The sequence below is a fragment of the Oceanobacillus senegalensis genome (assembly GCF_900176885.1).
Lineage (GTDB): Bacteria > Bacillota > Bacilli > Bacillales > Amphibacillaceae > Oceanobacillus > Oceanobacillus senegalensis.
Genome location: NZ_LT839648.1, coordinates 3,809,669 through 3,867,339 on the forward strand (window position 1 = coordinate 3,809,669; position 57,671 = coordinate 3,867,339).

General features: G+C 39.1%; 44 protein-coding genes and 1 pseudogene. 41 read left to right on the forward strand and 4 right to left on the reverse strand.

Annotated features, from left to right (window positions below; genetic code table 11):
* Positions 1 to 248 precede the first annotated feature (248 nt).
* A complete protein-coding gene (locus tag CAO17_RS18345) occupies positions 249 to 1,424 on the forward strand; it encodes an IS256 family transposase (protein WP_085990839.1) in 1,176 nt (391 codons plus the stop codon).
* Positions 1,425 to 1,884: 460 nt separating this feature from the next.
* On the opposite strand, the gene CAO17_RS18350 is transcribed toward CAO17_RS18345, so the two are convergent.
* Positions 1,885 to 2,748 carry a lipoate--protein ligase family protein gene (locus CAO17_RS18350; protein ID WP_085994002.1) on the reverse strand — a complete coding sequence of 288 codons (864 nt, stop codon included), beginning with the start codon at positions 2,746 to 2,748 and terminating at the stop codon, positions 1,885 to 1,887.
* Between the two features lie 250 nt (positions 2,749 to 2,998).
* Here CAO17_RS18350 and CAO17_RS18355 point away from each other — a divergent pair, with 250 nt between their 5' ends.
* The 3 genes from CAO17_RS18355 to CAO17_RS18365 all read left to right on the forward strand — a co-directional run bounded on the left by CAO17_RS18355 (position 2,999) and on the right by CAO17_RS18365 (position 6,188).
* Positions 2,999 to 4,306 (forward strand): HD domain-containing protein, encoded by a 1,308-nt coding sequence (locus tag CAO17_RS18355; protein WP_085994003.1) that lies wholly within the window; start codon positions 2,999 to 3,001, stop codon positions 4,304 to 4,306.
* A gap of 153 nt (positions 4,307 to 4,459) precedes the next feature.
* Positions 4,460 to 4,957, forward strand: a complete 498-nt coding sequence (locus CAO17_RS18360; protein WP_085994004.1) for a YwgA family protein — start codon at positions 4,460 to 4,462, stop codon at positions 4,955 to 4,957.
* Between the two features lie 721 nt (positions 4,958 to 5,678).
* Positions 5,679 to 6,188, forward strand: coding sequence for a YwhD family protein (locus tag CAO17_RS18365; protein WP_085994005.1), 510 nt, complete (start codon positions 5,679 to 5,681; stop codon positions 6,186 to 6,188).
* Between the two features lie 277 nt (positions 6,189 to 6,465).
* On the opposite strand, the gene CAO17_RS18370 is transcribed toward CAO17_RS18365, so the two are convergent.
* Positions 6,466 to 8,520, reverse strand: coding sequence for a transglycosylase domain-containing protein (locus CAO17_RS18370; RefSeq protein ID WP_085994006.1), 2,055 nt, complete (start codon positions 8,518 to 8,520; stop codon positions 6,466 to 6,468).
* Positions 8,521 to 8,821: 301 nt separating this feature from the next.
* On the opposite strand from CAO17_RS18370, the gene CAO17_RS18375 reads away from it, so the two are divergent.
* From CAO17_RS18375 to CAO17_RS18485, 23 genes and pseudogenes are all read left to right on the forward strand, one after another.
* Positions 8,822 to 9,262: a YwiB family protein gene (locus CAO17_RS18375; protein WP_085994007.1), complete on the forward strand. Its 441-nt coding sequence runs from the start codon at positions 8,822 to 8,824 to the stop codon at positions 9,260 to 9,262.
* On the forward strand, positions 9,259 to 10,929 hold the full coding sequence (argS, locus tag CAO17_RS18380) for an arginine--tRNA ligase (protein WP_085994008.1): 1,671 nt from the start codon (positions 9,259 to 9,261) through the stop codon (positions 10,927 to 10,929). The genes CAO17_RS18375 and argS overlap by 4 nt, the downstream gene beginning before the upstream one ends.
* Before the next feature lie 223 nt (positions 10,930 to 11,152).
* A complete protein-coding gene (locus tag CAO17_RS18385) occupies positions 11,153 to 13,258 on the forward strand; it encodes a (Fe-S)-binding protein (RefSeq protein ID WP_085994009.1) in 2,106 nt (701 codons plus the stop codon).
* A gap of 116 nt (positions 13,259 to 13,374) precedes the next feature.
* On the forward strand, positions 13,375 to 14,565 hold the full coding sequence (locus tag CAO17_RS18390; protein ID WP_085994010.1) for an acetyl-CoA C-acetyltransferase: 1,191 nt from the start codon (positions 13,375 to 13,377) through the stop codon (positions 14,563 to 14,565).
* A gap of 619 nt (positions 14,566 to 15,184) precedes the next feature.
* Complete coding sequence (locus CAO17_RS18395) at positions 15,185 to 16,036, forward strand: 3-hydroxybutyryl-CoA dehydrogenase (protein WP_085994011.1); 852 nt, start codon at positions 15,185 to 15,187, stop codon at positions 16,034 to 16,036.
* A 28-nt stretch (positions 16,037 to 16,064) separates the two neighbouring features.
* Positions 16,065 to 17,186: an acyl-CoA dehydrogenase gene (locus CAO17_RS18400; protein WP_085994012.1), complete on the forward strand. Its 1,122-nt coding sequence runs from the start codon at positions 16,065 to 16,067 to the stop codon at positions 17,184 to 17,186.
* A gap of 459 nt (positions 17,187 to 17,645) precedes the next feature.
* Positions 17,646 to 18,785, forward strand: a complete 1,140-nt coding sequence (locus tag CAO17_RS18405; protein WP_085994013.1) for an acyl-CoA dehydrogenase — start codon at positions 17,646 to 17,648, stop codon at positions 18,783 to 18,785.
* Positions 18,786 to 19,080: 295 nt separating this feature from the next.
* Complete coding sequence (gene meaB / locus CAO17_RS18410; protein ID WP_085994014.1) at positions 19,081 to 20,034, forward strand: methylmalonyl Co-A mutase-associated GTPase MeaB; 954 nt, start codon at positions 19,081 to 19,083, stop codon at positions 20,032 to 20,034.
* Positions 20,013 to 20,654, forward strand: coding sequence for a TetR/AcrR family transcriptional regulator (locus tag CAO17_RS18415; protein WP_085994015.1), 642 nt, complete (start codon positions 20,013 to 20,015; stop codon positions 20,652 to 20,654). Before meaB ends, CAO17_RS18415 begins: the two co-directional genes overlap by 22 nt.
* Positions 20,654 to 23,986 (forward strand): fused isobutyryl-CoA mutase/GTPase IcmF, encoded by a 3,333-nt coding sequence (icmF, locus tag CAO17_RS18420; RefSeq protein WP_085994016.1) that lies wholly within the window; start codon positions 20,654 to 20,656, stop codon positions 23,984 to 23,986. The genes CAO17_RS18415 and icmF overlap by 1 nt, the downstream gene beginning before the upstream one ends.
* A 909-nt stretch (positions 23,987 to 24,895) precedes the next feature.
* Entirely contained in the window at positions 24,896 to 25,459 is a 564-nt protein-coding gene (gene rpoE / locus CAO17_RS18425) for a DNA-directed RNA polymerase subunit delta (RefSeq protein WP_085994017.1), read from the forward strand.
* 496 nt (positions 25,460 to 25,955) lie between these two features.
* Positions 25,956 to 27,269 (forward strand): annotated as a pseudogene (locus tag CAO17_RS18430) (CTP synthase); the annotation flags it as partial.
* 477 nt (positions 27,270 to 27,746) lie between these two features.
* Positions 27,747 to 28,310 (forward strand): DNA-directed RNA polymerase subunit delta, encoded by a 564-nt coding sequence (gene rpoE / locus CAO17_RS18435; RefSeq protein WP_085994017.1) that lies wholly within the window; start codon positions 27,747 to 27,749, stop codon positions 28,308 to 28,310.
* 496 nt (positions 28,311 to 28,806) lie between these two features.
* Positions 28,807 to 30,411: a CTP synthase gene (locus CAO17_RS18440; RefSeq protein ID WP_085994571.1), complete on the forward strand. Its 1,605-nt coding sequence runs from the start codon at positions 28,807 to 28,809 to the stop codon at positions 30,409 to 30,411.
* Between the two features lie 177 nt (positions 30,412 to 30,588).
* The gene (nhaC, locus tag CAO17_RS18445) at positions 30,589 to 31,998 is read left to right on the forward strand and encodes a Na+/H+ antiporter NhaC (RefSeq protein ID WP_085994018.1); all 1,410 of its coding nucleotides are present in this window, start codon (positions 30,589 to 30,591) and stop codon (positions 31,996 to 31,998) included.
* A 385-nt stretch (positions 31,999 to 32,383) separates the two neighbouring features.
* Complete coding sequence (locus CAO17_RS18450; protein WP_085994019.1) at positions 32,384 to 32,749, forward strand: response regulator; 366 nt, start codon at positions 32,384 to 32,386, stop codon at positions 32,747 to 32,749.
* Between the two features lie 132 nt (positions 32,750 to 32,881).
* Positions 32,882 to 33,736 (forward strand): class II fructose-1,6-bisphosphate aldolase, encoded by an 855-nt coding sequence (gene fba, locus CAO17_RS18455; RefSeq protein ID WP_085994020.1) that lies wholly within the window; start codon positions 32,882 to 32,884, stop codon positions 33,734 to 33,736.
* Between the two features lie 205 nt (positions 33,737 to 33,941).
* Entirely contained in the window at positions 33,942 to 34,583 is a 642-nt protein-coding gene (gene fsa, locus CAO17_RS18460) for a fructose-6-phosphate aldolase (RefSeq protein ID WP_085994021.1), read from the forward strand.
* 158 nt (positions 34,584 to 34,741) lie between these two features.
* On the forward strand, positions 34,742 to 36,028 hold the full coding sequence (locus CAO17_RS18465) for a UDP-N-acetylglucosamine 1-carboxyvinyltransferase (protein ID WP_085994022.1): 1,287 nt from the start codon (positions 34,742 to 34,744) through the stop codon (positions 36,026 to 36,028).
* Between the two features lie 401 nt (positions 36,029 to 36,429).
* A complete protein-coding gene (glpX, locus tag CAO17_RS18470; protein WP_085994023.1) occupies positions 36,430 to 37,395 on the forward strand; it encodes a class II fructose-bisphosphatase in 966 nt (321 codons plus the stop codon).
* A 952-nt stretch (positions 37,396 to 38,347) separates the two neighbouring features.
* Complete coding sequence (gene rho / locus CAO17_RS18475) at positions 38,348 to 39,628, forward strand: transcription termination factor Rho (protein ID WP_085994572.1); 1,281 nt, start codon at positions 38,348 to 38,350, stop codon at positions 39,626 to 39,628.
* Between the two features lie 156 nt (positions 39,629 to 39,784).
* Positions 39,785 to 40,030 carry a type B 50S ribosomal protein L31 gene (locus tag CAO17_RS18480; RefSeq protein WP_085994024.1) on the forward strand — a complete coding sequence of 82 codons (246 nt, stop codon included), beginning with the start codon at positions 39,785 to 39,787 and terminating at the stop codon, positions 40,028 to 40,030.
* Between the two features lie 386 nt (positions 40,031 to 40,416).
* Positions 40,417 to 41,043 carry a thymidine kinase gene (locus tag CAO17_RS18485; protein WP_085994025.1) on the forward strand — a complete coding sequence of 209 codons (627 nt, stop codon included), beginning with the start codon at positions 40,417 to 40,419 and terminating at the stop codon, positions 41,041 to 41,043.
* Positions 41,044 to 41,190: 147 nt separating this feature from the next.
* On the opposite strand, the gene CAO17_RS18490 is transcribed toward CAO17_RS18485, so the two are convergent.
* Positions 41,191 to 42,288: a CdaR family transcriptional regulator gene (locus tag CAO17_RS18490; protein ID WP_085994026.1), complete on the reverse strand. Its 1,098-nt coding sequence runs from the start codon at positions 42,286 to 42,288 to the stop codon at positions 41,191 to 41,193.
* 141 nt (positions 42,289 to 42,429) lie between these two features.
* On the opposite strand from CAO17_RS18490, the gene CAO17_RS18495 reads away from it, so the two are divergent.
* The 9 genes from CAO17_RS18495 to CAO17_RS18535 all read left to right on the forward strand — a co-directional run bounded on the left by CAO17_RS18495 (position 42,430) and on the right by CAO17_RS18535 (position 51,419).
* Positions 42,430 to 43,590, forward strand: coding sequence for a glycerate kinase (locus CAO17_RS18495; protein ID WP_085994027.1), 1,161 nt, complete (start codon positions 42,430 to 42,432; stop codon positions 43,588 to 43,590).
* Positions 43,581 to 44,690: a 2-keto-3-deoxygluconate permease gene (locus tag CAO17_RS18500; protein WP_085994028.1), complete on the forward strand. Its 1,110-nt coding sequence runs from the start codon at positions 43,581 to 43,583 to the stop codon at positions 44,688 to 44,690. The genes CAO17_RS18495 and CAO17_RS18500 overlap by 10 nt, the downstream gene beginning before the upstream one ends.
* Positions 44,691 to 44,779: 89 nt before the next feature.
* Complete coding sequence (larA, locus tag CAO17_RS18505; RefSeq protein WP_085994029.1) at positions 44,780 to 46,045, forward strand: nickel-dependent lactate racemase; 1,266 nt, start codon at positions 44,780 to 44,782, stop codon at positions 46,043 to 46,045.
* A 29-nt stretch (positions 46,046 to 46,074) separates the two neighbouring features.
* Positions 46,075 to 46,917: an ATP-dependent sacrificial sulfur transferase LarE gene (gene larE, locus CAO17_RS18510; RefSeq protein WP_085994030.1), complete on the forward strand. Its 843-nt coding sequence runs from the start codon at positions 46,075 to 46,077 to the stop codon at positions 46,915 to 46,917.
* Between the two features lie 100 nt (positions 46,918 to 47,017).
* Positions 47,018 to 47,980 (forward strand): nuclease-related domain-containing protein, encoded by a 963-nt coding sequence (locus CAO17_RS18515; protein ID WP_143833780.1) that lies wholly within the window; start codon positions 47,018 to 47,020, stop codon positions 47,978 to 47,980.
* Positions 47,981 to 48,217: 237 nt separating this feature from the next.
* Complete coding sequence (gene prfA / locus CAO17_RS18520) at positions 48,218 to 49,288, forward strand: peptide chain release factor 1 (RefSeq protein WP_085994032.1); 1,071 nt, start codon at positions 48,218 to 48,220, stop codon at positions 49,286 to 49,288.
* A gap of 1 nt (position 49,289) precedes the next feature.
* Positions 49,290 to 50,153 carry a peptide chain release factor N(5)-glutamine methyltransferase gene (gene prmC, locus CAO17_RS18525; protein ID WP_085994033.1) on the forward strand — a complete coding sequence of 288 codons (864 nt, stop codon included), beginning with the start codon at positions 49,290 to 49,292 and terminating at the stop codon, positions 50,151 to 50,153.
* A 169-nt stretch (positions 50,154 to 50,322) separates the two neighbouring features.
* Positions 50,323 to 50,934 (forward strand): stage II sporulation protein R, encoded by a 612-nt coding sequence (gene spoIIR, locus CAO17_RS18530; protein WP_085994034.1) that lies wholly within the window; start codon positions 50,323 to 50,325, stop codon positions 50,932 to 50,934.
* A gap of 77 nt (positions 50,935 to 51,011) precedes the next feature.
* Positions 51,012 to 51,419: a hypothetical protein gene (locus tag CAO17_RS18535; protein WP_085994035.1), complete on the forward strand. Its 408-nt coding sequence runs from the start codon at positions 51,012 to 51,014 to the stop codon at positions 51,417 to 51,419.
* A gap of 212 nt (positions 51,420 to 51,631) precedes the next feature.
* Here CAO17_RS18535 and CAO17_RS18540 read toward each other — a convergent pair whose 3' ends face one another.
* Positions 51,632 to 51,946 carry a YbjQ family protein gene (locus tag CAO17_RS18540; RefSeq protein ID WP_085994036.1) on the reverse strand — a complete coding sequence of 105 codons (315 nt, stop codon included), beginning with the start codon at positions 51,944 to 51,946 and terminating at the stop codon, positions 51,632 to 51,634.
* Between the two features lie 420 nt (positions 51,947 to 52,366).
* On the opposite strand from CAO17_RS18540, the gene CAO17_RS18545 reads away from it, so the two are divergent.
* The 5 genes from CAO17_RS18545 to CAO17_RS18565 all read left to right on the forward strand — a co-directional run bounded on the left by CAO17_RS18545 (position 52,367) and on the right by CAO17_RS18565 (position 57,423).
* Entirely contained in the window at positions 52,367 to 53,395 is a 1,029-nt protein-coding gene (locus tag CAO17_RS18545) for an L-threonylcarbamoyladenylate synthase (protein WP_483869933.1), read from the forward strand.
* Between the two features lie 313 nt (positions 53,396 to 53,708).
* A complete protein-coding gene (locus CAO17_RS18550) occupies positions 53,709 to 54,263 on the forward strand; it encodes a manganese efflux pump MntP (protein WP_085994038.1) in 555 nt (184 codons plus the stop codon).
* A gap of 452 nt (positions 54,264 to 54,715) precedes the next feature.
* Positions 54,716 to 55,318, forward strand: a complete 603-nt coding sequence (locus tag CAO17_RS18555) for a low molecular weight protein arginine phosphatase (RefSeq protein ID WP_085994039.1) — start codon at positions 54,716 to 54,718, stop codon at positions 55,316 to 55,318.
* A gap of 155 nt (positions 55,319 to 55,473) precedes the next feature.
* Positions 55,474 to 56,037 (forward strand): TIGR01440 family protein, encoded by a 564-nt coding sequence (locus tag CAO17_RS18560; RefSeq protein ID WP_085994574.1) that lies wholly within the window; start codon positions 55,474 to 55,476, stop codon positions 56,035 to 56,037.
* A gap of 150 nt (positions 56,038 to 56,187) precedes the next feature.
* Complete coding sequence (locus tag CAO17_RS18565) at positions 56,188 to 57,423, forward strand: serine hydroxymethyltransferase (RefSeq protein WP_085994040.1); 1,236 nt, start codon at positions 56,188 to 56,190, stop codon at positions 57,421 to 57,423.
* The last annotated feature ends 248 nt before the right edge of the window (positions 57,424 to 57,671 follow it).

Below are 57,671 nucleotides of genomic sequence, written 5' to 3' on the forward strand. Positions count from 1 at the left end.
CCGATAAACTGGAGGGAACGCCGATAAACTGGAGGGAACGCCGATAAACTGGAGGGAACGCCGATAAACTGTAAGGAACGCCGATAAACTGGAGGGAACGCCGATAAACTGTAAGGAACGCCGATAAACTGTAAGGAACACGATTAAGTCAGTATAATTGTGTAAATAGAAAAAGGGTCTCATCAACCCTCAATTTGGTTACAATGATTTTCAACCACAAAAATACCGTAACTTAGGAGGAATTGATGATGACCCAGCTTAATTTTACACTAGATGTAGAAAAAATTAAAGGTGAAGTGATGCAATCCAGTCTCAATGACGTAGTTAAATCTTCAGTTGTGCTTATTCTAAATGAATACATGGAAATGGAAAGAGATCAGTATATGAATGATTCTTCTCATGATCGGAATCCATATCGTCATGATTACAGGAATGGTTACTATGAACGAAATATGATTCTTAATGTTGGGAAAGTAAAATTAAAAGTCCCACGTACCCGCAGCGGAGAGTTTTCCACGAAGGTTTTTGAAAAATATAAACGTTGTGACCAGGCCTTTTTACTTTCTATGCTAGAAATGGTGGTTAACGGGGTATCTACACGTAAGGTAACGAAGGTTGTAGAACAGCTTTGTGGAGAAAAAATATCTAAATCCATGGTGTCCGATCTAACAAAGAAGTTAGATCCTATTGTAAAAGAATGGGCTGAAAGACCATTGAACACCCAGTATTATCGCTATATCTTTGTGGATGCCATGTATATCAAGGTTCGGGAGTATCATAGAGTAGTATCTAAAGCTGTTTATATTGCGTTAGGAGTTAATGCAAAAGACAAACGTGAAATCATAGGTTTTCAAGTTTCTGATGCGGAGTCAAAAACAAACTGGAGTGAATTCTTTGATACCCTAACTGCCAGAGGATTACAGTCTCCTAAACTAGTTATTTCAGACGCACATCAAGGGTTAAAAGTGGCCATTTCGGAAAAATTTCTTGGGACAAGTTGGCAACGCTGCACCGTACACTTTTTAAGAAATATTCTTCAATCTATGCCTAAGAAGAATACCAAAGAAGCACGTACGCATCTTAAAGAGGTTTTTAAAGCCTCCAACAGTAAGATATCTAGAGCTTTAAAAGATGAATTTATTGAGAAATATGGGGGCGAAAAGAAGTTCGAAAAAGTGGTTGAAACTTTGGAAAATGGCTATGAGGACGCAGTCCAATTCTATGCCGAGCCAGAGGAGACATATAGGCACATTCGAACGACCAATGTACTAGAACGTATAAACTCTGAAGTAAGAAGAAGAGAAGCCGTTATTCGAATTTTTCCCAATAAAAAATCTGCATACAGGTTAATTGGTGCCGTACTGATGGAATATGATAAAAACATAGATCCAGGCGGAAGAAAATATATCTACAGAGTTAATTAATGTTCTGCAAAATCACAAAGCTCCACTAAAGGTGCTAAATGTTAGAAATCCCCCTAAATAGAGAATTTGACATGAGCCTCCGGCGAGTATGATTCCTTAGCCAGGAAGCCAGCTCAAATAGAACTGGCCCTGCCAGGGCAGGCTATCACACTCGCCTCTCATGTCAAATGGTGTCATAATGTTTAGCTGGATTTTAGCTTTGAGATTTTGCCTCATATGTCTGCCCATAACCGGTTAACATTGTAACTTGAATTTACACAGAATTATGGACTTGACTAGGAACACCGATAAACTGTAAGGAGCGCCGATAAATCGGGAGGAAAGCTGATAAATCAGAAATCCCCCTGTAAGCAACTATCCTTCCTATTTTCTAATCTTAAAAAAATGGTAACTTGAAAAAAGCGTTGCCACCATCCACCCATCCCGCACGCCCCCCAACAAAGCCACTTTAAGCAGAGCTCTAACGTTCCCCTTTTAATATGCTCTTAATCGGTTCATTTCGTTTGATCATTTGGGCATATCTCTTCTCAAACACTGCAAGTTCTGACGCAGAAAAGCCAGTCTGTACGATTTGTTCGCTGAAATTAGTTAGAGCATTTAGAACTCTTGCTTTCATTTTTTCTACCGTTACGTTCATGTGTAACAAACTGGATAAGGATGCCATGACTTCAGGGTCTACGGTTGGAAAATGAAATTTCGTTTCGGTATCTTTTTTGCTAATCTGGTAAAAATCGCGAATGATACTTGCTCTTTCGTTACTGTTTCCTTCAACATCAAGATAAATTTGCACAGCTGCACCATCTTTAATTCTACGCTGGGAGATGCCTGCAAATTTTTTCCCATGTATACTGAGGTCGTAATCACCTGGACAATACGAGTGAACAATTTCATATGCTTCAATCTCGGTTGTGACATCATGAAGCATATACTGGACGAAACTAACCATGGCCTCGTAGCAATCGTGGATGGATAACTCATGGACGCCAGGAATAACGAGCGAAATATTTAATACCCCGCCATCTAATGCGACAGCAAGCCCACCTGAATTGCGAACGACAACATGATACCCTTTATTGGCTAAAAATCGTACTCCTTCATCGATAAAGGGAAGCCTTGCATCAGGAATACCGAGGACAATCGTTTTGGGATGGACCCAAAGTCTAATTGCAGGGGGAGAGTCTCCATTGCTAACGGACATGGCTAGTGCATCATCGACAGCGAATGATGTTAATGCCGTATAGTCCTTTCCAAAGAATTTTACTTCATTGGAATGATCGAGATATCGAAATGTTGTATGTTGAATAATTTCCTTCCAATTTTTCATGTTTGCACCAACCTTGTAATATTCGAATCCATTCTACATGTTATATCATTATGTTTTCATTTTGACGAATAGGGAATAGGTTCCTATCGTCTGTTTCTACAAAAAAATAAAGAATGTTAAAAACTGCCGAAATCGATAAACACAGTTTCGGCAAGGTGTTTAAGTAATGTCGATAAAACATTGTCTCTTTTCTTACCTAGTTATCTATTATATAATATATTAAAAATGTCGAAAAGAACGGATGGAGATAATGGCATATAAAGATCATCAATTATCCGAAGAAAAGGTGTTTAAAGACCCCGTTCATCGTTATGTCCATGTGCGGGACCGAGTAATTTGGGATTTGATAGCAACACCAGAATTTCAGCGACTGCGCCGGATTAAACAACTTGGAACGACAAATTTGACGTTCCATGGAGCGGAGCACAGTCGTTTTAATCATTCTTTAGGTGTATACGAGATTGTTAGAAGAATTATTACTAACTTTGAGAATCGAGCCCATTGGAATAATGAAGAACGCCTACTTTGCTTATGTGCTGCCCTTCTGCATGATTTAGGGCATGGCCCGTTTTCACATTCCTTTGAAAAGGTTTTTAAGTTGGATCATGAATATTTTACCCAACAAATCATTGTGGGAGACACGAATATTAATAAAATCTTAGAAATGGTGAGTCCTGGTTTTTCTCAGAAGGTTGCGGATGTTATTGCAAAGACTTATAAGGACAAGCTTGTGGTGAGCCTTATTTCGAGTCAAATTGATGCAGATCGAATGGATTATTTGCAACGCGATGCTTATTTTACTGGGGTAAGCTATGGCCACTTTGATATGGAACGTATTCTTCGGGTGATGCGTCCAATGGAGGATCAGGTTGTCATTAAATCTACAGGAATGCACGCCGTCGAGGATTATATTATGAGCCGTTATCAAATGTATTGGCAGGTCTATTTCCATCCTGTAACGAGAAGTGCGGAGGTTATTCTGTCAAAAATTCTCCATCGAGCGAAGGAATTATATGAATCAAATGATTTTACCTTTAAATTGAAACCAACCCATTTTATATCCTTTTTTGAAGGAAACGTGAAGCTGGATGAGTATTTAAAATTGGATGAGTCAATGGTTCATTATTATTTTCAAGAGTGGCAAGATGAACAGGATGACATTTTAAGCGATTTATGCGAACGATTTATGAACCGCAGGCTATTTAAATATGTGGAGTTTAATCCGAACCTGCAAATGAAGGAATGGATGGAGCTTTATCAATTATTTAAAGATGTAGGAATTCATCCGGAATATTATCTAGTTGTTGATTCCTCCTCAGATCTCCCATATGACTTTTATCGACCAGGTGAGGAAGAAGAACGACTACCGATACACTTGTTGATGCCAGATAAATCATTAAAGGAATTATCTAGACACTCTGATATTGTAGAATCTATTTCTGGAAAAAAACGAACGGACCACAAACTATATTATCCAAAAGACCGGTTGGATAGGTTAGAGGAATCAAGCGCCAAAAAGCGGATTATGGAAATATTATCATCCGTAAAAGGGCATTAAAATTAAATAAGAATTGCTAAAACAGGACGAACAATCTTGAGAAAAAGGGCAAAGACTTGGATACCACTTCGTATAAAAGTCTTTGTCCTGTGTCATGTCTACCAATTTTTTAAAAATTTGATTCACTTTTTTATGGCTAAGGAGAGGTAAATAATGTTAGATAATCATGCGAAATTAATGCAGTTTTTTTCTATTGCAAAAGATGTAACGGGGAGAAAGAAACTGCAGAAAATGATTTATATTTTGCAAAAATGTAATGTACCTTTTGAGGAAAAATATAATTTTCACTTCTATGGACCATACTCAGAGGAATTGACATTGCGTGTGGAGGAGCTTTGTAATTTAGGCTTTTTAAATGAAGTGAGAGAAGATAAAAGTAACTATTACCAATATAATTACACCATTACGGATGATGGAAAAGATTTCTTACAGCAATTTGCGATGGACATGCCTGAATATCAAGAGAAAGTCGAAAAATTAAAGGCCAAAAGCTCCCGATTTTTGGAACTTGTTGCAACCATGTTTTACTTCGATGATTTGCATGTAGAAGAAATTATAAAAAAAGTGCATACGGTTAAACCAAAGCAGAAATACAGTGATGAAGAAATAAAAGAAGCCATACAATTTATTAAGGATATAAAAGTGGTTTAGCTTGGGAAGGCTGATAGACCTGAGATGCTATTTTCTCTTATTTTTGAATTTCACAGTTGAAGGATGAGGTGCACTAACTTGGTGGAGTTTGTTGGTGCATGTCGATGTAACATTACTTATTATCTTAATACTAGAATGTGCGTAAATACCGCTACGGGAATACACTGCGCTTTCCGTGGGCGGCTGCTGAGCCTCCTCCGTGCTGACGCACTACGTAGTCTCACCTAGGCCTCTGCTCCCACAGGACAAGGAACGCTTCGGCAGCAACGCATCGCACGAAGAAAATTGAACTTTATTTTCGAGGAGTCTCCGTGTATTCCCTTCGCTAGTATTGAGTGTTCTAACACTAAATCAATATTAATTAGCTGATAAAATGTATTCCACTAATAATCTGGTTGATTGGAGCGGAGGGCGTCGACACCTAGAAAAAGGAGACCGCTTTTTCTCACGAAGTTGTGACGCTGACGAAGTTTTCCGTGTCCTGCGGGAAAGTGCGTGTTTGAAGCCTTCGATGCGGTGATCTTTCACTAAGGAGGCTGAAGCCGTGCCTACGGAAATCGGCAGTCCGTAGCGGTATTAACGAGCAGTTTAATACGCATTCTATCTATACTGCGTAATAACAATCAATAAGCTGGAAAATATGAAACCAAGTATGTTTTCTGGTAAAATTAGTGAAAATGGATAATGTAGATTTATTAAATAGAAAAGGGAGGAATCTGGGATGAGTATGGATAAAGGGAAAAAGAATTCCTTTACGATTTTAAAGGATGATCCCACCGATGGCCATGGCGGGTATGGAACTGGGGTTATAAGCCTAGAAAATATGTCTCCTGTAATTGTGGATCCAAATGAGAATGAAGCATATGTCGATATGGATGCGATGCATGCACGTAGTAAAGTAGAACGCCGCGTTAAATGGATACATGAAAAAGATCAGGTACCAAACGGAAAACTGTATTGGATTGTTTGGGTAAATGTGGAGCGAGGAGAGAACGGTAAATTTTACAGTGGTGTAGCTGGAAGTGAAATTCGAGTGGACCGCGAAATTAAACGGGCTTATAAATCCATGCCAGAGCATATTACACATATGGAAAAATCCTTGAAAGGTAAAATTGTGGTGGATCATATGGATGACCATTCTAAAAAACTTCTAGGTAATTTCCTGAAAGAATTTGACGAGGATATGTGGAATCATTCTTCAGATGAATTAAAAGAAGCACTTCACGTATAAAATGACCATTTTGTGAACAAATTGTGAAAACTTTCTTTTATGTTGTACTTTGTAATTAAAGTTTGTAAAATATTGGTACATGGACAATAAACATGTATTACTAGGACAAAAAGAAACCGACACTCCCTTTGAGTTGTCGGTTTCTTTTTATGGCCTCTTCTATGAATATCATGGTATATAGAAAGAGCGTGGTACGTTCGATTTCCCCTGATATCCGTTCGGTCCCCGCGCAAATTTAAGGAGCCACGCCTATATATAGATCTCCGTCAAACTAAATTTAGAAGAAGGAATCAAAGAACTTTTCTACAATTCCTTTATTGGAATCCTCTTTCCTTTCTTCCGTATCTTCTTGGATTTCCTCATCATGGAAATGCTTCATACAATAGCTAGTTGGTTCGTTTCCTTTTTCAAAATACATGACACGGCTTACGTCACAGTACGGTGTTGCCATATGTCCTGTTTCCGGATCTACGGGGACACCGACAACGCCAGATGGTGCTTGGAAACCTATTTCAGGTAATTCCTCATGAGCCTTTTCCATAAAGTCTGCCCATATCTGTTTCGGGTAGGCCGTTTCAGCGACAATTTGCATTGGCCGGTTATCATCATAGCCACCCCACACCCCTGTTACGAGATGGGGACTAAAACCAATCATCCAGCTATCCGAGTTGGTTGAACCAGATTTCCCCGCATATGTCCGTGTTAGTTGTTCAACAATTGGTGAACCGGTCACAGAAGTATACCCGTTTAGCTTGCGGTCAAACATTCCAGTCATCAAATCCGCTAAAATAAAGGTTTTTTCTGGGTCAAGAACGACCTCTCCTTCTTCCTCTTCTCGTTCATAAAGCGTGTTTCCATTCCAATCTGTAATTTTTTCAATGGTATAACTATCAATCTTATGCCCACCATTCGCAATCATCCCATATCCAGTAACCAACTCTTCTACGGTAACAGATGCTGTGCCTAAGGCGAGAGAAGGGACCGCCGGTAATTCCCCTTCGATCCCAAATTTCCTTGCCGCTTCCACCAGTCGTTCTGGCGTTAAGAACATGTTCGTTTTAACGGCATAGATATTGTCAGATAAGGCTAGGGCCTGGGCAAGGGAAATAGGCTCATAGGCATAATAATCATTGTAATTGCTAGGCTGATATACTTCACCATTTTCTAATTCAAAGGCTGTTGGCTTACTGGCTAGCATCGTGGTGGAGGTGTAGCCATGATTTAGCGCTGCATAATATAGAAAAGGTTTAAAGGTGGAGCCCGCCATTCGCTTGGCTTGAACCGCCCGATTAAATGGACTTTTCTCATAATCTCTACCACCAACTAGTGCTTTAATGGCACCAGTTTCAGGGTCTATCGACATGGCACCGATTTCCATTTCACTAGAATCACGGACGGTTTGATGGATGGAGGATTCTAGACCCTTTTGAAATTCCGCATCTAATGTTGTATAGATTTGGTATCCCCCTGAACGTATAGCTTCCGTATCCATCTCAAGAATTTTCGCAGCTTCCTTTAACACCATATCCTGAAAATAAGGACCAATCGTATCCTTCTTGTTTTCCTCTTTTTTACGTACATAGGCAAGTTCCGTACGAATTGCAGCTTGGTATTCTTCTGGTGTAATGATGTCGTTGTTCCGCATCAGTTCTAAAATTCTTGCCTGCCGATTCTCCGCATTCTCTTTATTATTGAAGGGAGAATAGTAGGTTGGACCTTTGGGAACACCGGCCAACATCGCAGCCTCTGGAAGGCTTAATTCTTCTGCAGACTTGTTAAAAAAGTAATTGCTGGCCGCTTCAATTCCATAGACACCATGACCATAATATATCGAATTTAAATATCCCTCTAAAATTTCTGCCTTGGAATAGTACATTTCCAGCCGAACCGCATAAAAGGCTTCCTTTATTTTTCGGTTCCATGTCTTTTCGTGGGTTAGATATAAATTTCTAGCAAGCTGTTGGGTTAATGTGCTTGCCCCTTCTACTAGGGATTGTTGTTTGATGTTTTGAATAATCGCTCCAATAATCCGTTTGAAATCAAATCCATTATGCTCCAGGAAATGCCGATCCTCTGTTATAAGAGTCGCATCAATGATATGGTCAGACATTTCCTCTAAATCAATCCAATATCTATTTTCCACCCCACGTTCTTCACCGATAACCTCGTTTGAATCACTATAGTAAATCGTATTGATTTCATTAGTCAGTGGCGGTGGCCCCAATAAAAAACTAAAAAGATAGATTCCTGCAATAGCAACAAAGGTAAGCCCAATTATTCCTATCACAATCCTGCTGATTATCTGAAACGTCGTAAATCTGCTCTTTTTCATGCTCTAATCTCCAAATTTATGATATACGTGTGTATTACTATTATTATGGGAAAAGATAAAAACAAATAAACATAGAAAAGCGAAAGCGCCCGCAGTAAATATGATGCGGCGAGTCCAAATAGAACGAAATGCCCATATATGGAGAGGCAAGCTGATATAATGATTCGGTAAGCCACCAACCTATGAGGCTTTCTATTGAAAAAAACGGCGTACTATAGCTATAATAGGCATTATCAATTTTTTCTTATAACTATCACACCAAGCTAGAGTGATTTAAAAATAGAGGTTTTGAGGCGATGGTATGAATGCAATGAAAAAGAAAGTAAACGTTAAGCTCCAAACGGTCATTCACGATAATGGTCAAAAGGAGTATAATGATGTGCAGGGAGCGGGAAATCTGTTCCAAAAAGGAAATAAGCATGTACTAACCTTTGAGGAAACGATGGATGAAGAAATCCCCGTTAAAAATATGATTACGATTCAAGCTAACTCTGTTCATATTAAACGGACGGGTGTTGTATCGATGAATCAACGGTTCCAGACGGGTCAACTTACGGAAAATGTATACAAGCACCCGTATGGAACCATACATATGGAAACGTACACGACAAAGCTAGAGCACCATCAAAAAGATGATCGTTCAGAAGGAAAGTTGTCCATTTTGTATACCGTGAAAATGAATGGGCAGGATGAACGGAAACATGAATTAGAATTACGTTATAAAGAGGAGGATTCCGAATGAATGTTTTAGAACAAACGGAAGATACATTAAAGCAGGAAATAGAAGCTGCTGTCCTAAAAGCGAACTTAGCAACAAAAGAGGAATTACCGGAAATTATTTTAGAAAAACCAAAGGATAAGGCACATGGTGACTTTGCTGCAAATATCGCCATGCAACTTGCTAGAATTGCGAAAAAGGCACCACGCCAAATAGCAGACGATATCATCAATAACATAGATCAAACCAAAGCTTCCATTGAAAAGGTAGAAGTTGCTGGACCTGGATTTATTAACTTTTTCATGAAAAATGATTTCTTGGGAGATATTATTCCAACAATTCTTGACGCCGATTCCGAATACGGAAAAACGAACTCGGGAAATGGTGAAAGCGTTCAGGTGGAGTTTGTTTCTGTTAACCCAACAGGAGACCTGCACTTAGGACATGCTCGTGGAGCAGCTTATGGCGATGTTTTATGTAATGTATTAGATGCAGCTGGCTACGATGTGGAGCGTGAATATTATATCAATGACGCGGGGAACCAGATTGATAATCTAGCTTTCTCAGTTGAGGCTCGCTATTTACAAGAATTAGGACAAGATGTCGAAATGCCGGAAGATGGCTATCACGGGCAGGCTATTATCGACATTGCGAAAAATGTGGTGTCCGAATATGGTGATGAATGGGCTAACAAAGATAAAGAAGAACGAATTAGCTTTTTTAAAGAATATGGCTTGAAATCTTCCCTAGATAATATCGCAAAAGATTTAAAAGCATTCCGTGTTGAATTCGACAATTGGTTTTCCGAACGTTCCCTTTATAAAGATGGGAAGATTAAGGAAGCCTTAAAGGTGTTAGAAAAAGAAGACTACATTTATGAAAAAGATGAGGCAACATGGTTTAAATCCACTGCCTTTGGCGATGACAAGGATCGTGTTCTCGTGAAGAAAGACGGAAATTATACGTACCTAACACCAGATATTGCCTACCATAAGGACAAATTGGATCGCGGATTTAATCAAATTATAAATGTATGGGGAGCAGACCATCATGGGTATGTACCAAGGATGCGTGCAGCGATTCAAGCACTCGGTTATCCGTCAGAAACGTTCCATGTCAAAATTATTCAAATGGTGAACTTGTTTGAAGGTGGCGAAAAAGTTCGTATGAGTAAACGAACAGGAAAAGCCATCGCACTACGTGATTTAATCGAGGATGTTGGCGTAGATGCAGCACGTTATTTCTTTGTAACTCGTTCGAATGATTCTCAGCTTGACTTTGATATGGACCTTGCTCGCTCCCAGTCGAATGAAAACCCAATTTTCTATGTACAATATGCGCATGCAAGAATTTGTACGATGCTGGAGCAAGCAAAAAACAAAGGATTCGACATAAATGCAACATATGATGGATCGTTGCTAACAGCGGAAAAAGAAGTAGATTTATTGAAGAAACTTGGCGAATTCCCACAAGTGGTTGCAGAAGCGGCAGAAAAGCAGCTACCACATAAAGTGACCCAATACGTGTTTGATTTAGCATCACTCTTGCATAGCTTCTACAATGCAGAAAAAGTGCTCGATGAGGATAACAAAGAACGCACAAGTGCACGTATCGCATTAATGAAAGCTGTTCGTATTACATTAGATAATGGACTTAAGTTGATTGGTGTATCTGCGCCGGAAAAGATGTAGGACATAATTGAATATTTCAATACCTTTGTTAATACACTATTTTCTTTACAAGCAATGGAAAATAGTGTATTTTAATTTCTAAATTAACTAAAAATATAAAATTTTACATATAAAGTGGTTGACTGAACGATCGGTCATCTATAGTATAGAAAGTAATAACATCTAGGGAATATTCAGATAAATGAAATCGTTATCACTGGGAGGAATAAGAGGAGGAGGAATCATGGATACGTTGTTAATCATCAATTGGGTTGCATTTCTAGCAGTTACGTTTTATGCCCTTTATCTATTTGCTAGAGTAGTTGCGACCAGGGTTTCTTACATTAGATTGGGGAAAAAATCAGAATTTGACGGCGAAGTAGGGATGAGGCTGAAACGAGTTGGAAAAATCGTTTTTGGTCAGTCCAAGCTGTTAAAGGACAAAAAATCTGGAACCATTCACGTCATGATGTTTTATGGATTTTTACTCGTACAGTTTGGTGCCATTGATATGTTTGTAAAGGGGCTTGCTCCTGGGAATCATTTGCCATTTGGAATATTTTATCCGGGATTTGTATTTTTTCAAGAACTTGTGACTTTAATGATCTTAATTGCGGTTGTATGGGCATTCCATCGTAGGTATATTGAAAAAATAGTACGGTTAAAAAGGGGCTTTAAAGCAGGGCTCGTTCTTATATTTATTGGGACATTGATGCTGTCTGTACTAATGGGAAATGGAATGTCTCAGATTTGGTTAGGTCATGATCCGACATGGACAGAACCAGTTGCTAGTGTTATAGCTATGATTTTTGGTTTTGTGTCACCTGAAGCTGCCGCCGTATTGTTCTATATCGCTTGGTGGGTACATACCATTACACTGCTATCATTCTTAGTTTATGTTCCACAATCCAAGCACGCACACTTAATTGCCGCGCCAATTAATGTATTTTTAAGTAAAAAATCACCTGGTAAGCTGAATGTATTGGATTTTGATATAGACGAGGAAACAGAGGATGAAGACGAAATCTCCTTTGGTGTTGGTAAAATTGAAGACTTTGAAGAACACCAAATGATAGATTTCTATGCATGTGTTGAGTGTGGACGCTGTACGGATGTATGTCCAGCTGCGGGAACAGGGAAAATGCTGTCACCAATGGATATCATGGTGAAATTACGTGATCATTTAACGGAAAAAGGTGCAGCTATTACTGGAAAGCAGGCATGGGTACCAACCTATGCATTCTCTAATACACCAGGAAATAGAGCAAGCGCTAGTGGTGAAGCTGCTGCTACGATTCAGGAAGCAGCCTTGATTGGTGATGTGATTACAGAGGAAGAGCTTTCGGCATGTACGACTTGTGCGAACTGTGTTGATGCTTGTCCCGTTACGAATGACCAACTTGGTGCCATCATTGATATGCGTCGTTACTTAGTCATGACAGAAGGAAAAATGGATTCTGATGTTCAACGTGCTGTGATGAACATTGAACGTCAAGGAAATCCGTGGGGACTATCGAAAAAAGACCGTATTAAATGGCGTGAAGAAGATGAGTCTGTATCCATCCCAACAGTAAAAGAGTTGAAGAAAGAAGGAAAAGAATTTGAATATCTTTTCTGGGTAAGCTCGATGGGTTCTTATGATAGTCGTAGCCAGAAAATTGCTATCGCCTTTGCAAAACTTATGAACAAAGCAGGTATTAGCTTTGCTATCCTAGGAAATCAAGAGGCCAACTCAGGTGACACAGCTCGTCGTATCGGAAATGAATTCTTATTCCAAGAAATTGCGGAAAAAAATATCAAAACGTTTAAAAAAAATGATGTAAAGAAAATCGTAACCATCGATCCTCATGCTTATAATATCTTTAAAAATGAATATCCGGATCTTGGTTATGAAGCAGAGGTATTACACCATACCCAATTACTATTTGATTTATTGCAATCTGGAAAATTAAAACCTGAGAAGTCTATCAATCAGCGATTAACCTACCATGACTCTTGTTATTTAGGAAGATATAATGGCGTTTACGATCCACCAAGAGAAATCTTGCAATCTATTCCAGGGCTAGAATTAGCAGAAATGGTTCGTAGCAAGGAAAATGCTATGTGCTGTGGTGCAGGTGGAGGGCTCATGTGGGCAGAGGACACAACCGGTAATCGAATTAATGTGGCGCGTACGGAACAGGCATTAGAAGTCAAACCGACGATGATTTCAACCGCATGCCCATTCTGTTTAACTATGATTAGCGACGGAACAAAGGCCAAAGAAGTGGAAGAAGATATTAGCACGATGGATGTAGCTGAAATATTAGCATTATCCGTTATTACGGAGGATGCAGAAGTAGTGGCTTAATGTTTGGTGTCTTAATGAAAAAAAAGGGGATGAGGACTCCCCTTTTTTCAAACAAGCAAACTGAGCGAGCGTTCAATCAATGGTGATTATCACTTGTATAATGGGAGGAATTTTCAATGAGAAAATCTGTGATTGTATCCGGTGCACGTACCCCTTTTGGTAAGTTTGGAGGAGCGTTAAAGCCGCTAACTGCTTCACAGCTTGGCGGAAAAGCTATTAAGGAAGCCCTAAGTCGAGCTGATCTAGATGGCTCAGAAGTGGATGAGGTCATTATTGGAAATGTTTTACAAGGTGGGCAAGGGCAAATTCCATCACGTCAGGCAGCACGTGAGGCTGGGATTCCGTGGGAAGTAAAAACAGAAACCATTAACAAAGTTTGTGCCTCCGGACTTAGAAGTGTCACCTTAGCTGACCAAATAATCCGTTCAGGTGATGAAGATATCATTGTTGCTGGTGGAATGGAAAGCATGAGCAATGCCCCGTATTTTATGCCAGATGCACGCTGGGGAAGTCGTATGGGAGATAGCCGTGTGAAGGACATGATGATTCATGATGGTTTAACGTGTTCATTTACAAGCGTCCATATGGGAACGTACGGAAATTCCACCGCAAAAGAATTTGGTTTAACAAGAGAAGCTCAGGATGAATGGGCATTTCGTAGTCATCAACGTGCAATCACAGCAATGGAATCAGGAAAGTTTAATGAGGAGATTGTCCCTATAGAAATACCACAACGTAAAGGAAATCCAATTGTCGTTGATACCGATGAAGCACCAAGAAAAGAAACAAACGTAGAAAAACTATCAAGTCTTCGTCCCGCCTTTGACAAGGATGGGTCTATTACGGCAGGTAATGCCCCAGGTGTGAACGATGGTGCTGGAGCATTTGTTGTAATGTCAGATGAAAAGGCAAGAAAACTAGGAAAGACACCAATGGCAACCATTATCGGTCATGCAGAAGTTGCTGTAGAGGCAAGGAATTTCCCGCAGACACCCGGTATCGTAATCAATAAACTCCTTGAAGAAACGGGTCACTCCATCGAGGATATTGATTTATTTGAAATTAATGAAGCATTTGCAGCCGTAGCCTTAGCAAGTGGGCAAATTGCAAAAGTAGATCCAGAAAAGGTAAATGTGAATGGAGGCGCAGTTGCACTTGGCCATCCAATCGGAGCAAGCGGCGCACGAATTATCTTAACCCTTATCTATGAACTAAAACGCCGTGGCGGTGGACTAGGAATCGCAGCCATCTGCAGTGGCGGAGGCCAAGGCGACGCTGTACTTATTGAAGTACCAAAGAGTAAATAAGCATTCACTCACTTAAAAGACCGTATTTTAATACACAATATAGGAATAGAATGGCGCAGTAACTTCACCTGAAACGTGGAACTTAAATACCGCTGCGGAAATACACTGCGCTTTCCGTGGGCGCTGCTGAGCCTCCTCCGAGCTAACGCTCTCCAGAGTCTCACCTAGGCTTTTCGTCCCACAGGACAAGGAATACTACGGCAGCAACGCATCGCACGAAGAAAATCGGTTTGTATTTTCGAGGAGTCTTCGTGTATTTCCTCCGCTATTTTTGAGCATAATCTTCTGTTATTGTTTTAGCCATAATAATGTTGATTGGAAGGAAGGGCAGTCGACTCCTTGAAAAAGAAAATCACTTTTTCTCACGAAGATCTGACGCTGACGGAGCCTCTTTGTCCTGTGGGAATAGCACGTGTCTGAAGTCTACGAAGCGGTGGTCTTCCGCTACGGAGGCTGAAGCCGTGCTCACGGAAAGCGACTGCTCACAGTGGAAATCAACGTGCATTGGCAAACTTTACCGAGTTATGTCACATATTTCTACCACGGAACAAAAGAGGGAAAGTGTACGAATGAAAAAACTATTTAAATAAACTACATCACCTTACGAGGAGGAGAAAACATGTCCATAAACAAAGTAATGGTAATAGGAGCAGGACAGATGGGATCTGGGATAGCTCAGGTCTTTGCCCAATCAGGCTTTGAAGTCCTATTAAATGACGTGAAGGAAGAAGCACGGAAAAAGGGATACAACCAAATAGAAAAAATACTTACAAAAGACGTTACCAAAGAGAAAATAACGGAAGCAGACAAAACAGCAGCGCTTGAACGACTTACCCTCTCCGAAAGTCTAGAAGATGCCAAGGACTGTGACTTTGTTGTAGAGGCAATTGTAGAAAATATGGATGTCAAAACAAAAGTATTCCAAGAAGTGGATCAATTTGCACCAAAACATGCCATACTAGCATCTAACACATCATCTTTACCGATAACGGAAATGGCTGCCGTGACGAATCGTCCAGAAAAAGTGATTGGCATGCATTTTATGAATCCGGTTCCAGTTATGAAACTAGTGGAGATTATCCGTGGATTGCAAACGAATGTTGAGACATATGAAGCCGTGCAACAAACGGCAGAGAAATTAAATAAAACCTCTGTGGAAGTGAATGATTTCCCTGGTTTTGTGTCTAACCGTATTTTATTACCGATGATTAATGAAGCGATTTACACCGTCTATGAAGGGGTCGCGACACCCGAAGATGTGGATACGGTTATGAAATTAGGGATGAATCATCCGATGGGACCATTGAAGTTAGCCGATTTTATTGGACTGGATACGTGTCTCTATATTATGGAGGTACTTCATGAAGGGCTTGGGGACAGTAAATATCGTCCGTGTCCATTGCTCAGAAAATATGTAAAAGCAGGATGGTTAGGGAGAAAATCTGGAAAGGGCTTCTACGAGTATAGCTAATCCTTGCAACACCTAAGGGGGGACAGAAATGAATTTACACTTTACAGAGGAACAGAAAATGATGCAAAAGATGGTCCGTGATTTTTCCAAAAACGAGGTAGCAAAAGATGTAGAACGAATGGAGAGAGAGGATCGGTTTCCAAGGGAACTTATGAAAAAAATGGGACATCTTGGATTAATGGGAATCGCCCTCCCGGAGAAGTATGGTGGAAGTGGAATGGACTTCACGTCGTATATTATTGCTATACATGAATTGTCAAAGGTTAGTGCAACGCTTGGTGTCATCCTATCTGTTCACTCTTCGGTCGGAACGAATCCTATTTTATATTATGGGACAGAGGAGCAAAGGAAAAAATATATTCCTAAACTAGCATCTGGAGAATACCTTGGGGCCTTTGCATTAACAGAGCCTGGTGCTGGTTCTGACGCGAAAAACCTGAAGGCAACGGCTAAAGAAAACGGAGATCATTATGTATTAAATGGGTCAAAGATTTTTATCACGAATGGTGGGGAAGCAGATACTTATATTACCTTTGCACGAACCGCTCAAGATGAGATTAGTGCCTTTATTGTTGAGAAAGATACACCAGGATTAGTCATTGGTAAGAAGGAAAGAAAAATGGGTCTACATGGCTCAAGTACCGTACCATTAAGCTTTGACAATTGTGCTGTTCCCAAAACACAGCTCCTTGGTAAAAAAGGAGAAGGCTATAGGATTGCTATATCTAATCTTCATGTCGGTAGAATTGGAATAGCTGCCCAAGCCCTAGGAATTGCAGAGGCTGCTTTGGAGTATTCCATCTTATATGCCAAGGAAAGGGAACAATTCGGAAAACCGATTGCACGTAATCAAGGTTTATCCTTTAAGCTTGCGGATATGGCAACAGAAGTAGAGGCTGCCAAACTATTAGTCTATCAAGCTGCATCGCTAGTTGTTAAAGGAAAACCATGTGGAAAAGAAACATCGATGGCGAAAATGTTTGCATCGAATACAGCAATGAAAACAGCAATGGAAGCAGTTCAAATTTACGGTGGGAACGGTTACACCGAAGACTTCCCAGTAGAGCGTCTTTTCCGGGATGCAAAAGTCTCACAAATCTATGAAGGAACGAATGAGATTCAACATATCGTGATTGCTAAGCATTTGTGATAGGAAGTAAACTTTTAAAAAATAGCGTTATACAACTATTTAAAGAGGAGCATGTATACCGCTGCGGAAATACACTACGCTTTCCATGGGCGGCTGCTGAGCCCTCCTCGTGCTGACGCACTCCGGGGTCTCACCTAGGCCTGTCCTCCCATAGGAGTCTTCGTGTATTTCCTTCGCTGATTAGCGCAGTTTCAAAAAAACCTTTCAAAACTATGTTATAAAAAATCACTATATTGTTGATTGAAGAGGAAGGCAGTCGACTCACTGAAAAAGAATACCACTTTTCTGTGTGTGATGTTTCGCTATTGGAGTCTTCCTAGTCTGTGGGAACTACAGTTATTAGATGCTGTTCTCATGGAAAGCCGACTGTTCGCAGATGGAATCAAAGTGCTCCAAACTAATACGCAAATATACTTGAAGTGTCATATAAAAAGATAAACAATTGAGGAGGAACTACACATGAATTTTCAATTAACGGAAGAACAGGAAATGCTAAGAAAAATGGTGAGGGATTTTGCGGAGAAAGAGGTGGAACCTACAGCTGCGGAGCGGGATGAGGAGGAACGATTCGATCGTGGCATCTTTGATAAGATGGCAGAATTAGGGTTAACAGGAATTCCCTGGCCAGAGAAATATGGTGGAATCGGATCGGACTTTGTTAGTTATGTAATAGCTGTTGAAGAGTTGTCTCGCGTGTGTGCTTCCACAGGAGTTACCTTATCCGCACACTTATCCTTAGCAAGCTGGCCTATTTATAAATATGGAAATGAAGAACAAAAGAAAACGTTCCTAAACCGTTTAGCGACTGGGGAAGCTTTAGGTGCCTATGCATTATCAGAACCTGGTGCGGGAAGTGATGTGGCATCCATGAAGACGACAGCGAAAAAAGATGGCGAAGATTATCTATTAAACGGAAATAAAGTTTGGATTACCAATGGTGGGGTAGCAGATCTTTATCTTGTGTTTGCCAAGACGGATCCGGATGCGAAACATAAAGGGATAAGTGCATTTATCGTTGAAAAGGGAACAAAAGGATTCTCATTTGGGAAAAAAGAAAAGAAATTGGGAATTCGTTCATCTCCAACAACAGAATTAATTTTTGAAAATTGTCGTGTACCTAAAGAAAATTTGCTTGGGGCAGAAGGTGAAGGTTTTAAGATTGCGATGACAACACTAGATGGTGGTCGAAATGGAATCGCCGCTCAAGCAGTAGGAATTGCTCAGGGTGCATTGGATGCGTCTGTTGACTATGCCAAAGAACGGGAACAATTTGGAAAACCAATCGCAACGAACCAAGGAATTTCCTTTAAGCTAGCAGATATGGCAACAGAAGTAGAAGCATCCCGTCTATTAACGTATCAAGCAGCATGGCTAGAATCAGAAGGGCTACCATATGGAAAAGCATCAGCCATGTCTAAATTATTTGCGGGTGATACAGCAATGAAAGTTACCGTAGAAGCCGTCCAAGTATTTGGCGGATATGGCTACACGAAGGATTACCCAGTCGAACGCTATATGCGCGATGCCAAAATCACCCAAATCTACGAAGGAACCAATGAAATTCAACGGTTAGTTATTGGAAGAATGCTAACGAAATAGAAATGATGTTGGACAGCAATGGTTATGATACGAGATAGATAGAAAGTGCGGTAATGTTGCGTATGTTGATTTCCGCTCTGACATTAATTTTTATAGAGTTGAAATACGGATAGAGCGGTTGTGCACTGAAACAGCGGAGTGTATTCCCGTAGCGGTATTATCATACTATCTTGATTTTTAGAGTTACTGCGCATTTTCTTTCAACTGGGAATCATACACATCCATCATAGTATGACAACAGGGGATAAAACGAATGAATAATCATATCAACATATCGATTGAAAGGAAGTACATCATGCATGAAATTGTGGAACGGATGAAGAACAAGGATGTCCGGGCATTAGCGAGAGCCATTACCATGGTAGAAAATGACCATCCAGAAAAACTGGAGGTGCTTAGTGATGTTTTTTCGCTGAGAAAGCATGCACTGTATGTTGGGTTAACAGGTTCACCTGGAGCTGGGAAAAGCTCTCTAGTTAACCGCCTTATCTCACATATTCGTGAGGAAGGGAAAACAGTTGCTGTTATAGCGGTAGACCCGACCAGTCCATTTAGTGGTGGGGCTTTACTTGGTGATCGGGTACGGATGAATGAGCATTTTACGGATGATGGTGTTTTCATTCGTAGTATGGCAACACGTGGCAGCTTAGGTGGGCTAGCTCGTGCTACCAAAGATGCAGTGCGGATTTGCGATGCATTTGGCTTTGATGTCGTTATCGTCGAAACAGTTGGGGTAGGACAATCGGAATTAGACATTATGAAAATCGTTGACACCACAGCCGTTGTACTTACACCAAATAGTGGTGACGTATTACAAATTTTTAAAGCAGGTATTATGGAAATCGCGGACTTATTTGTGATCAATAAGGCAGACTTAGATGGGGTTGGAAAACTAAAACGACTATTAAGAGAGCTCGTGATGATGTCAGCGACCGAAGAGCATATCGTAGCCATTGTCAAAACCATCACAACGGAAAATAAAGGAATTGATACTCTGTGGGAAAAAATAAAAGAACATCGTGAATATTTATACACCACACAAGAAGGGAAACAAAAGCGGAATGCGCAATTTGAATTGGAAGTCTATGAACTCATCCGCGAAGAAATCTGGCGGGAGGTGAAAACATTCATCGAAACAAACGATGACCTTCCAAGAATCGATTCTGCTGCTGATCCATACCGACTTGCAAAGGATTGGCTGGAAAAGTGGAAGGAGGCCAATACGGAATGGCAAAAGAAAAGATTGTGACCAATGTTAAGGATCAGGAGCTCGTAAAAAAGCGCCGTGACCAAATGATCAAGGGTGCGGTTAATCTTTTTAAAGAAAAGGGATTTCATCGCACCACAACAAGGGAAATTGCGAAAGCTTCTGGATTTAGTATTGGGACACTTTATGAGTATATTCGTACAAAGGAAGATATTCTTTACCTGACCTGTGATGCCATTTATGAACGAGTCCGTGAGCGCTTAGAGTTGGCTTTTGTTGTAGAGCATTCATCACAGGAAAATTTGGTGAATATTATTACGTCCTATTTCTATTTAATGGATGACCTTCAAGAAGAAATACTCATTTTATATCAGGAAGTTAAGTCATTAAAGAAGGAAACGAGAAAATATGTACTGCAAAAAGAGCAGGATATGGTGGCGATGCTGGAAAAAATGATCATCAACTGTGTTCCGGATTTAACCCAAAAGCAGGCAAGCCTTTTAGCTAATAATATTATTATCCAAGGTCATATGTGGGGGTTCCGCAGGTGGATTTTACAAAGACAATTTACACTGCAAGAGTATATTGACTTACAAGTGGAAGCCTTTTTAAAGCAATTACCAGTAAAACCTAAATTTCAAAATGGGGGGAGAGAGAGGTAATGGTACAACAAGTGGACATCTATCAACCGAAAAATGCGGTGCGCTTTGTTACAGCTTCCAGTTTATTTGATGGGCATGACGCATCCATTAATATTATGCGGAGAATTTTACAGGCTAGTGGAGTGGAAGTGATTCACTTAGGACATAATCGTTCCGTGGAGGAAGTCGTCCATGCGGCGATTCAAGAGGATGCACAGGGGATTGCGATTTCTTCCTATCAAGGTGGTCATGTAGAGTATTTTAAATATATAATTGATTTATTAAACGAATTTGGTGCAACTCATATTAAAGTGTTCGGTGGTGGTGGCGGTGTCATCATTCCGAGAGAAATTAAAGAGCTTCATGATTATGGGGTGTCATGGATCTTTTCACCGGAAGATGGCCGTAAATATGGATTGCAGGGTATGATTAACAAAATGATAGAGCTCTGTGATTTTGTGCCACCGATTGATATAGAGAAGGATTACGCAAAGCTTGCCCAGGGAGACCGTCAAGCGATTGCTAAATTTATCACATTGGTTGAATCAGAGGATGTAGAAGTGGAGGAGAAAAAGCGAGTATTAAAAATGCTTCACGACAAGGCAAATGCTAACATACCCGTATTAGGGATAACTGGAACGGGTGGGGCAGGTAAAAGTTCTCTAACCGATGAGTTGATTCGTCGCTTTATAAATGAAGTTCCAGATAAAAAACTGGCAATTATTTCGATTGACCCAACGAAAAGAAAAACAGGTGGGGCACTTTTAGGTGACCGAATTCGCATGAATGCGATTTTTACGGATAGAGTTTACATGCGTTCGCTAGCAACAAGGGATTCTAGAAGTGAGCTATCCAAGGCCATTCAGGATGTTATTGAAGTTGTTCGTGCATCGGGCTTTGACTTTATTTTGGTGGAAACAAGTGGTATCGGGCAAGGGGATGCTGCGATTACCGATGTTACCGATCTATCTATGTATGTCATGACAGCTGAATTCGGTGCACCAACACAATTGGAAAAGATTGATATGATTGACTTTGCTGATTTCATTGTCATTAATAAATTTGAACAAAAGGGCTCAGACGATGCACTGACACAAGTAAGAAAACAATATGAGCGCAGCCATATGCTTTTCCATGAGGATAAGGAAAAATTCCCTGTATTCGGCACTATAGCAAGTCAATTTAATGATGAGGGAACAAACGCGCTATTCGCATCCATCATCGATACGTTGAATGAACGCTATAACTGGGATGTGTCGATTGACTTTAACCGACACGTTATAGCGAAAAAGCAAAATATGATTATTACGAATGAGCGCCGTCATTATTTAAGAGAAATTGCGGATTATGTTCGTAACTATCATAAGGATGCGAAAAAGCAAAGTGAGATTGCGAGAAAATTATACCAGCTAGAAGGCGCATTAAATACAATCGCTGAATCGCAAGGGATTGAAATCTCTCAACAACCATCGGATCAAGATAATGAAATAGCTGCAATAGGGGAAGCAACGATTTCACCAGAACAGGCGGACGTAGTAAAAACGATAAAGGATACGCTAGGTTTATATAAGGATCAACTGAAACCATCATCCAAGAAATTGCTAGATTCCTGGGATGAGACAAAGGAAAAGTATAGCAAGGATAAAATGACCTTTAAGGTTCGAGATAAAGAAATAGAAATGGATATTACGACAGAGTCTTTAGCAGGCTTGAAGATTCCTAAAGTGGCCTTTCCAAAATACGAGGATTGGGGAGAGCGCTTGAAGTGGTTGCTGAAGGAAAACGTACCTGGTGCCTTTCCATTTACATCCGGAGTATTTCCGTTTAAGCGAAAAGGGGAAGATCCAACACGGCAATTTGCTGGTGAAGGAACACCAGAACGAACAAACCGCCGTTTTCATTATTTATCTCGTAATGATGATGCCAAACGTCTATCGACAGCATTTGATTCTGTCACATTATACGGAGAAGACCCAGATTATCGTCCAGATATTTATGGGAAGGTCGGAGAAAGTGGTGTCAACATTTGTACGTTAGAGGATATGAAAAAGCTGTATGATGGTTTTGACTTAACAAACCCTCTAACCTCGGTTTCCATGACCATCAATGGACCAGCCCCAATCATTTTGGCGATGTTCTTTAATACGGCAATCGATCAGCAGGTCGAAAAATTCAAGGGAGAACATGGTCGTGAACCAAATGGAGAGGAATACGAAAAAATTAAAGCGGATACATTATCTGTGGTTCGTGGTACCGTGCAAGCGGATATTTTAAAAGAGGACCAAGGGCAAAATACATGTATTTTCTCAACGGAATTTGCTTTAAGAATGATGGGGGATATTCAGCAGTACTTTATTGACAAAAATGTCCGTAATTACTATTCGGTGTCCATCTCTGGCTATCACATCGCAGAAGCGGGAGCAAATCCAATTACACAGCTTGCATTCACGCTTGCAAATGGTTTTACGTATGTGGAATATTATCTAAGTCGCGGAATGGATATTAATAAATTTGCACCAAATCTTTCCTTCTTCTTTTCAAATGGCTTAGATCCGGAGTACACGGTGATTGGACGTGTAGCAAGAAGGATTTGGTCCATCGTCATGCGGGATAAATACGGTGCGAACGAGCGCAGTCAAAAGCTGAAATACCATATTCAAACATCAGGTCGATCCTTGCATGCGCAGGAAATTGATTTTAATGACATCCGTACAACATTACAGGCTCTACTCGCGATTCAGGATAACACGAATTCTCTCCATACCAATGCATATGATGAAGCCATCACAACGCCAACAGAGGAATCGGTCCGTCGAGCGATGGCGATTCAAATGATTATTAACAAAGAATTCGGCTATGCGAAAAACGAAAACCCAATGCAAGGTTCCTTTATTGTTGAGGAGCTTACAGACCTTGTCGAAGAAGCAGTATTACAGGAATTTGAAAAAATGAATGATCGTGGTGGAGTACTAGGTGCCATGGAACGCCAATACCAGCGCGGAAAAATTCAAGAGGAATCCCTGTACTATGAAGCGAAGAAACATTCTGGTGAACACCCGATCATAGGAGTGAACACCTATCTCAATCCAAACCCACCATCAGAAGAAGATATCGATTCCATGGAATTAGCACGTGCAACGAAAGAGGAAAAAGAGCATCAAATCCAGGAACTAAGGAAATTTCAAGAAAAGCATAAGGCGTTTACAGGTGAAGCACTAAAACGTCTAAAAGAAGTCGCGGCATCTGGTGGCAATATATTTGAAGAACTCATGGAAACAGTAAAAGTAGCAAGTCTAGGCCAAATTACACGTGCTTTATATGAAGTTGGCGGGCAGTATAGACGAAATATGTAGATTTAAATGGATAACCAGAAGAAGTGCTGATAATGTGAGAGCTGATAAATGGGAGTGGGGGCCGATAAACCGGAGTGAATGCTGATAAATGAGAGTGAGCGCCGATAAATTGGAGTGAGCGCCGATAAATTGGAGTGAGTGCTGATAAATCGGAGTGAGAGCTGATAATTTGGAGTGAGCGCCGATAAACCGGTGTGAATGCTGATAAATTGGAGTGAGCGCCGATAAATTGGAGTGAGCGCCGATAAATGGGAGTGAGAGCTGATAAATGGGAGTGAGAGCTGATAAATGGGAGTGAATGCTGATAAATGGTAGTGAGCGCCGATAAATCGAGTGAGCGCCGATAAATCGTAGTGAATGCTGATAAATGAGAGTGAGCGCCGATAAATCGGTATGAGCGCCGATAAATCGTAGTGAGCGCTGATAAATTGGAGTGAGCGCCGATAAATCGTAGTGAGAGCTGATAAATGGTAGTGAGCGCCGATAAATCGGTATGAGTGCCGATAAATGGTAGTGAGAGCTGATAAATGAGAGTGAGCGCCGATAACCCCGAACAAACGCCGATAAATCCGCTGCTATCGTAGCCAGAAATAACAGGGCATATTGCACATCCATTCTAGTTTCATAACATATGCCAAAAAAAGTTGAGGAAACATATTTTCTCAACTTTTTTATGCTAAATTATGGATTAATCATTGCATATTTGTTTATAATGTTAGGTATGTTTATATGTGGTATGTTTACAAAAATGTTATAGTTAAAGAGGATACATAAGGGCCTTAGCCAACCAAGTCTTTTTTATCCTTTTTGAACACATTGTATAATTATCTTTCAAATTGTATAATTATCTTTCAAAAAAATCTACTAGGCATAATAGCCATGATTATATATTTAAAGGGAGTGCTTACCGTGAGCTTAAAAGAGTACAGCCGCGAACAATTAGAAAGTATGTCTATGCTTGAATTGGCAAGTAAAATTTTAAAAGATGAAAAGAAAGCATTGGATTTCCAAGAACTATATAGTAGGATCACTGATTTAAAAGGCTTTTCAGAGGAAGGAAAAGAAGATTACATTGCTCAATTTTATACAGACCTTAATGTGGATGGTCGTTTTACAACGTTAGGTTCTAATAAGTGGGGGCTAAAGCGTTGGTATCCAATTGAACAGGCTGAAGAAGAAGTACACGCTCCTAAGAAGAAAAAGAAGAAAAAGGCTGCGAAAAAGAAAAAGCCTGCTGCTGAAGAGGTTCATGAGGAAGAAGAGCTTGAGGTTCACGATGAAAAGCTACATGATGACCATAATGAAGATGTAACGGATGACTATGATGAAGATTTAGATGATGAGAATCTAGATGAATTAGACGAAGATTTAGATGACTTCGATGATTTTGATGAAGAGGAATTAGACGACGAAGACATTGATGAAGAATTCAATGATGATGAAGATGATGACAAGGAAGAAAAGGATAAATAAGCTGTAACGTTCCTTCCATCAAAGGATACAAAAAGAGTTGTTGACTTTTTAAAAGCAAATGATACAATTTTACTTGGGCTCTATAAATTAGAATCGTATAGCGTCTCCCTGTTTATTTAGGGAGGCGCTTTTTATGTTTTTATAGCATTTTTTGAAAAACACCCAATGCGAGATGTTTCGCAAATTATTCGTAATCTGTATAAACTCCTATTCGTTTTAAGTTGTGGTAAAACGACTTGCCTAGGAAAAAGGAAGCGAATGTAGGGAGAATTCATGCAGATTTTTTCCATTAGGAATGTTTTAATTCCGTGATTTATAATAATATATTAGTACAAAATAGGTATAACTTATATCAAAGGCTAAAAGCACCTGATTAACGACAGGTTTCTTTTTATGGATTAATTCTTACTATTTATTTTTCTACTGTCGTATTTTTCTAATAGTTATCCAAATGTACAGCATCTATTAACAACAAGGAAAGAAAGAGGGATGAATGTTGACGAAGTATATTTTTGTAACAGGTGGGGTTGTATCTTCACTAGGAAAAGGAATAACAGCTGCATCATTAGGACGTTTATTAAAAAATCGAGGATTGAAGGTAACGATTCAAAAATTTGATCCTTATATTAATGTGGATCCAGGTACCATGAGCCCATACCAGCATGGGGAAGTTTTTGTAACAGAAGATGGTGCAGAAACTGACTTGGACTTAGGCCACTATGAACGTTTTATCGATAATAATTTAAATAAATACAGCAATATTACGACTGGTAAGGTTTACTCCAGTGTGATTAAAAAGGAAAGACGCGGCGATTATTTAGGTGGTACCGTACAAGTTATCCCTCACATCACCAATGAAATTAAAGATCAGGTCTTTCGTGCTGGAGAAGCAACGAAAGCGGATGTTGTTATTACGGAAATTGGTGGAACGGTTGGTGATATTGAATCCCTACCATTCTTAGAAGCGATTCGCCAAATTAAAAATGAAGTAGGAAGAAATAGTGTGATGTACATTCACTGTACATTGGTTCCATTCATTAAAGCAGCGGGTGAATTGAAAACTAAACCAACTCAACATAGTGTGAAGGAATTACGTTCATTAGGTATTCAGCCTGATGTTGTCGTTTTACGAACAGAAGAAGCGATTAGTAAAGGAATGAAAGAGAAAATCTCTCTATTCTGTGACATTGATGAGCAAGCGGTTATCGAAATGCCTGATGCCGATACACTTTACCACATTCCAATAACATTACAGGAGCAAAATCTGGATCAATTAACCTGTGATCATTTTGGATTGGATTGTAAGGAAGCGGATATGGATGAATGGAAATCACTCGTATCGAAAGTAAGAAATCTATCCCAAACTGTGAATATTGGTTTAGTTGGTAAATATGTTGAACTTCCAGATGCCTATATCTCCGTTGTGGAATCTTTAAAACATGCAGGATATGTATACGATGCAGATATTAAGGTGCATTGGATTAATTCTGAGAAGTTAACGGTAGATGGTATTAAAGAAGAATTGCAAAAAGTAGATGGTATTTTAGTACCAGGTGGGTTTGGAAATCGTGGAATTGATGGAAAGCTTGCAGCAATCCAGTATGCAAGAGAAAACAACATCCCATTTTTCGGAATTTGTCTTGGGATGCAACTAGCTTCTGTGGAGTTTGCACGAAATGTACTTGGTTTGCAAGGAGCTCATTCTGCAGAAATCGACCCAGAAACGCCACACCCGGTTATTGATTTATTACCAGAACAGAAAGAAGTAGAAGATCTTGGTGGTACCCTTCGTTTAGGATCCTATCCATGCAANGAGCGCCGATAAATCGTAGTGAGAGCTGATAAATGGTAGTGAGCGCCGATAAATCGGTATGAGTGCCGATAAATGGTAGTGAGAGCTGATAAATGAGAGTGAGCGCCGATAACCCCGAACAAACGCCGATAAATCCGCTGCTATCGTAGCCAGAAATAACAGGGCATATTGCACATCCATTCTAGTTTCATAACATATGCCAAAAAAAGTTGAGGAAACATATTTTCTCAACTTTTTTATGCTAAATTATGGATTAATCATTGCATATTTGTTTATAATGTTAGGTATGTTTATATGTGGTATGTTTACAAAAATGTTATAGTTAAAGAGGATACATAAGGGCCTTAGCCAACCAAGTCTTTTTTATCCTTTTTGAACACATTGTATAATTATCTTTCAAATTGTATAATTATCTTTCAAAAAAATCTACTAGGCATAATAGCCATGATTATATATTTAAAGGGAGTGCTTACCGTGAGCTTAAAAGAGTACAGCCGCGAACAATTAGAAAGTATGTCTATGCTTGAATTGGCAAGTAAAATTTTAAAAGATGAAAAGAAAGCATTGGATTTCCAAGAACTATATAGTAGGATCACTGATTTAAAAGGCTTTTCAGAGGAAGGAAAAGAAGATTACATTGCTCAATTTTATACAGACCTTAATGTGGATGGTCGTTTTACAACGTTAGGTTCTAATAAGTGGGGGCTAAAGCGTTGGTATCCAATTGAACAGGCTGAAGAAGAAGTACACGCTCCTAAGAAGAAAAAGAAGAAAAAGGCTGCGAAAAAGAAAAAGCCTGCTGCTGAAGAGGTTCATGAGGAAGAAGAGCTTGAGGTTCACGATGAAAAGCTACATGATGACCATAATGAAGATGTAACGGATGACTATGATGAAGATTTAGATGATGAGAATCTAGATGAATTAGACGAAGATTTAGATGACTTCGATGATTTTGATGAAGAGGAATTAGACGACGAAGACATTGATGAAGAATTCAATGATGATGAAGATGATGACAAGGAAGAAAAGGATAAATAAGCTGTAACGTTCCTTCCATCAAAGGATACAAAAAGAGTTGTTGACTTTTTAAAAGCAAATGATACAATTTTACTTGGGCTCTATAAATTAGAATCGTATAGCGTCTCCCTGTTTATTTAGGGAGGCGCTTTTTATGTTTTTATAGCATTTTTTGAAAAACACCCAATGCGAGATGTTTCGCAAATTATTCGTAATCTGTATAAACTCCTATTCGTTTTAAGTTGTGGTAAAACGACTTGCCTAGGAAAAAGGAAGCGAATGTAGGGAGAATTCATGCAGATTTTTTCCATTAGGAATGTTTTAATTCCGTGATTTATAATAATATATTAGTACAAAATAGGTATAACTTATATCAAAGGCTAAAAGCACCTGATTAACGACAGGTTTCTTTTTATGGATTAATTCTTACTATTTATTTTTCTACTGTCGTATTTTTCTAATAGTTATCCAAATGTACAGCATCTATTAACAACAAGGAAAGAAAGAGGGATGAATGTTGACGAAGTATATTTTTGTAACAGGTGGGGTTGTATCTTCACTAGGAAAAGGAATAACAGCTGCATCATTAGGACGTTTATTAAAAAATCGAGGATTGAAGGTAACGATTCAAAAATTTGATCCTTATATTAATGTGGATCCAGGTACCATGAGCCCATACCAGCATGGGGAAGTTTTTGTAACAGAAGATGGTGCAGAAACTGACTTGGACTTAGGCCACTATGAACGTTTTATCGATAATAATTTAAATAAATACAGCAATATTACGACTGGTAAGGTTTACTCCAGTGTGATTAAAAAGGAAAGACGCGGCGATTATTTAGGTGGTACCGTACAAGTTATCCCTCACATCACCAATGAAATTAAAGATCAGGTCTTTCGTGCTGGAGAAGCAACGAAAGCGGATGTTGTTATTACGGAAATTGGTGGAACGGTTGGTGATATTGAATCCCTACCATTCTTAGAAGCGATTCGCCAAATTAAAAATGAAGTAGGAAGAAATAGTGTGATGTACATTCACTGTACATTGGTTCCATTCATTAAAGCAGCGGGTGAATTGAAAACTAAACCAACTCAACATAGTGTGAAGGAATTACGTTCATTAGGTATTCAGCCTGATGTTGTCGTTTTACGAACAGAAGAAGCGATTAGTAAAGGAATGAAAGAGAAAATCTCTCTATTCTGTGACATTGATGAGCAAGCGGTTATCGAAATGCCTGATGCCGATACACTTTACCACATTCCAATAACATTACAGGAGCAAAATCTGGATCAATTAACCTGTGATCATTTTGGATTGGATTGTAAGGAAGCGGATATGGATGAATGGAAATCACTCGTATCGAAAGTAAGAAATCTATCCCAAACTGTGAATATTGGTTTAGTTGGTAAATATGTTGAACTTCCAGATGCCTATATCTCCGTTGTGGAATCTTTAAAACATGCAGGATATGTATACGATGCAGATATTAAGGTGCATTGGATTAATTCTGAGAAGTTAACGGTAGATGGTATTAAAGAAGAATTGCAAAAAGTAGATGGTATTTTAGTACCAGGTGGGTTTGGAAATCGTGGAATTGATGGAAAGCTTGCAGCAATCCAGTATGCAAGAGAAAACAACATCCCATTTTTCGGAATTTGTCTTGGGATGCAACTAGCTTCTGTGGAGTTTGCACGAAATGTACTTGGTTTGCAAGGAGCTCATTCTGCAGAAATCGACCCAGAAACGCCACACCCGGTTATTGATTTATTACCAGAACAGAAAGAAGTAGAAGATCTTGGTGGTACCCTTCGTTTAGGATCCTATCCATGCAAGCTAAAAGAAGGTACCAAAACACAGGCGGCTTATGATGGTGCTGATGTCGTGGAGGAACGTCATCGTCATCGCTATGAATTTAATAACGATTACCGTGATCGTATGGAAGCAGAAGGGTTCATTTTCTCTGGTACAAGTCCAGATGGGAGATTGGTGGAAACGATTGAATTAAAAGATCATCCATGGTTTGTTGCTTGTCAATTCCACCCAGAATTTACATCACGCCCAACAAGAGCTCAATCACTTTTTAAAGGATTTGTTCATGCTTCTATTGAAAACAATGCGTAATGATTCTATATTATTTTTCGTTGAACCTCGGACAGGAATGTTCGGGGTTTTTAATATGCTATAAAAAAATTGATTAGGTTGATAATGGTTTAGCTCTTTTACCTATTTACTAATAAAATCTTTACCTATTCAGCATAATACAGAAAGAGGAAATTGGTTAAGTAGTCCGCAGCTAAAATGAACAGAAAAAGGCGTGATTTTTTGGAAAATAACCATATTAAAAAACCATCTTTTATATATGCATTACTCATGTTAGGTTCAGCTGTTATTATTGTGGCGACTGGAATTCTTGTCTTTGAGGCACCGATTCAAATTTTAATGTTTATAAGCATGGTTGCATTAATCCCATTTATGAAAGGGTTAGGGTACAAATATAAGCAAATAAAAAAAGCGATGATATCCTCAATGAGTAAAGCCTTGCATCCTGGAATTATTCTATTATCCGTCGGTATTTTAATTGGCGCGATGATTATTTCAGGTACCGTACCTACATTAATTTATTATGGTATTAAATCCATTTCTCCCCAATTCTTTTTAGTAACAGCCTTGGTATTTTGTTCGCTTGTATCGTTAGCCATAGGAAGTTCCTGGGGAACACTTGGTACGGCAGGGATCGCCATGATGGCCATCGGTATGAGTTTAGGTGTTCCACCTGCAATAACTGCAGGTGCTGTTATCAGTGGGGCGTATTTTGGAGATAAAATGTCCCCTCTCTCTGATACGACTAACTTAGCACCGACTGTTACAGGTGGAACCCTCTTCACGCATATTAAACATATGCTATGGACGACCGTACCTGCGTATGTAATTTCTGCATTAATCTTTACTTTTATTGGTTTCCAATATGGTGGGGTTGTAGATGCGGAGAGTGTGAGTGCACTAACAGCATATTTAAGCGATACATTCCATTTAGGATTAGTTCCTTTGATTCCCATTGTGGTTTTAATTACCTTGTTAGTAAGGAAGTGGCCACCCATTCCATCTATTTTCATTGCTTCGGTAGTAGGTGCTCTTGTAGCTATTTTATACCAACATTTTGGAATTTCGAATACGCTACGTGTGTTATACAGTGGGTATAAGGCGGAATCTGGAATAGAGGTTGTTGATAGCTTGCTGCAGCGCGGTGGTTTAACGAGTATGCTAGAACTTATTGCTCTCTTTTTATTTGCGCTAGGACTAGGTGGCTTGCTTGCTGAAACCGGAGTATTAGAAAGATTAATTGCTTCGTTTGCAGATAAAATCCAACACACGGGCTCTTTGATTCTTGTGACCATTATAGTAAGTTATTCGACCCTTGCTATTGGGGGATCGATTTACTTTTCCTCCGTCATGAGAGGAACCTTGATGAAACCAATTTTTGAGAGATTAAACCTAAGACCTGAAAACCTTTCAAGAGTGATAGAAGATGCGAGTACACAGGGTGGGGCCTTAATACCATGGACGGGAAGTGGTATTTTCACAGCAACGACACTTGGTGTTCCAACCGGAGCGTATATTCCATTCTGTTTTTTAGCTCTTATTACGCCGTTAGTTTCACTGTTCTACGGTATCACGGGATTATCCATGACAAGGTATGAGGAATCCTAGAAGAAAAGTAGCTTCCTAATTGCTAAGGGAAGCATCGAATAGAGGCTGTGACATACGTATTTCGCGTAAAACAAGAACCATGAACGATGGTAAGGTTTTATTTTGAGAAATACGTTAGTCCCAGTCTTGTTTTATTTTTCATAAATATAATCTTATGCTCTTCCTTATTTTCATCTCCATATTGCTCTCTTTTATGCAACTCAATTTGTTTAACCAACTAAATAGATCTTCCTATGTTTAAAATTCTGAGAAAAAGGAAAATGAGAATTTCCCCTAAAAAGGAAAATTTTTTAACGAAAACATGTAAATCAAGCAGGAAAATATCATATGTGTAGCGAAATCTAATTAATTAGGGGAATACAGGGGAAATAAGGGAGGTAGGTTCATGTCAGAATTTAGTGTATTAGTTGTGGATGATCAAGCTGGCATTCGTTTGTTATTAACGGATGTTTTAGAAAATGAAGGATACCATGTTCAGGAAGCAACAACCGGAAAGGAAGCACTAGAGAAAATACATAATGTACATTTTGATATGATGATTTTAGATTATAAGTTACCGATTGTTGATGGGGCAGAGGTTTTACAGAAGATGGAAAAAGAGAATATCGAATTACCTTCTATCGTCATGAGTGGTTTGGCGGAAAGTATTAGCCTTGAGCTGGAACGATACCAAAATGTAAAGAAAATTTTAGCCAAGCCATTTAATGTTCATGAGGTACTGGAAGAAGTAAAAGCAATCTGCCATTCATAAATTTACCATAATACCGAATATTCGGGTTGTTTCCAAATGCTTGCGAACATGCTTCCTAGTTGGTATTCTTATTAGTGTGATAAGTGCATACATCATAAAATTGTGAATGAGTTCACTAGAGGAGGATATTTAATGCCATTAGTTTCAATGAAGGAAATGCTTGAAAAAGGTAAAGATAATGGTTATGCAGTAGGTCAGTTTAATATCAATAACCTGGAATATGTTCAAGCTATCTTACAAGCTGCAGAAGAAGAAAAATCCCCAGTAATCCTAGGTGTATCTGAAGGTGCTGGAAAATATATGGGTGGATTTAACGTTGTCGTAGCAATGGTTAAATCATTAATGGAATCTTATGGTACAACCGTTCCAGTTGCTATCCACTTAGACCATGGTTCAAGCTTTGCAAAATGTGCCGAAGCTATTCATGCAGGCTTCACTTCTGTTATGATTGATGCTTCTCATGATCCAATTGATCAAAATGTGGAAACAACGAAGAAAGTAACTGAATTAGCACATCTTCATGGCGTATCTGTTGAAGCAGAAGTAGGTACAGTTGGTGGAGAAGAAGATGGCGTGATCGGTGGAATTATGTATGCTGATACGGAAGAATGTAAGAAACTTGTAACAGAAACTGGAATAGACTGCCTAGCACCTGCTTTAGGTTCTGTACATGGTCAATATCAAGGCGAACCTAACTTAGGATTTAAAGAAATGGAAGAAATTCTTAATGAGGTACAAGTTCCATTAGTTCTTCATGGTGGAACAGGTATCCCAACAAAAGACATTCAAAAAGCCATTTCACTAGGTACTGCGAAAATCAATGTAAACACAGAAAACCAAATGGCACAAACAGAAGCAGTTCGTAAAACGTTAGATGAAAAACCAGATTTATACGATCCACGCAAATACTTAGGACCAGGAACAGAAGCAATTAAACAAACTGTTATAGGTAAAATGCGCGAATTCGGTTCAGCAGGAAAAGCTTAATAACATCACGAAAATCGTATCTATTGTAAAGGATACAAAGAATAGTGCTCCTATAGCGGCGGATGGATATATGTATATACGTATGTCCACTCGTCGCTAAAAGTATATAATGGCAAAGATTCATGTTTAAAGGGATGTTTCAAACTACCTATCCGCAAACAAGTGGTGTGTTCGTAGTAAGGTAATCAAAGGAGGAGAAAGCGAAATGAAATTCTTTATTGATACAGCAAATATAAATGAAATTCGTTCAGCAAATGAATTAGGTGTTTTAGCAGGTGTAACAACAAATCCAAGCCTAGTAGCTAAAGAAGGGGTTTCTTTTCATGATCGTTTGAAGGAAATCACAGCTGAGGTTTCCGGTTCTGTAAGTGCAGAGGTGATTTCTGAAGATGCAGAAGGAATGATTAAGGAAGGGAAAGAATTAGCGGGCATCGCACCAAATATTACGGTGAAAGTACCAATGACGTTAGAGGGATTAAAAGCAGTCAAGGCATTTGCCGACCTTAACATTAAAACAAATGTAACCCTTATTTTTAATGCAAACCAAGCACTTCTTGCTGCACGTGCTGGTGCAACCTATGTATCACCTTTCTTGGGTCGTCTCGATGACATTGGTCATGATGGAATGACGTTAGTCAACACGATTGCGCAAATTTTTGATCGTCACCATCTCAATACGGAAATCATTGCTGCATCTATTCGTCACCCATTACATGTAATTGATGCTGCTCAAAACGGTGCGCACATTGCAACGATTCCATACAAAGTATTAGAACAGCTTGTCAAACACCCATTAACAGACCAAGGGATTGAAAAATTCCTAGCAGATTGGAATAACCAAAAGTAACACGAATGAAATAGTAAAATATCGTTAAAGATAGAAATAAGACGAATAAAATCACATGAGTTGATAGCAGGGAATTTAGAAAAGTCTTATATTATCTTAAAATAACGTGTGTTCAAAGAAACAACCCTTTGAACTACCTCAAAAAGTGAGGGTTTCAGATGCAGAAATTATTAATTGAAGGTGGCCATGTTTTAAATGGTCAAGTAAGAGTGAGTGGTGCGAAAAATAGTGCTGTTGCGCTATTGCCAGCATCTATTTTAGCAGACTCACCAGTTACGATTGAAGGACTTCCACAGATTTCCGATGTAGGTACATTAAGTGATTTACTAGAGGAAATAGGTGGAACAGTAAATTGGGAAGGTCAGACCTTAACCGTGAACCCTGAAAGAATGATTGCCATGCCATTACCAAATGGAAAGGTGAAAAAACTGCGTGCATCCTACTATTTTATGGGAGCGATGCTTGGGAAATTTAAAAAGGCAGTTATTGGTCTTCCAGGAGGGTGCTTTTTAGGACCACGCCCAATCGATCAGCACATTAAAGGATTCGAAGCGCTTGGTGCCGAGGTAACGAATGAACAAGGTGCCATCTATCTTCGTGCAAATGAATTACGTGGAGCTCGAATTTACCTTGACGTCGTAAGTGTTGGTGCAACCATCAATATCATGCTTGCTGCAGTTAGAGCTAAAGGGAAAACCATCATTGAAAATGCAGCAAAAGAGCCGGAAATCATTGATGTTGCAACATTACTTACGAATATGGGAGCGAAAATTAAAGGGGTCGGTACGGATGTGATCCGAATTGAAGGTGTACCTGAATTGCATGGGTGTAGGCATACGATAATTCCAGATCGGATTGAAGCAGGTACATATACCATTGCAGCAGCTGCCCAAGGAAAAGAAGTGATTATCGACAATGTCATTACCAACCATATCGAAGCACTTCTTGCAAAGCTGAGAGAAATGGGTGTGCGCATGGAGGAAAGTGGTGAACAGTTACTTATTGCACCACAAGATAGCCTGAAGAGTGTGGACATTAAAACGCTGGTATATCCTGGTTTTCCTACCGACCTTCAGCAGCCGTTTACCTCGCTGTTAACGAAAGCGGAAAATACAGGTATCGTCATTGATACGATTTATTCCGCACGTCTGAAACACATTGATGAGCTTAGACGGATGAATGCAAAGATTAAGGTAGAAGGCGGATCTGTCATCGTCTCGGGACCGACTCAACTTCAGGGTGCCAAAGTGAAAGCAACCGATCTTCGCGCAGGTGCCGCACTTATTGTTGCTGGACTCATGGCAAATGGAGTCACTGAAATCACCGGTGTCGAACACATTGACAGAGGCTATGAATTTATCACAGACAAACTTCGAGCACTCGGCGCTAACATTTGGCGAGAAGAAATGACCGAACAAGAAATGAAGCAGTTTCAGAATTCCTGAAGAATGAAGACAGCCCCTCTTTCCATGAGAGAGGCTGGTTTTCGTAGGGCTGTAAAAGAACAAAAGCCCCTTCTTAAAAAGAAAGACAGTTTTTGTGATACAAAAATAAGATTCCTTAGTGAGATTGGTTACGAGAAGAAATAGGTTTTGTTCATCGTGTAAAGATTCTTCAAAATTTCGTCGTTAAATAAAGGTATTTTACATGTGAATGGCGAATGGATACAATACGAAGGTTTCTACAGAAAAAGAGAGGAAACCTCAAAAACACCATAGACTTAGCTTTTTAGAATATAAATGTATCCTTTTGGGACGAGGGTAGTTTATAACAAAGCTGGATCCCTTAGGCTACATTTGTAGCAGCTGGGTAATCCATAAGCTTTCTAAAAAGGGAGAGGGCCATGATGGAAAGAAGTCTATCGATAGAGTTAGTTCGTGTAACAGAGGCTGCAGCCTTAGCATCATCAAGGTGGATGGGAAGAGGCGTAAAAGATGAAGCAGATGATGCAGCAACAACAGCTATGCGTACTGTATTAGATACGATTCCAATGCAAGGTACGGTAGTCATTGGTGAAGGAGAAATGGACGAAGCACCAATGCTTTACATAGGTGAAAAGCTTGGGACAGGTGATGGGCCAGGCGTGGATGTTGCTGTCGATCCACTGGAAGGTACAGAGATTGTTGCACAAGGTACATGGAATGCACTTGCTGTTATTGCCATTGCAGACAAAGGAACCCTACTTCATGCACCAGATATGTATATGGATAAAATCGCTGTCGGTCGTGAAGCAGTTGGTAAGATAGATATAAACGCACCCGTCATTGAAAATTTAAAAGCGGTTGCAAAGGCCAAAAACAAAGAGATAGAAGATGTGGTGGCAACCGTGTTGGACCGACCACGTCATGCTGAACTCATTAAAGAAATTCGCGAAGCAGGTGCGAGAATAAAGCTTATTCCTAATGGAGATGTCGCTGCAGCCATTAATACAGCCTTCGATGGTACTGGAGTAGATATCCTATTAGGGAGTGGTGGAGCACCAGAAGGGGTTTTAGCAGCAACTGCCTTAAAATGCTTAGGTGGCGAAATACAAGGAAAGCTTGTCCCATCGAATGCTGAGGAAATTGCTCGCTGTCAGAAAATGGGCATTCAAGACTTGAATAAAGTATTTTATATGAATGATTTCTGTAGTGGTGACGATGCTATCTTTGCTGCTACTGGTGTTACGGATGGCGAATTACTAAAAGGTGTTCAATTCAAAGGATCCAAAGTAACGACACAAACAGTCGTTATGCGAGCGAAAAGCGGTACCGTTCGCTTCATTGACGGTGAGCACAGCCTGAAGAAAAAACCAAATCTTGTGATCCAATAATAAAATAATTTTAATGAAAATGGCTGGGACATAACTAAAGTATTTAACCAAAAGACGAACGTTGGTACGATACTAGCGAAGGAAATAAACGGAGACTCCTTGAAAATACAAACCAATTTTCTGCGTGCGATGTTTCGCTGACGAAGCGTTCCTTGTCCTGCGGGATGAAAAGCCTAGGTGAGACTACGAAGAGCGATAGCTCGAAGTAGGCTCAGCAGCGCCCGCGGAAAGCGTAGTGTATTTCCGTAGCGGCCATGTTCGAATTTTACTATGATGAAACGCTTTTGTCTCAGCCTCTTTCTAGAAAGTGAAGTATTTTTATCGCAGGTTAAGGGGCAGTAATACTCCCATCTCATGAAATGGAGGAAAACCAATCCTTTTAGGTGAGGATAAACGAAAACTCCACGGATTAAAGATTCACTTTATCTAGGTGTCGGAAAATAGGCATTGTATTTTTAGCTGAATCAAAACTATGAATCTAATAATAAGCAGATGTGAAATAAGCATCATGAACATTTAACAAGATAATTTTAAAATAGTGTTGAATAATCCACTATAAAAGAGTAATATAGTACATGTTTAATGTGCGGGAATCTTGGCAAATATAGAGAGTATCTGAATTAACCGCTACCAAAGGCAATTTATAGGGAAACGCTTGCTAGCACTTGTTTTCTTAAGAGCAAACTTCTGTTAATGCTTCTAAAAAATCTACATTTCTTCAAAAGGATTACCTTCCATAAAGAAGTGGAACAATCATATTTAAAACAGAACTTATATTATATTATTTTATTTTATATTATTTTATTTGCTAGAAAATGGAAAGAATCGTGATTTGTAATAATGATTCAATTTTCTAAAAATCAGAAATATCTTAGGGTGAAGCGTTTTTAACCATATTTTTAATAATACTGAAACCCGAAGATGAAAAATGAATAGGCGTGGTGATTTTGAAGTGGCTACATTAACAATCTCTCAATTAGAGACGTTAACATTGAAAGAACTATATGCATTAGCAAAAGAATATCGAGTATCCTATTATGCAAAACTAACCAAGAAAGAACTTATTTTTGCGATTTTGAAGGCACAAGCGGAAAAAGATGGATATTTATTTATGGACGGAATTTTAGAAATTATTCCCTCAGAAGGCTTCGGTTTCTTAAGACCAATTAATTATTCTCCAAGTGCGGAAGATATTTATATTTCTGCTTCACAGATTCGTCGTTTCGATTTAAGAAATGGGGATAAGGTGTCTGGTAAGGTAAGGCCACCAAAGGAAAATGAACGTTACTATGGACTTCTACATGTTGATGCGGTGAATAGTGAAGACCCGGAAACGGCAAAAGAACGCGTGCATTTCCCTGCCTTAACAGCGTTATATCCAGATCGTTTCATGCAATTAGAAACAACTCCAAATAAAATGTCAACACGTATCATTGATTTAATGACTCCTGTTGGATTTGGTCAGCGTGGTTTGATTGTTGCCCCTCCGAAAGCCGGGAAAACAATGCTCCTTAAAGAAATTGCCAACAGCATTACAAAAAACCACCCACACGCAAAACTCATTATCCTTTTAGTCGATGAGCGTCCAGAGGAAGTTACAGATATTGAACGTTCTGTAAGTCCAGATGTGGATGTTGTTAGTTCCACCTTTGATGAAGTGCCTGAAAGTCATATCAAAGTTTCTGAGCTTGTCCTAGAACGTGCGATGCGTCTTGTTGAACATAAACGAGATGTTATCGTTTTGATGGATAGTATTACACGTCTAGCTCGTGCGTATAACCTTGTTATTCCACCAAGTGGACGAACGTTATCCGGTGGTATTGATCCAGCAGCATTCCACCGTCCCAAGCGATTCTTTGGTGCAGCAAGAAACATCGAAGAAGGTGGTAGCTTCACGATTTTAGCAACTGCATTGGTGGATACAGGGTCACGTATGGATGATGTCATATATGAGGAATTCAAAGGTACAGGAAACATGGAGCTTCATCTAGATCGAAATCTTGCAGAACGACGCATCTTCCCAGCAATTGATATTCCTAAATCTGGTACACGTAAAGAAGAACTACTTATGCCGAAAGAAAATCTGGAAACAATGTGGATGATTCGTAAAACGATGCAAGACTCTCATGACTTCGTTGATCGCTTCTTAAGAAAATTAAAATCATCCAAGACAAATGATGAATTTTATCAATCCATTGAAGATGAAATGAAGCGTAAAGGCATGAAACGCTAGGAGTTTATCGTAAATCTTTTTAAAAGAGCTACTTGCAAACATAAGATGATGCTGATATAATCTATCTATGTGAGTTTAGGTAAGGTTTATAACCTGTATACGGCTCTTAAAACAACTCTGTTTCCAAGGGATTCAGGGCAGAAGGAGTGGAAAAGCATGAAACAAGGAATTCATCCTGAGTACAGAAAAGTAGTATTTTTAGATACTAGCTCAGACTTCAAATTCTTAACTGGTTCAACTAAATCAAGTGATGAAACAATTGAGTGGGAAGATGGGAACACATACCCACTAATCAAAGTTGAAATCAGTTCAGATTCACACCCATTCTACACTGGTAAGCAAAAAGCTGATAAAGTGGGCGGACGTGTGGATCGATTCAAGAAGAAATATAATATGAAATAATAAGGACTGCCACCCATTCGTTTCTTAAAGCCGGGTGGCAGAACTTGCTTGATACATCGATTTTTTACGTTAGGAGCATATGAATTTTTATTCCTACGTATAAGAAAAATGAAATCATACCTATTAAAAGACAGGCAAAATGTCGCTATTTTGCCTGTTTTTACTTTTTATAGATGATGTTATAGAAGTTTAATTTCCAGAAATTGTTTTTCAAACGGTTTGAAAAGCGTGGTAAACTATTCATTGTGTACATAAAATGAAGCATCATTTTGTCATGCTTTTTTGCAATCTGATGGTTCATTCTACCATGTGCCATATGGTGGTTTATAAGAAGAAACCACGTTGCAAGTTGATGCGGAAAAAATGAAGGTAAGGAGTTTTCTACGATGCATGTTATGAAACAAACCGGATGGGTAGAAGTGATATGTGGAAGTATGTTTTCTGGAAAGTCGGAGGAATTAATTCGTCGTGTTCGGCGTGCCACATTTGGAAACTTAACGGTTCGTGTATTTAAGCCTGCCATCGATGATCGCTATGATGATACGGCAGTAGTGTCCCACAATGGTACATCTACGGTTGCTTTACCCATCCATCGTTCAGAGGAGATTTTAGAGCATATAGATGAAACGGTAGATATGATTGGAATAGATGAAGTTCAATTTTTCGATGAACATGTAGTAGAAATTGCGGAAGAGCTTGCAAATAAAGGCATCCGCGTCATTGCAGCTGGTTTAGATACAGACTTTCGTGGAGAACCATTCGGGCCGATGCCTGAGCTGATGTCCATCAGTGAAACAGTTACCAAACTCCATGCCATTTGTCCGTTATGCGGTTCACCTGCTAGTCGTACCCAGCGCCTCATAAACGGCAAGCCAGCATCATACGATGACCCCATCATCCTAGTTGGCGCATCCGAATCCTATGAACCAAGATGCCGCCACCATCATGAAGTTCCGAATAAACCTACCAATAACATATTTAAAAAAATACTTGATGAAGTGATGGAATCTTAATAACTATATCAAATGGGTGCTGTTTTTCTTCATCGAATAACAGCACCCATTTTTTATCATGGAAGCCCTGGATAGAGTGTTCAGTAATCATTCTCTTTGGGAATAATCCATATTTGATAAGATGAGTTGTAAGGGATAGAAATTAAGTCAGGACAAATTGTCAAGGTGTTCATGAATCCAAATGGCAACCTGTAAAGATAAAGCTCCTTCAAATTTCCTTGGGTCAATCCCAGTTTGTTCGGTAATCTTATTGAGGCGGTATATTAAAGTATTGCGATGAACATATAACTCGTTTGCTGCTTTTTGTATATGAAGATTATGGTTAAAAAAAGATTCTAATGTTTTTAAATTTGCTTCATCAAGGTTGTGAAGCACACGCCTTGCAAACCTTTGTGAGATTTGATGATTCATTCGATAAACTAATGCTTTTGCCTCTATTTGTGCGAAGGATATCACTTCATTTTTAGTATCGGTTACATTCAAGGCAAGGTCACAATCTAGATAAGATTCTCTAAAGTTTTCCAGATTTTCAAAAGGTAAGCTATAAGCCATGCGGAAATGTATATTTAAGCTTTTTAGAACGTTGTATATTGTCTTTATCTTTTTATCTGTTTCCTTTACATTTGTTAATATAACACTCAATCGATTAACATGGATAACTCCAAGTAGACCATTTTTATGTCCTATTGCATTTTCCAAGTGTTCTAATAACCTTTGATTGGAAGTAGAAGTAGAGCGCTCTTCTATTTGTATGATCGTTGTTACGAATATCGGAACGAATTGACAGTCCAATTTTCTTTTAAGCTGGTCTATATCATCATAAGATGGCTCTTTTTTTAACAATTGTTCAAGTAGCATATCTTTTGTTGTTTGTTTCCATTCATGCTGTGATGTCGCATATTCTTGAGTAATCATTAGTTCGGTCATCATCTTAACAAGTTCACCAATTTCACTAATTTCCCTTGGATCCCCAGTGACTCCGATGACGCCAATTGTCTCACCGTGGAAAACAATTGGAAGATTCACTCCAGACTTTACCCCTTCTAACTTATCTTCAACTTCATAATGAATAAATAGGGGTTCACCACTTTGAATTACTTTTAATGCTCCTTGATGAATGTGGTTCAATCTAGACGGGTCACATGTGGCAATGATCTTTCCGTTTCGATTCATAATGTTGACATTTCGGTTTACTCGGAGGGAGGCCTCTTTAACAACGATTTCTGCAATTTTTCTTGTTAACATATTTTTTCACCCTTCGCAATTGGCAAAATAAACAAAATTGAATAAAATATCTCCCGTTATTTTGTATGTTATAACTATAGATTATTTCCGTCAAGATTCCTATAATGAATTTAATGAAAGCGTTTACTAGGGGTGAATGATATGAAGATTGTGATAGCACCTGATTCTTTTAAAGGTAGCCTCAGTGCAATAGAAGCAGCTAATGCTATTAATCGAGGTGTGAAAAAGGCATACCCTGAAGCAGAAACTGCATTGGTTCCCGTTGCTGATGGTGGCGAAGGGACGATGAGGACATTAATTGCTGCTACAGATGGCGAAATAAAGAAAGCAAATGTACTTGGACCTTTAGGGGAAAAGGTGGAAGCAGAATATGGGGTGTTAGGTGATCGGAAAACCTGTGTTATTGAAATGGCTACTGCCTCCGGGATTGACCTAGTTCCTACAGAGAAGTTGTCACCATTACGAACAACGACATATGGAACAGGACAACTTATCATGCACGCATTAGATAGTGGGTATACCTCTTTTATTCTTGCAATAGGGGGTTCCGCAACGAACGATGGAGGAGCTGGTATGCTCCAAGCCCTAGGATTAGGTGTATTTGATAAGAACGGAGTTGAAATTGGCTTTGGTGGTGGAGAATTAAGTAAAGTCCACTCCATTGATATAAATGGATTTGATATGCGCATCAAAAGTTGTACCTTTTTAATCGCATCAGATGTAGAAAATCCATTAGTCGGACCAAATGGAGCCTCACATGTATTTGGCCCACAAAAAGGCGCTAACCTTAGTGAAGTAAAATTACTTGATGCGAACCTTACTCATTGGGCAGAAAAAGTTGAAGAAATAACAGGTGTTTCCTTACATAACATACCTGGTGCTGGTGCTGCTGGTGGAATAGGAGGAGCGTTTCTAGCGTTTTTTTCGGCGGAAATGAAGCCAGGTATTGAAGTAGTTTTGGAATATTGTAATTTAGAAAGGGCCCTACGTAATGCAGACCTCGTCATTACTGGGGAGGGAAAGGTTGATTATCAAACTGCATCTGGTAAGACCCCATTAGGAGTTGCAAAGGCAGCGATGAAACAGAATATACCAACGATTATAGTCGCAGGTGCAGTAGGGGAGGGCACCGAAGTTCTCCATGATTACGGGATTGTTAGTATAAATAGCATTGTTAAAGAACCGATGTCTTTAGACGATTCGATGACTTATGCTCGAGAATTACTTGCATATTGTTCAGAACAAGTGCTTCGTACCTATTTTTATCAAACAATAAGGGGGAGAACATCTCAATGCGAATAAAGGATTCAATCGAAAAAGTACCTGGTGGATTAATGGTAGTACCGCTTCTTTTGGGAGCGACATTAAATACGATAGATCAGGCACATATACCAGCGGTTATAAATGTACTAAAATGGCTTGGTGCACCACAAACGGAAGAAGGATATTATGAATTTTTACGAATAGGTGGGTTCTCTCAAGAGTTATTTAAGGATAGTGCACTTGTTCTTATTGCACTTTTCTTATTCTGTGTTGGAAGTCAGATGAACTTGAAGATGGGACAAAAGGCCTTGAAAAAGGGAGCTGTTGTATCAACAACTAAATATTTGTCTGGATTAGCAGTAGGTATGCTTTTTGGCTATTTCTCTGATCCGATGAATGGAATATTAGGATTGTCAACGTTAGCTATTATTGCTGGGATGACAAATAGTAATAGTGGGATGTATGCGGCATTAACTGGACAATATGGAAACCGCTCAGATGTAGGGGGACTATCTATACTTGCCATAAATGATGGGCCTTTCTTAACATTAGTAGGTTTGGGGATCCTAGGAACGACTTTTCCGATGGTTTCATTTATATCTGTATTACTTCCAATTGGAATTGGAATGGTCTTAGGTAACCTAGATCCAAAAATTCGTGAATTTTTAGCGCCTGGTGAATCAATAACTATACCATTTTTTGCATTTTCTCTTGGAGCTGGAATGAATTTAGCCAATTTCTTTAATCCGGAAGTGCTTGTAGGAGGATTAACTCTAGCAGCTCTTACCTTCTTTATAACTGGTGGAATGGGGATCCTTGCTTTTAAATTAGTTGGAGAAAGAAGTTATATTGCTCCAATTTCAGAAGCATCGACTGCAGGAAATGCTGCAGCAACACCAGCGGCAGTAGCAGCTGCTGCATCAGTTGCAGTTAGTACTGGGGCAATGTCTATGGCAGAGTATGAAGCGATTCAAGCAATTGTTCCGATTGCTACAGCGCAAATTTCTATCTCTACCATAACAACAGCACTTCTTTGTCCTGCGGCTGTTATTGTATTTGATAGATATCATAGAAGGAAGGGCATGGATCCAACGAGAGAAGATCTAGGGTTAAAAACGGAGAAAAAGAAAACAGCATAAAAATATCGGCAACGCTTACAATTATCTGTAATGGTTGTAAGCGTTATACTATAATAGGGTTATAGAATGATAACAAGGCGGGATGTACAGTGAAAACGGAATTATTGTATGGAAGAGAAGGACTTGAGATAGATATACCAGATCATTCACTAGTGATTGAACCGGAAAATTTAAAGAAGTTAGATGACGAAAGAAATGCAATACAATATGCACTGAGTAATCCAATAGGGACAGATTCTTTAAAGGAATCTGTTAAATCAACAGATACTGTTTCAATCGTTATAAGTGATATAACTAGACCAACACCAAATCATATTTTAGTACCTTTGTTAATAGAAGAATTGAGTCATGTCCCTTTAGAAAATTTCGTGATTATTAATGGAACTGGTACACATCGAGAACAAACCCGAGGAGAGTTTATCCAAATGCTAGGAGAATGGGTAGTTGACCATATCCGCATTATAAATAATGATTGTCATAATAAAGACACATTGGTAAAAGTAGGGGAAAGTAAATACGGCTGTGATGTTTGTCTGAATAAAGATTATGTTGAATCTGATTTTAAAATAGTTACGGGTTTTATTGAACCACATTTCTTTGCTGGTTTTTCAGGAGGACCTAAAGGGATAATGCCGGGGATTGCTGGAATCGAGACGATTATGACATTCCATAATGCTAGAATGATAGGTGACCCATTATCTACTTGGGGAAATATGGAGAATAATCCGGTTCAGGATATGACTCGTGAAATAAATGGGATGTGTAAACCTGATTTTATGTTAAATGTGACGTTAAATAGGGATAAAGAGATTACGAATGTATTTGCAGGTGAACTCTATGAATCCCATGATATAGGGTGTAAATTTGCAAAAGAACATGCCATGTATCGTTGCGAAGAGAGATTTGATGTTGTAATCACATCTAATTCCGGTTATCCACTTGATCAAAACCTATATCAAGCTGTAAAAGGGATGAGTGCAGCACATAAAATCGTTAAAAAAGGCGGAGCAATTATAGTGGCCTCTGAATGTTCGGACGGATTGCCAGACCATGGAAACTATGCAAAAATCTTTGAAATGGCTAATACTCCACAAGAATTATTAGATATGATCAATGACCCAAGCTTTAAAAAGTTTGATCAGTGGCAAGTGCAAAAACAAGCAGTTATTCAAACTTGGGCAGATGTCTATGTTTATTCGAAGTTAACGGATGAGCAAGTTAAAAGTACAATGCTAAATCCAACACAGGATATAGAGGGCACGTTAGAACAGCTAAAGAAACAATATGGAGAAGATATGTCGATTGCTGTTTTACCACAAGGACCGTTAACAATTCCTTATGTGGAAAATAACTGAAACAAAATAGATACAAGAGGTGAATAGAAATGAACGATCGTATCATGCAAAAGAATCATAAGTTAGGTAAGATTTTAAAGGATATGGGAAGAGTTCTTGTAGCGTTTTCTGGAGGAGTAGATAGTGCTGTTGTATTAAAAAGGGCAAAAGAAGAATTGGGAACTGATAATGTATTAGCGGTTGTCGTTGCATCAGAGTTGTTTCGCCAAACAGAGTTTGAAGCTGCTGTTCAGTTAGCGGATAATCTAGGTGTTCGTGTTCATACGACAGAAATAAAAGAATTAGAAGATAGAAATATTGTAGCCAATCATCCAGATAGCTGGTATTACAGTAAAAAAATGCTTTACACTCATTTAAATGAACTAGCAAAAGAATTAAATTATAACTATGTATTAGATGGAATGATCATGGATGATGAGGAAGACTTTCGTCCAGGACTGAGAGCACGAACGGAAGAAGGCGTGCGTTCCGTATTGCAGGAGGCAGATTTATATAAAACAGAAGTCCGTGAAATAGCACAAAAAGCAGGTTTACCAGTATGGGGTAAACTTCCATCATGTAGTTTGGCATCTCGCTTTCCATATGGAACAAAATTAGATAAAAAGAAAGTGAATCAAGTGGATCAAGCAGAGCTTTATTTAAAAGAACTTGGATTTTCTGAAGTACGTGTACGTTATCATGAAAATGTTGCACGCATTGAAGTAGCTGAACATAAAATGGTTGATTTATTGACCAATCGTGAAATGATACAGCAAAAATTAGTATCACTTGGATTTGATTATGTATCTGTCGATTTACGAGGTTACCGAACTGGAAGTATGAATGAAATATTAGAAGAATCGGTTAAAGAAAATATCGCAGCAAATGCTTAAGAGATAGAGGGCTAGGTGCTCTCTTTTTTGTTTAGAAAAAGAAGGATTTTGTCACTTTTTGTGGAATGTTTTAAGAATAAAGAAAGGGAGTGGAATTATTGTGATTGTCAAACAGCGTGATAAACTACATGAAATCATGAAGTTAGAAGCATTAGATAAAAGGCTAATCCATCAACATCCTGAGAAAGAAAAGGTAAGAAGCGAATGGAAAATAAAGCAAACCGAACTTAGTGGTGAAAAGGAAGTGGATTATCCATTGGGTTTTCTGGATGATAAGAAATATTTTATTCTGCATAACGTGCGATTAGCTGATTCCAATGGATATTTTCAAATCGATACATTCGTTTTATCCGATCGGTTCCTCTTAATTATTGATGCCAAAAATTGGCGGGGCAGAGTCTCATTTGGACAAAATGGACAAGTAACGCGCTATAGTCCGGATGGGAAAGTAGAAGGATTTAAAAACCCGGTATCTCAAGTAAAAACACAGGCATTTCGTCTACAACGTTGGCTCCTTAGTAAGAATATCCCTGAAGTTCCAATCGCCTACCTTGTTGATTTTAGCTTCCCTAAGACCATTATTGAACCCGCCTCTCCAGATATAAAAATCCCAGCCGAAGTTATCCATAATAGTGATTTGTTATTTAGAATTCAAGAATTGGAAAAAAAATATACGAAAAGGGTTATGACAATGAGTCAATTACATAAAGTTGGAGAATTGTTAAAGTCTGCTCATGTATTACCCAGAGATATATTATCTAATTATCATTATAGTTCTAGCGATATCATTAAAGGTGTTTACTGTCCCGAATGTGGCTTAGTACCTATGGAGAAAGGGAAAAGGAAATGGTTCTGTAGCAAATGTCGATGTTATTCAGAAATGGCTTTTATTTCAGCATTGAATGATTATATGCTTTTATTTGGTGATAGAATAACCAATAAACAGGCTCGGGAATTTTTAAAACTACCATCCAGACATGTGGTGAATAGGTTGATGCATAAAGGGGGATATTTACAAATTGGAAGAAACAAAGGTAGTGTTTATCAAATTATTTTAAAATAATAGTTTTATTAAAGGCTGTATATTGAGAACCGCGCATATGCGGAGAGAATCGCGCATAAGAGGAGGGAATCGCGCATATGCGGAGGGAATCGCGCATACCCGGATCAAATCTATGATGGACATTATTAATGTTAGTTTTTCACAATACTTCATATCAGCAATCCCTCCAAATTACTTTTGACCCCACCCTATACTGTATAATATAATAAGACTGGTAATCAGAAAGAGGTGTACGTGATGATTGATCGTTTACAAACATTGGAGGATCGATATAATAAGCTGAACGAGTTATTAAGTGATCCGGAAATCGTTAATGATACGAAGAAGTTACGTGATTATTCAAAGGAACAAGCAGGCTTGGAGGATGTGGTTCAAGCTTACCGTGAATATAAAGATATTGACCAGCAGTTAAAGGATGCGAAGGAAATGCTGGAGGATGACTTGGATGATGAGATGTATGAGATGGCAAAAACGGAAATCCAAGAGTTATCCCAAGCGAAGGAAGAGTTAGAAGAGAAAATGAAAATCTTGCTTCTTCCTAAGGATCCGAATGATGATAAGAACGTGTTTATGGAAATCCGTGGTGCCGCGGGTGGAGATGAGGCGGCATTATTTGCTGGAGATCTTTTCCGAATGTATTCTCGCTATGCGGAAAACCAAGGCTGGAAAACTGAAGTAATGGAAGCTAACACAACAGGTGTTGGTGGGTATAAAGAGATTATTTTCATGATTAATGGAAATGGTGCATACTCTAAATTAAAATACGAAAATGGGGCACATCGTGTGCAGCGTGTTCCAGAAACGGAGTCTGGCGGCCGTATCCATACTTCTACAGCAACGGTTGCGGTATTGCCGGAAGCGGAAGAAGTCGAGGTAGAGGTGCATGATAAGGACATTCGTGTCGATACGTTTGCATCCAGTGGTCCTGGTGGGCAAAGTGTTAATACCACGATGTCAGCCGTTCGACTGACCCACGTCCCAACTGGAATTGTTGTATCCATCCAGGATGAAAAATCACAAATTAAAAACAAAGAAAAAGCCATGAAGGTTCTTCGTGCGCGTATTTATGATAAGTACCAGCAAGAAGCACAAGCAGAATACGATGAGAACCGTAAATCTGCGGTTGGTACAGGGGACCGTTCGGAGCGTATTCGTACCTATAACTTCCCGCAAAGTCGTGTGACCGATCACCGAATTGGTCTAACCCTTCAAAAGCTGGATCAAATTTTACAAGGGAAGTTAGATGAATTCATTGATGCCTTGCAATTGGAAGAACAAGCGAAAAAGCTGGAGCAAATTGGTGAATAGTATGAGTGAAAAATTATTTGAAGTCCTAAAACGGGCTTCTCTTTTTTTAGAAAAACAGAACAGGGAACCAAGGGTGGCTGAAATTCTGCTACAGCATCATTTAAAAATTAATCGAAGTCAATTTTTCATGATGATGCAAGAACCGATAAATCCCAATGTTATCAAAAGGTTTGAACAAGATCTAGAACGGCATGCCAAAACAGGGGTGCCTGTCCAGCATCTAACGGGCTCTGAGGAATTTTATGGGCGAACGTTTCACGTGAATGAGCATGTTCTTATTCCGAGACCAGAAACCGAGGAGCTTGTCTTGCATGTTACTAATCTGGTTCAGGAGTATTTTCCCAATCAGCCCATAACGATTGCGGATATCGGAACGGGGAGCGGAATTATCGCCACAACCCTTGCCCTAGAACTGTCGCAAGCAAATGTCTTTGCATCCGATATTTCCGAAAAGGCGCTCCAGGTAGCGCGTAAAAATGCGAGCAATCTTCATGCTGAGGTTAGCTTTTTACAAGGAGATTTCCTTCAGCCCTTTATAGATGAGGGGAAGGAAATGGATATACTAGTTTCCAATCCACCTTATATTGCTAAATCGGAAGAAGAGCTTCTTTCCGATACGGTGAAAAATTTTGACCCAGAGCTAGCTCTATTTGCGGATGAGGAAGGATTGGCAGCTTATCGAAGAATCATTCAACAAGCAAAGAGGATCAGTCCATTGCAGGCGTTGGTTTTTGAAATTGGTCATACCCAAAGTGACGCCATCCACCAGCTTATAAAAGCAGCCTTTCCCACTAGCATGGTAAAAACAATCAAAGATATCAATGGAAAAGACCGCATCGTATCAGCGGTTCTAAAATCAAATTAAAGCCCTCTATTTGGGGGCTTTTTCTATTAAATAAAAGTTATTTTTAAAATAAAAGTTTCTTTTGATCATTCATTCGAACTACATAATAAAAAATAATAGATTACTAGTTTAAAAATCTTCTCCCCTGTCCATAATGATATTAAATCAAGGGGAAGAGGAGACATGAGTGATGAAGAAACTATTATTTATTGGATTTATATTTTTTATTTTATATTTTACATTACCAATGAAAGGTGCTAGTCAAGATGGAGGGATTGATCAGGAATATCAGGTTATTCCGGATGATGCGATTCGTTTAAGAATTCTAGCAAACAGTGATAGTGAAAAAGATCAAGCATTAAAACGTCTCGTTCGTGACCGTGTTAGTGAAGAGGTTTCCGGTTGGGTAGAATATATGACAGACATTGATGAGGCGAGAAGTTTAATAGAGAAGCGAATTCCAATCATTGATGAGATGGTTCAAGAAGTGATAGAAGAAGAAGGATTTTCATATGATTACACCGTGGAATACGGAGAAAATATCGAATTTCCAACCAAGCTTTATGATTCTTATGTTTACCCTGCTGGTGAATATGAAGCGATTTTAATTACAATTGGTGAAGGCAAGGGAGATAACTGGTGGTGTGTATTATTCCCGCCATTGTGCTTTTTAGATTTCTCCAATGGAACAACGGTATCTGCTGCAGATTCGAGTGAAGCGGAAGAAATGGAAAATGAAGAAGAGAAAGAGAAAGAAACGGAAGTAAAATTTTTCTTATTTGAGTGGCTTGGTCTGTCATAGTTCCTCTATTTCGTGCATAGGATGGTAGAAATCTTAAAACTTTGATTCTATCAAAATGACTAGAAGAGGTGAGGGGCATGAATATTATTCCAGCTAAAAAAGCAACAGAGGAGCAACTGGAAGCATTCTTTTCAAAAAACGAGAATTTAGATGGGAAAGGATTGCTTGAACAGGGTTACGTAGTGATCATAAATGACAAGATTGAGGGTTGTTTCATTTTACAGGAAGTAGAAGAAGAAGAGGGTGTGTACTGGCTGAAGCAGCTTTATATTACAAGGACAGAAGCAACCAAGCTACCTGTTTTAATAGAATCGGTCTTAACCATTGCCAAATCTAAAGAGGCTAAAAGTGTTTATGTGCATAGCCATCAGCCTGTTGTGGATATTTTACTGGAAGCGCTCCAGTTTCATCCACAGAAGGAAACGAATTTTGTGGATAAACACCCTATCGAGAAGGGGAATTGGTGGTCTTATCAGGTTTCCTAAGGCTAGTAGTCAAAAAATAATGGGATGGTTTTAGTGTGAAAATGGTTACATATTCACACTATCCACAACTTATTGTGCATAACTTGTTGGGGAACTGTGAGTAAAGTCTCTTGTTTGTGTATAAATGAATAGAAGTTGCTGATATAGAAAGAATAACCCTGTGGATAAGTATCTGCAGGGTTTTTTGATATATAATTGGTAATTTAAATGAATTATTCCACCGTTACCGCGGTTCCATAAGCAATGACTTCTGCGGCACCTCCCATTACAGAGGAAGTCTGATAACGCATCCCAACAATCGCATTGGCATGGAGTTTTTCAGCTTCCTTTGTCATACGTTCTAGTGCGATATTGCGCGCCTGTTCCATCATATCTGAGTACCCTTTAATTTCTCCTCCAATCAATGTTTTTAATCCAGCACCAATATCACGTCCAACGTTTTTGGATTGAACGGTACTACCTTGGACTAAACCTTTCACATCTATTATTTGTTTCCCAGGGATTTCATTTATTGTAGTAACTAGCATCATGTTTTTCTCCTTCCTATTTAAGGATTATGAAAACTCCTATATATAGTATCGTAATTATAGTGAAATATATCATACCTTTATTCTTTTTTGAAACCTGCAAACAGTCTCCCTTCTAGCTTGATACACAACGTTTTTGTATAGCTTCATTAAAAGTAGATGTTAGTGGAAATTTGAGAGAGATAGTTTTGACGCCCTCCCATTCTATAGTCCTATAAATACGATAACATAAACCACCTTTTATGAACCTTGTTGGTTATCCAATAATCTAAGGAATCGCCCTATTTTACGTGGGAAAGCAAATCAATGAATTGTTGGAAACATATTCAGCGTTTCAAAAATGCAGGCATCTATAGAGAGATTTTGCGAAACGCTTGTATATCCTCTAAAATATAGCTTAGAAAAGAGGGAATAATCATGATAGATACGAAACGATGGAATATAGAAAATAGAGAAGTGGATAACTATAGTCAAGCGTTGGAAGAGGCAGCCTCCCTTTTAAAAGGTGGAGAGACGGTCGCCTTTCCCACTGAAACCGTATATGGCTTGGGAGCAGATGCGACCAATCATCAAGCGGTCACTAAAATCTTTGAGGCGAAAGGAAGACCACAGGATAATCCATTAATCGCCCATGTTGCAACAAAGGAACAACTAAGACAGCTTGTAGATCATATTCCTTCCTATGTAGAGCGCTTGATGGATGTCTTTTCACCAGGTCCTATTACGTACATATTAGAAAGCAATGGGACATGTGCTGATAATGTCACGGCTGGCTTATCCACAGTCGGTGTCCGAATTCCAGATCATCCGGTGGCAAGGGATTTATTGCTAGCCTGTGATGTACCTGTAGCGGCCCCAAGTGCAAACCTATCTGGGAAACCTAGTCCAACGACAGCAAATCATGTTTGGGATGATTTGAACGGAAAAATTGCTGGGGTTGTTGATGGTGGTGCAACAGGAGTTGGCGTGGAATCCACCGTACTTGATTGTACACAGGATATCCCCATTATCCTCCGGCCGGGTGGTGTGACGAAGGACCAGTTAGAAGAATATGTGGATACCGTCATGGTGGATCCTGCATTGGCAAATCAGCATGCCAAGCCGAAAGCGCCTGGAATGAAATATCGTCACTATTCTCCAGAGGTGCCACTATGGCTTGTGGATGGATCCGCTGAAACGATTCAAACCTTAATAGATGATGAACGGAAGAAAGGAAATAAAATCGGCTTATTGGCTAGTAATAAATGGCTGGAACATCTCTCGGCAGATGAGGAAATTTCGCTTGGTGATACCATCTATGATGTTGCTACACATTTATATGATGGGCTACGGACTTTTAAAGAAGGGAATATCGACTTAATTATATGTGAGGCTTTTCCAGAAGATGGCATCGGACAAGCGGTCATGAACCGATTGAAAAAGGCCTCAAGTGATTATTTGAAATTATAGATTTGTGGAAAGCTGATAACGTGGGATGAGCGCTGATAAACTGGTGTGAGTGCTGATAAATTGTTGTGAACGCCGATAAATTGGTGGGAACGCCGATAAACCGTTGTGAAAGCCGATAAATCGATGTGAAGGCTGATAAATATGAGGGAACGCCGATAAACCGAAAAGAAGCTGGCACTCCATATAAATAATTAGAAAACCTAATACCGAATGACTGCGCATTTTATGCACGTGATAAAAGGAAAGCAAACTGTCAGCATATCCCCGCTTGGACATGCATATATTTTATAAGCATGTCCAAGGGGGTAGCACGATGGCAGGGTATTATATTGGTGAAATTACTTCCATATTATTTATGGCAGTTGCCTTAGGAATGGATGCATTTTCTGTCAGTCTTGGTTTAGGGATGCAAAAATTAAGATTAAAACGAATTGCAATCATTGGTTTAGCAATTGGTTTATTCCATATTATGATGCCGTTTATTGGAATCTTCCTTGGAAAAATCATTTCAAGTGGAATTGGCGAGTTTGCAAGCCTCGCTGCAGCGGTTCTTTTACTTGGAATTGGCATCCAAATGATAGTAAATGCTTTTGTGCAAGAATCCAGGCAGATTATTGAGCCGGTTGGAATGGGGTTGCTTCTACTCTCCTTTACCGTGAGCTTGGATAGCTTTTCAGTCGGACTGGGGCTTGGATTATCCGGTGCAAAAACAGCGTTGGTTATTATGATATTTGGTGCTGTGAGTATGGGGTTAACTTGGCTAGGATTATTATTCGGTAGAAAGGTTCACGGTTTTCTGGGAGCGTATAGTGAAATATTAGGTGGAAGCATTTTATGTGGGTTTGGAATGTATATGTTTTTGGTGTGAAAAGGGATTTGTGGTAAGCAGATCCTTTTTATTTTTCAAGCAAATCACTCTCATAATATAGGGGTGTTTTCAAAAAGGATGTTAAACAAACTAATTTAGTGAATGCTGATTTCCGCTCTGTACTGTTGCGAACCTTAAAGCACTCCCCCTAGACTCCGTAGTGGAAACCCGTCACTAAGAAGAATTCATATACGTGCTTTTCCGCAGGACTAGGATAATTTCACACCAATATAATGAGCGGATTTGCGAATGCAAAAAGCAACTTAAAGGTCTGTCTAAATTCACTATGAGAGAGGGCTATTATAATGAGAAGAGAATTCTGACATGCTGGTTAAAATATGGTATATTTGAACAAAGGAAGAACTTGAAGGAACATAGGATAGATGTAGCTTCTTTTGCTTTGAAATAAGCTAACGTCTATTCACATTACCCTATTGTATGGAGGGTCATTCATGAAAATTTTATTTGTCTGTACGGGGAATACGTGTCGCAGTCCGATGGCAGAGGCTTTATTAAAGCATAAATTGCCAGATGTACAGGTGAAGTCTGCAGGGATTTTTGCCGGTTATAATCAACGAGCAAATGAAAATGCGATGAAAGTGTTAAAAGAGAAAAATATTGAGATGGATCATCAAACACAGCCAGTTACGGAACAGTTATTACATTGGGCAGATGCTGTACTCACGATGACATCTAAACATAAGCAATCATTGATAATGGATTTTCCTAATTTCGCACAGAAGTACTTTACCCTAAAGGAATATGTTTCTGATGCAGATAAACAGATTTGGGAACAATTAAAGAAGGAATATGCAGATTTAGAGGAAAAACGATTAAGAATAATGAATGAAAATAAAAATTTAGAAAGCTGTCAAGTCCAAGCACTATTGGAAGAAAAGTTAAGTAATCATATGGCGAAAATACGCAGCCTGGAGTCCGAGCTTATTAGCTATGATATTTCCGATCCATTTGGCGGTGATTTGCCTATTTACCAGAAAACATTAGAAGAACTGGACCAGCATATTGCAGCGTTAATTAAAAAGATAAAAGACTAGTGAGCTCGGTTTATCGGATTCCTGTCATAAATGAAATAGGAACCACTAGTTTGCTAGTTCCGGCTATATGTGAAAGGAACAAATTTTAATGGCCAAGCCTTATCAAAAGGGCTTGGCTTTTAACCAATCAAGAGGTGAATATCATGGAAGAATTTATGAAAAAGATTCAAGAAGATGTCAATCAGCTTGTGGAAGAATGGCTGGAAAGTGGTTATTTAGAGCAGGGAGATGTATTTGTCATTGGCTGTTCAACCAGTGAGGTGGCTGGAAAACATATCGGAACATCTGGAAGTGAGGAAATCGCACAAATTATTTTTGAAGGCATGGAGAAATTACAAGAGAAGACAGGTATTCAATTGGCCTATCAATGCTGTGAACATTTGAACCGAGCACTTGTTGTGGAAAAGGAAACGATGAAGGAAGAGAGGTTGGAAGAAGTTTCCGTCATCCCAGTTCCTAAAGCAGGTGGTTCTATGGCGTCCTACGCGTACAAGCATCTGAAAAATCCTGTCGTAGTGGAGCATGTTGTTGCTGAAGCGGGAATGGATATTGGTGAAACCATGATAGGCATGCACTTGAAGCATGTTGCCGTTCCACTTCGTTTCCAATATCGTTCCATCGGGGAGGCAAGAACTTCCGCAGCCTACACAAGACCGAAATTAATTGGTGGGGTAAGAGCTAATTATGAGAACACAAGGTTGGATGAAAGTTGTAAGTAAAATGAATAATGTGCGGATTTTAGTGAAATAAATAATGGAATTTATATAAATTAGTAAATTAACTATTTAAAAATCGAACAATACAAGATACAATAGAGTCGTGTCTAATTTTTCTAATAACGAGCTAATATTACATAGGGGGAGAATGAAATGGAACATGTAAAGCAGCAAGATCCGAAAATTTTTGAAGCCATTCAACTAGAAGCATCTCGTCAACAAGATAAAATTGAATTAATTGCATCGGAAAACTTTGTATCCAAAGCAGTAATGGAGGCAATGGGCTCTGTTTTGACGAATAAATATGCGGAAGGCTATCCTAGTAAACGATATTATGGTGGATGTGAGTATGTCGATATCGCCGAAAATTTAGCACGTGATCGCGCGAAAGAATTATTCGGTGCTGAACATGCTAACGTTCAGCCACACTCTGGTGCACAAGCAAATATGGCGGTGTACTTCTCTATTTTAGAAACAGGCGATACGATTCTTGGAATGAATTTGAATCATGGTGGTCACTTAACACATGGTAGTCCTGTGAACTTTAGTGGAAAACAATATAATTTTGTTGACTATGGTGTTGATAACGAATCAGAGGTATTAAATTATGATGTCGTTTTGGAAAAAGCCAAAGAGGTTCAACCAAAACTAATCGTGGCTGGTGCGAGTGCGTATTCTCGTCAAATCGATTTTGCGAAATTCCGTGAGATTGCTGATGAAGTTGGTGCATATCTAATGGTTGATATGGCACATATTGCTGGTCTTGTAGCTGCAGGTTTACATCCAAACCCTGTACCATATGCAGATTTTGTAACAACAACTACACATAAAACATTACGTGGCCCTCGTGGTGGAATGATTTTATGTAAGGAAAAATATGCGAAACAGGTGGATAAAGCCGTATTCCCTGGAATCCAAGGTGGACCATTAATGCATATTATTGCAGCAAAAGCAGTATGTTTCCAGGAAGCATTATCTGATGATTTCAAAACATACGTAAAAAACATTCTTGCTAATGCGAAGTCACTAGGTGAAGCCTTTGTTCAGGAAGGCCTACGCATTGTTTCTGGTGGAACGGATAACCACTTGTTACTAGTGGATGTAACCCCACTTGGTCTTACTGGGAAAGTGGCAGAACATGTCCTAGACGAAATCGGAATTACAACCAATAAAAATACGATTCCATTCGATACAAACAGTCCATTCGTAACGAGTGGTGTAAGAATTGGAACAGCGGCAGTAACGACCCGTGGATTTGGTGAAGATGAAATGAAAGAAATTGCATCCATCATTGCTACAACATTGAAAAATCACGAAGATGAAGCCGTACTAGAAGAATCTAGAAAACGTGTAAAAGCTTTAACTGAAAAATATCCTTTATATGCTTAATGGAAGATGGAGGACGCTCTCTTGGGAGGGCGTTCTTTTTGTTTGAATTGGTTGTTAATAGGGAAAGACCATAATAGAAGTGGGAAGCCCAATAGGGAGGAGGAAAAGTTCATCAATCGAAAAAACGCAAACCCCACAGGAATACCATTTTATCGACAAGATTCTACAAATTCTTCAAACTAGACTTGAATCCCCATCTTTTTTTCAGTACAATTTTAGAGATATAAATTTTAAGGAGTGAACGGAAA

Bases quoted from the DNA above. Each gene is read 5' to 3' on its own strand.
- CAO17_RS18465 (WP_085994022.1), top strand. From the start codon at position 34,742: ATGCAGAAATTATTAATTGAAGGTGGCCATGTTTTAAATGGTCAAGTA.
- CAO17_RS18345 (WP_085990839.1), top strand. From the start codon at position 249: ATGACCCAGCTTAATTTTACACTAGATGTAGAAAAAATTAAAGGTGAA.
- larE (WP_085994030.1), top strand. From the start codon at position 46,075: ATGAACGATCGTATCATGCAAAAGAATCATAAGTTAGGTAAGATTTTA.
- glpX (WP_085994023.1), top strand. From the start codon at position 36,430: ATGGAAAGAAGTCTATCGATAGAGTTAGTTCGTGTAACAGAGGCTGCA.
- CAO17_RS18560 (WP_085994574.1), top strand. From the start codon at position 55,474: ATGAAAAAGATTCAAGAAGATGTCAATCAGCTTGTGGAAGAATGGCTG.
- CAO17_RS18450 (WP_085994019.1), top strand. From the start codon at position 32,384: ATGTCAGAATTTAGTGTATTAGTTGTGGATGATCAAGCTGGCATTCGT.
- CAO17_RS18480 (WP_085994024.1), top strand. From the start codon at position 39,785: ATGAAACAAGGAATTCATCCTGAGTACAGAAAAGTAGTATTTTTAGAT.
- fba (WP_085994020.1), top strand. From the start codon at position 32,882: ATGCCATTAGTTTCAATGAAGGAAATGCTTGAAAAAGGTAAAGATAAT.
- CAO17_RS18375 (WP_085994007.1), top strand. From the start codon at position 8,822: ATGAATGCAATGAAAAAGAAAGTAAACGTTAAGCTCCAAACGGTCATT.
- CAO17_RS18535 (WP_085994035.1), top strand. From the start codon at position 51,012: ATGAATATTATTCCAGCTAAAAAAGCAACAGAGGAGCAACTGGAAGCA.
- argS (WP_085994008.1), top strand. From the start codon at position 9,259: ATGAATGTTTTAGAACAAACGGAAGATACATTAAAGCAGGAAATAGAA.
- CAO17_RS18350 (WP_085994002.1), bottom strand. From the start codon at position 2,748: ATGAAAAATTGGAAGGAAATTATTCAACATACAACATTTCGATATCTC.
- fsa (WP_085994021.1), top strand. From the start codon at position 33,942: ATGAAATTCTTTATTGATACAGCAAATATAAATGAAATTCGTTCAGCA.
- CAO17_RS18555 (WP_085994039.1), top strand. From the start codon at position 54,716: ATGAAAATTTTATTTGTCTGTACGGGGAATACGTGTCGCAGTCCGATG.
- CAO17_RS18495 (WP_085994027.1), top strand. From the start codon at position 42,430: ATGAAGATTGTGATAGCACCTGATTCTTTTAAAGGTAGCCTCAGTGCA.
- meaB (WP_085994014.1), top strand. From the start codon at position 19,081: ATGCATGAAATTGTGGAACGGATGAAGAACAAGGATGTCCGGGCATTA.
- CAO17_RS18405 (WP_085994013.1), top strand. From the start codon at position 17,646: ATGAATTTTCAATTAACGGAAGAACAGGAAATGCTAAGAAAAATGGTG.
- CAO17_RS18500 (WP_085994028.1), top strand. From the start codon at position 43,581: ATGCGAATAAAGGATTCAATCGAAAAAGTACCTGGTGGATTAATGGTA.
- CAO17_RS18490 (WP_085994026.1), bottom strand. From the start codon at position 42,288: ATGTTAACAAGAAAAATTGCAGAAATCGTTGTTAAAGAGGCCTCCCTC.
- CAO17_RS18385 (WP_085994009.1), top strand. From the start codon at position 11,153: ATGGATACGTTGTTAATCATCAATTGGGTTGCATTTCTAGCAGTTACG.
- CAO17_RS18400 (WP_085994012.1), top strand. From the start codon at position 16,065: ATGAATTTACACTTTACAGAGGAACAGAAAATGATGCAAAAGATGGTC.
- CAO17_RS18565 (WP_085994040.1), top strand. From the start codon at position 56,188: ATGGAACATGTAAAGCAGCAAGATCCGAAAATTTTTGAAGCCATTCAA.
- prfA (WP_085994032.1), top strand. From the start codon at position 48,218: ATGATTGATCGTTTACAAACATTGGAGGATCGATATAATAAGCTGAAC.
- CAO17_RS18550 (WP_085994038.1), top strand. From the start codon at position 53,709: ATGGCAGGGTATTATATTGGTGAAATTACTTCCATATTATTTATGGCA.
- spoIIR (WP_085994034.1), top strand. From the start codon at position 50,323: ATGAAGAAACTATTATTTATTGGATTTATATTTTTTATTTTATATTTT.
- nhaC (WP_085994018.1), top strand. From the start codon at position 30,589: ATGAACAGAAAAAGGCGTGATTTTTTGGAAAATAACCATATTAAAAAA.
- CAO17_RS18370 (WP_085994006.1), bottom strand. From the start codon at position 8,520: ATGAAAAAGAGCAGATTTACGACGTTTCAGATAATCAGCAGGATTGTG.
- prmC (WP_085994033.1), top strand. From the start codon at position 49,290: ATGAGTGAAAAATTATTTGAAGTCCTAAAACGGGCTTCTCTTTTTTTA.
- CAO17_RS18415 (WP_085994015.1), top strand. From the start codon at position 20,013: ATGGCAAAAGAAAAGATTGTGACCAATGTTAAGGATCAGGAGCTCGTA.
- icmF (WP_085994016.1), top strand. From the start codon at position 20,654: ATGGTACAACAAGTGGACATCTATCAACCGAAAAATGCGGTGCGCTTT.
- CAO17_RS18360 (WP_085994004.1), top strand. From the start codon at position 4,460: ATGTTAGATAATCATGCGAAATTAATGCAGTTTTTTTCTATTGCAAAA.
- CAO17_RS18485 (WP_085994025.1), top strand. From the start codon at position 40,417: ATGCATGTTATGAAACAAACCGGATGGGTAGAAGTGATATGTGGAAGT.
- CAO17_RS18395 (WP_085994011.1), top strand. From the start codon at position 15,185: ATGTCCATAAACAAAGTAATGGTAATAGGAGCAGGACAGATGGGATCT.
- CAO17_RS18540 (WP_085994036.1), bottom strand. From the start codon at position 51,946: ATGCTAGTTACTACAATAAATGAAATCCCTGGGAAACAAATAATAGAT.
- CAO17_RS18365 (WP_085994005.1), top strand. From the start codon at position 5,679: ATGAGTATGGATAAAGGGAAAAAGAATTCCTTTACGATTTTAAAGGAT.
- CAO17_RS18390 (WP_085994010.1), top strand. From the start codon at position 13,375: ATGAGAAAATCTGTGATTGTATCCGGTGCACGTACCCCTTTTGGTAAG.
- CAO17_RS18355 (WP_085994003.1), top strand. From the start codon at position 2,999: ATGGCATATAAAGATCATCAATTATCCGAAGAAAAGGTGTTTAAAGAC.